This window comes from Bacteroides cellulosilyticus DSM 14838, from assembly GCF_000158035.1.
Classification (GTDB): domain Bacteria; phylum Bacteroidota; class Bacteroidia; order Bacteroidales; family Bacteroidaceae; genus Bacteroides; species Bacteroides cellulosilyticus.
In genome coordinates this window covers 2,090,041-2,147,711 of record NZ_EQ973490.1, presented here as the reverse complement: position 1 = coordinate 2,147,711, position 57,671 = coordinate 2,090,041, and the positions used below count along the sequence as shown (strand labels likewise).

Genomic DNA, 57,671 nt, shown 5'->3' with positions numbered 1-57,671 from the left:
TTTCACCGAACGAACCGGTAGCCGATTCAATATTCTGCTCGGCAAGTGCTGCCGTCACGTCAGACGGAATCAGTTTGTACTGTGCCATCACATCAGGCTTCATCCAGACACGCATACTGTAGTCACCACCCATAATCATCATATCGCCCACACCTGCAATACGCAGCAACTGCGGTTTCAAGTTGATACTCATATAGTTGGCAAGGAAGTTTTCATCATACGAATTATCGGGACTATGCAATGAAAACATCTGTAAGATACTGGTCTGGCGCTTCATAGTGGTCACACCTACCTGGGTTACTTCTCCCGGAAGCTGTCCGGTAGCTCTGGATACACGGTTCTGCACATTAACGGCAGCCATATCCGGATCGGTTCCCTGCTTGAAATAGACGGTAATAGATACCGAACCGGCATTGGTAGCGGTAGACGTCATATAGGTCATGTCTTCTACACCGTTGATAGCTTCTTCCAACGGAGCGATAACACTCTTCTGCAAAGTTTCCGCACTGGCACCGTAGTACGTGGTGCTTACCATAACGGTAGGCGGAGCAATATCGGGATATTGTTCGACAGGCAGGGTAAACAACCCGATGATACCCAGAATGACAATCGTTATAGAAATGACCGCCGAAAATACCGGGCGTTCAATAAATGTTCTCAGATTCATGGATTAATCCTCCTTTGTTTGTTGATTAGCGGTTTCTTGTGTTGCAGAGGATGCTGACTTAGCTTGAATAGGTGTACCTTCGCGCAATAATCCTACGCCTTCAGCCACAATTACATCACCCACATTCAAACCCTTGTCTACGATATACTCTTTTCCACCATTCACACGGGTCACCTCCACCGGAGCAGACTGTGCTTTACCATCTACTACTTTAAATACGAACACTTTATCCTGCACTTCATAAGTAGCCGCTTGCGGAACAACGATACAGTTCCGTTTTTGAACAGGAACCACTACATTGCCGGCTCCCCCACTCTGTAACAATCCTTCTTTATTCGGGAATACGGCACGCAGACTGACAGTTCCGGTAGAAGTATCGATCACCCCACTGATTGTTTCAATCTTACCTTGCGAAGGATAGGTGGATTTATCATTCAGAATCAGTTCAATAGCAGGCATTTCCTCCAATGCTTTACTCCTAGAACCGTAGCGGCGCGTCATATCCAGCAACTGGTTTTCTGTCATCGAGAAGTAAACGTACATATCGGAATTATCAGAAACCGTAGTCAACGGTTTAGGCAGGCTGGCACTAACCAAAGCGCCCACACGATAGGGCAGAGTGCCTACAACACCGTCGGCAGGACTTTTCACTTCCGTATAAGAAAGGTTATTGGCGGCACTTACACGTTGCGCTTCCGTCTGCGCCAATTGCGCTTTCGCCGTCAACAGGTTATTATAAGATGTCTGCAAGTCGAACTCGGAAATCACGTTCTGGGCAAACAATTCTTTTTTACTGTCATACGTCAGTTGAGCCGTAGCTACACTTGCACGCGCCGCTTCCACATTGGCTTCCGCAGTCTGCAAAGCTGCACGGTAAGGCACTTGATCAATAATAAACAAGACTTGTCCTTTGCGGACCGCCTGACCTTCTTCCACACAGAGTTTAGTCAGGAAACCTGATACCTGCGGGTAAATGTCAATGTCTTGTCTTCCCCGGATACTCGCTGAATAGGTCGTTTGCAATTCCTTGTCGGATGTCGTGATTCTCATCACCTCATACTCAGAACTGGTCTGCACGGTAGGAGCCTGTCCGCATGCTACCAATGTTACTCCACAAATGAATGTCATCATTTGTCTAATCAATCTCTTCTTTGTTGTCATACTACAATCTTTTTAAAAACATCTTTTGTTATGTCGGCGGCAAAGGTATGCCGTTTTTGAACAACAACTTGTTTCATTTGTCGCACTCCTTTGTTCATTTTCGGAACGCTTTGCTTAACATTCCAAAAAGAACTTTTACCTTTGTCCCAGCAAAACTTTAAAAAGATAAAGTATGAATCCATTATTAACTACGAAAGCAGAAACCTTCAGATCCGGGAGTGATAACCTGGAGTTTTACCACAACCGACTCATCAAATTAACGAATGGAGTCCTTTTATTCTGTTCCGGCGGAGAAGCGGAAATCACCATAGATCTGGAGAAGCATCACATTATACCGAATACGAACATTATGTTATTGCCCGGCTCTATTCTTTCGCTCAGATCGGCCAGCCCGGACTTCCAGATACACTATTTCGCTTATTCGGGCGAGATGATGAAAGTTGCCTGCTTCCGACTGGACCCGGCATTCATGCATTTCATGAAAGAGAATTCCTGTTATACACATACCAGACTCGAAACCATACGCCCCATCCTGAGAATGATAGAGGCAAGCGCCGCCATCTATGCCGACAAGGAAAACCAGTTTCGCGAAAGCATTGCCCAGAACCTACTTCAGATATTCTTCCTGGATACTTATGATAAGGTACAGAGATATTTCACGAAGGAACAACTGGAGGGAGGCAACCGGAAAGGACAGCTGTTCAAAAAGTTCATCCATCTGGTACATACCAATTGTACCATGCAACGGGATGTAGCCTTTTATGCCGAGCAACTTTGTATTTCTACACGCTACCTTTCCGCTATTACTAAAGAGGTAGGCCAGATTTCCGCTAAAGAAATCATCGATGAGTTTCTCACACTGGAAATCAAAGTCGCCCTACAATCCACCAACCTCTCACTAAAAGAGATAGCCGACCGGTATAATTTTCCCGACCAGTCGTTCTTCGGACGGTACTTCAAGAAGCATACGGGAATGTCACCGAAAGAATACAGAGCAAAAAGAATATAATAGATAGAAAACAATTGTATTGACGCAAATCAACAATAAATAAACGCATACTGACGCATATCAACAAACACAAACGGTTTACATTTGCAGTGAACAATTAAAAAGCGAACCGCAAATTTAATACCGTATGCTGAAAGTACTGCTATTATCCGATTTTACCAGCGCGTACAGCCGCCTTTTATTAAAAGGTTTCCTGCGATATTCCATGGAAGTGGGCAACTGGCGCTTTTATCGAATTCCATTGAGCCGTGAAGACTTCAATGACGAAAAAGCAATCGAAACAGTCATTGATATTGCTCAGCGCTGGGGAGCGGATGCCATCATGGGACAGCTGTCCGAAGTAAATACCGAACGGCTGCGCTCCATAGGCATCCCCGTCATCCTGCAAAACTACACCAATCGTGTGGACGGCATATCCAATATTACCGGTGATTACTACGGCACCGGCGAAATGGCCGCCAACTACTTCTTGCGGAAAGGTTACACTAATTTTGCTTTCTACGGCACCAGTGATACAATCTGGTCACGCGAACGTGAAGAGGGTTTCTGTACCCGCCTCGCCGAAGTAGGGCAGCATGCCTATATCTATAATGAAGAGAGCAACATCCGGTATGGCTCCACTTCCGACCAGCAGGCCCTCCAAGCCTGGTTACAGCAACTCCCCCATCCCACAGCCTTGTTTGCCTGCGACGACGTATTCGCCTTACGCATAACCGAAGTCTGCGGTATCAGCAACATTCAAGTCCCCCAGGATCTGGCTGTTTTGGGAGTGGATAATGACGAAATACTCTGCAATATGTCCGACCCTCCCCTTTCTTCCATCGTGCTGGATGTAAAGAACGGCGGATATCAGGCAGCCAAACTGCTGCACAGCATTGTGAAGGATAAGCAACTGCCACAATTCAATATCGTTATCAATCCCATCCGCATTGAACGCAGAAAGTCAACAGAAGGATACTCGGTAAGTGATAAACTGGTCCTTGGTGCCCTGAAACTTATTGAGACGGAGAACAACGGCCTTATCAGCATCACAGAAATACTGAACCGCCTTTGTGTTTCACGCCGTGTACTGGAAAAACATTTCCGTAAGGAAGTCGGCATTTCCATTTACCAATATATACTGGATTACCGCACTTCCTGTTTCGCCGAGAAACTGTTAACCTCAGACCTGCCCATCATGGATATAGCCTTTGAACTGGGTTATGAAGATTACATCAATCTTACCAAATCCTTTAAGCGAATCTATCAGATGACTCCAACCCAATATAGGAATTACTATAAGTACGGGAAAACAACCACTATTATTAACCCTAATAACCAATGAGAAACAGTGAGAAATTTTATTCTTTTACCTAACTCGTCAGGAAAGAACACTTCAATGCGAAGTATCTTCCTCATTGTATGTATGTGCTGTAGCTTGATTACTCTGGCTCAAAGCAATTTCAAGGTATCCGGTATCGTTATCGGAGTAGACAAAGAACCCATTATCGGGGCTACCATTCAAGACAAAAGCAACCAGACAGGTGTCATTACCGATGTAGAAGGACGCTTTACCATCAATGCTTCTTCGCGCAACGCCGTGTTACGCGTCGGCTATATCGGAATGAAATCAGAAGAAATCAAAGTAGAAGGGCGTTCCCAAATCACCATCATCCTTCAGGAAGAAGCCGTGAAGATAGACGAAGTGGTAGTAACCGCCCTCGGCATCAAGCGTGAAGCCAAAGCTTTAGGTTACGCTGTATCTTCCGTAAACAATGACGCACTGACAGCCGGTAACGAGCAGAATGTAATGTCTGCCATCTCGGGTAAAGTAGCCGGTGTGGATATCTCTTCCACAACAGCAGGCCCTTCCGGTTCCACACGCGTCATTATCCGCGGTAATTCCCAGCTGACAGGTTCCAACCAGCCCCTATATGTCATCGACGGCATGCCGGTGGACAATACGGAACTGGAAGGTGCAGGCAAATGGGGTGGTTACGACTATGGTGACGTATTGTCCTCCCTCAACCCGGATGATATTGAAAACATTTCTATCCTGAAAGGCCCGTCCGCTTCCGCACTTTATGGCTCCAGAGCTTCCAACGGTGTTGTCCTCATCACCACTAAGTCCGCCCAGAAGAAAAAGGGTATAGGTGTGGAGTTCTCATCCAACCTGAGCATTGTTAAATTACTGACTGGTTTCGACGATTACCAGCGCGTCTACGGTCAGGGCCGCGACGGGCGTCCCTCGATGTCCGGTCAGTCGGCATCGACTACTTCGCAAGTAGCTTGGGGTGGAAAGTTAGACCCCAACATGGATGTACATATCTATAATGATGAGATACGGAAGTATGGTAATGTGAACAACAACATCCTGAGTTTCTTCGATACCGGTATCACTACCACCAATGCCGTTGCCTTCAGCAAGACCAATGACTTGTCGGCTTTCCGTGTATCCGTATCTGATATGCGCAACTGGGATATCGTGCCCGAATCGGAACTGAGCCGTACCAGTGTCTCTTTTAAAGGAAACACCCAGCTTTCCAAACGCCTGACCGTAGAAGCACAGGCCACTTACAGTTACGAATCCGTGCAGAACCGCCCCGCCTTGTCCGACAGTCCGAGTAATCTTGGTAATGCCCTGATAGGTATCGCGCCGAGTTTTGACCAGAAATGGTTATCCAGTAACTACAAGGACGAAACCGGACGTTACAATGACTGGAACGGTGACAAATACCGCATCAACCCCTACTGGGTAATCAATGAAATGAGCAATAAGTCCAAACGCGACCGCCTCATCGGACAGGGACGCCTCTACTATGCATTCACCGATTATCTGAAAGCCAGCTTCAAAGCCGGTCTGGACTCCTACACCTTCCGCTTCACCGATTTCACTCCGATGTATACCCCCGGATTTACCGATGGAATGATGAAGGAAATGACCAACAACGTGATGCAGTATAACTTCGAGATGATGCTTCGTTTCCAAAAGCGTTTCGGTGATTTCGATGTATCGGCTTTCGTCGGCGGCAATGTGATGCGCTATGAGTACGAATCCATGATCCAGACCGGACAAACGCAGGTAATCCCCGGTTTACAGGACATCACCAACTATTCCAGCATAGAAACCGAACATGCCCTGGTGCGTAAAGCCGTGCGCTCCCTGTTCGGACAGGTCAGCCTGGGCTACAAAGAGTTTGCATACCTCGATGCAACGTTCCGTAATGACGTGTCGTCCACTCTAAGCCCCAAGAACCGTTCTTATTTCTATCCTTCGGTTTCGGGAAGCTTGATATTCTCCAACCTCTTTGAGCACAAAGAATGGTTCACCTTCGGTAAGTTGCGTGCTTCATGGGCTAAAGTAGGTGGTGACACAAGCCCCTATCAGCTTCAATTGGAATACGGTCTGAAACCTTATACCAATAAAGGAACTTCTCTGGGCTACATCACTTCCGGTTCCGTGCCTAATGCCAACCTGAAACCGACCTCGACTTACTCTTTCGAAGTAGGTATGGATGTGCGTTTCCTGGATAACCGTCTGGGACTGGACTTTACTTACTACCAACAGATAACCAAAGACCAGATCTTGTCATTGCCGGTTTCACAATCTACCGGATACAGCCGTGCCATGATCAATGCCGGTGAGATTTCCAACAAAGGTATCGAAGCTTCTCTGTCACTCGTACCGGTGAAAACCAAAAACTTCACCTGGGATGCCAATATCAACTTCGCCAAGAACTATAATGAAGTAGTGAAACTGCACGAAGACGTGAAAGACTTTGAACTGGCAGCCGCCCGCTGGGCCAACGCCTTCATCTACGCAAGCGAAGGACAACCTTACGGTGTCATCGTAGGTAAGAAACTGAACCGTACAGAAGCCGGCGAAGTGATTTATGAAAACGGTCTGCCTACTTTCGACGATAAAGTATCCGTATTAGGAAACGGCAACTACGACTTCACTTTAGGTTTCCGCAATGCTTTCTCTTACAAAAACTTATCAATGAGTGTACTGGTAGATATGAAATTCGGTGCGGACGTTTATTCCATGAGTAAGATGCAGTCGCACGTAAACGGTACTTCCAAAGAAACCCTGGAAGGACGCGAAGGCTGGTACGCCTCCGAGCAAGCCCGCCTGTCGGCCAACGTAGATGCCAAAGACTGGACACCGACCGGAGGTTATGTAGGTAAGGGAGTAAAAGCCGTAACCGATGCCGACGGTAACGTAAGCTATGTGCCCAACGATGTGTACGTAGATCCCGCCAAATACTGGCAAGCCTTGCAGAACTCTTCCCCCGAACCGTTCATCTGCGACAACTCTTTCGTGAAACTGCGTGAAGTATCACTCTCTTACTCATGTCCCAAGAAGTGGTTCGTACATACTCCTATCGAGTCCGTCACCCTCTCGGCTTACGGTCGCAACCTGCTGCTGATCTATTCAAAAGTAGACAACATCGACCCTGAATCTTCTTACAACAACGGTAACGGACAGGGCTTCGAATATGGCTCATTACCCTCACGCCGCACCTTCGGCTTCGGCATCAATGTCAAATTCTAAAACGCATATCAACATGAAAAATATAAAATGGAGTTCCTTATTTATCGGCCTCATCTGCCTGTGCAGCTGTGTAGACCTGACTGAACTGAACGAGAATCCGACCAAGGCAACCAGCATATCCCCGCATCTGCTGATTCCGACCATACAATTGACTCATTCGCAATATATGCAGAACACCATCCGCTACTTTATCTACCCGGGTGCATTCGTCAACCACTGGATTGGCGGCTGGAGTATGCAGGAGTACGGCGGAAAAGCCAAAAAGAACATTGCCTACATGGAACGCCTCTGGGTAGCCTATTATCCCGATATCATTAAGAATGCCGTCGCACTGGTCAGCCAGACCACCGACAACCCGGAAGAAGTCAATCTGAATGCCATCGGACGCATCCTGAAAGTAGAGGCTTTCCTTAAACTGACGGATTATTACGGTGACATTCCGTACTTTGAAGCCGGAAAGATATACAATGAAAACATCGTGAAACCCCGATACGATAAACAGGAAGATATCTACATGGATTTCCTGAGCGAACTCCGCGCCGCCTCCGCCCAACTGGACGCATCGGCTATGGCTCCGCAGAACGACCTTTACTTCAATGGCGACATCGAGAAATGGAGACGGTTTGCCAATTCCTTATGGCTGCGCATCTCCATGCGCCTGCTGAAAGTCAACCCCACACTTGCCCAGCAAGAAGCCAAAGCGGCTTATGAGGCAGGAGTGATGACCTCTAACAGCGATATCTGTTATGTGGCGCACGAATCGAGCAGACTGGACGAAGGTCCGGGCAACGGATTTGCCAACCAGATGCTGGAAGATCCTACTTACAGTAACTACCGCATGACCAACGAATTGCTGGAAGCGCTGACTTCCACCAACGACCCGCGCACTCTCTACATCGGAGGCGCCTACTATACCGACAGCAAACGTACGGATATCACGTCCATTGTTTACGAAAAGACCGGTTCGTATCAAGGAGTGCCGGCACAAGATTTCATCTACAATGCCTGGGCACCGGCTCTTACCATCAATATCGATGGAAAAGATGTAAGTGTAGCACACCACTACCAGAAGATGCAACCCTCTAAACTGCTGACTGATCCGGCATCTCCTTATATGCACCTTACTTATGCCGAAACAGAATTCTACCTGGCTGAAGCCGCTGCCCGCCATTGGAATGTATCTTCCGAAAGTGCCAAGGAACACTATAAGAAAGGTCTGGTAGCCGCCATCAAGCAATGGAGCCTGTTTGGCGCCAATGTACCCGATGACGCCACACTGGAAGCCCTCGCCGAAGAACAGTCTTCACTGCTGGATGCAGGCGACACCGAGGCGCTGGAAGAGATCAACAAACAACTGTGGCTGCTCTATATCCTCGACCCGATTGAAGCCTGGTCTAACATACGGCGCAGCGGTATGCCGAGCAAGTACACTAAGTTCTACAACCTGGCTCCCACAGAAAACGAATCGGACGGCAAACGCCCCAACCGCATGATGTATCCGCTGGAAGAACAGATTAAGAACAAGGAAAATCTGGAAGAAGCACTCGGCCGCATGGGAGGAACAGACAGCTGGACCAGTCGTGTATGGTGGGATAAAGAATAAGTTTACACAATTAAAAAGAACGGATAAATTATGAAAACCAAGTATATTTTTCTAATATTGTGCTTCCTGGGCATCGCCATGGGAAGTTGTAAAGACGACTCGGCAAGCAACCCGACCTTTGCCGATGATGAACTCTATATCTATACCGACATGTTGGAAAGTGTATCAGCCATAGCAGGCACCCTCACGGAATTCCCTATCCTGGTTTCTCCGGCAGACGGCAGCGTGTCCGTCAAGTGGTTGCTGGACGGTGAAGTGATCGGAACCGCCCCTACACTGAGCTACACATTCACCCAGACCGGAAGTTTCAAGCTGCGCTTTGAAGCGGTACGAAACGGAACCACTAATTTCAGAGAATTCACTTTAGTAGTAACAGCACCTTAAAAACATACGGATACCTATGAAATATCTGACTCTATGGGCACTTCTCTGCATCCTCTTCGGATGCGGAGGAACCTCCCAGGAAGAAGCACCCAAGAAACCATCCAAGATTATCTTCGGATACCTGCAATATGAACAATTGCCCGAATACCAGATTCCCTGGGATCAACTGACTCACCTGAGCATCGCCTTCGGACGCGCCACAGAAGAAGGTGGCCTGGCTGATGCCGCCAACATCGAAAAGCTTTTGCCCATCTTCCGCGAAGGGCAAAAGAAAGGGGTGAAAGTTCTGTTATCCGCAGGTGGAGGCGGCAACAAAGCCATTATGGCGGGTGTACTGCTTAATGATACTTACCGCAACCGCTTCAAAAAGGAACTGTTGAAAGCTGTGGAAGACTGGGGATTCGACGGTCTTGACATCGACTACGAACACTGGGCAGGCGGTCCGGAAGGCTACGGAGAAGGCGACAAGGAAAAAGTAGCCCTCCTTGAAAACTTCTACAAAGAACTGAGGACGGAACTTCCCAAAGGCAAACTGCTGACTGCCGCCGTGAGTGCCGACTATCCGGAATGGAACGGGGGCTGGGGAAACTATAATGTATATACCAACTCGATGTTTGAATATCTGGACCTGGTCAATATCATGGTGTACGACTTCACCGGTGGTTGGAAATCATCGAAAGTAGCTCAGCACGCCAGCATGGAACACTTCCGCATGGCAGCCAAACGTTGGAGTGAAATCCGCGGAGTACCCAAAGAAAAGATTATCCTCGGAGTGCCTTTCTACGGTGTACACTTCGTATCCGCCGAAACCCCGGTAGGGGCTACACACATGCCGTACAAGGAGATTCTAACGAATTATCCCAACGAACAGGCCACGGAGAAGGACGAAATCGGACTACTCTTCTACAACGGCAAACCAACCATGCGTGCCAAAGCCGGGTATGTAAATGACAACGGTTACGGAGGTATCATGATATGGGCTATCTCGCACGATTCTCCCAACAAAGAAGAGAGTCTGCTTCAGGTGCTCTATGACGCTTTCACCGAACATTAAGCATCCTCTTGCAGAAGCCATATTCCGAAGACCCGTTTCATTAAAGGAAAGGATATGAAGCAATAAAACATCACATGCAAAAGATGGCATCTTTTGCAACGAAAGGTGGCATCTTATGATGTTAAAGATGGCATCTTTTGCTACAAAAGATGCCACCTTTTGCAAGAGTAGAATAAAGCATCCGGGTGTTTTCATTTAATGAAGAGCATCCAAACTATTAATAATCAAAACATTCAGCACTTATGTCGGCCCCAAACAATAGATTACTTGCACTCGATGTAATAAGAGGGATTACCATAGCCGGAATGATACTGGTAAACAACCCCGGTTCCTGGCAGTCTGTCTATGCCCCGTTGCAACACGCACGATGGCATGGATTAACCCCCACAGACTTGGTTTATCCCTTTTTTATGTTTATCATGGGCGTAGCCATCCACTTTTCATTGCGCAAGTTCGATAAACTCAATACCACCGTCAGTCTGAAAATCATCCGTCGGACCGTAGCTCTCTTTGCCGTAGGAATAGCATTGGATTGTTTCTCCAAACTTTGTTACGGCACTTTCTCCTGGGAACATCTGCGTATTCTCGGTGTCATGCAACGGTTGGCATTGGCTTATGCAGGCGGAGCATTCCTGGCAATTCTTATTCCGAAGAAGTATTATCTTGCCACGGCAGGAGGAATTCTGCTGCTATATCTTGTGTTGCTGCAATGTTTCAACGGATATGTACATTCGGCAGACAACCTGATTGCGGTGATTGACGTCAAACTGCTGGGAGCGGGACATTTAATCAAAGAGACCGCTGAGGGCGGTAGCTTTGCTTTCGAACCCGAAGGGCTGCTGAGTACGATTCCTTGTTGGGCGCATGTACTGTTCGGCACGTTCGTTGGAAGCCTGATTACGGGGATAGCGGAGAATAAGGAACGTATCCGTCAGATCGCCCTGTTCGGTACGGTCCTGTTGTTCGCCGGTTTCCTGTTACAATATCTTGATCCGATAAACAAGAAACTGTGGACAGCTTCCTACACTTTAATCACTTCCGGAACTGCTTCCCTGCTTCTTGCTTTACTGATAGATATCATTGACGTCAGGCAGAAAAAGCGCTGGTGCCGCTTCTTCGAAGCCTTCGGAGTGAATCCGCTTTTCATGTATGTAGTTGCATGGATCATCAGCGTACTGTTCGGATTGTCATTCATCCCGTGGGGCGAAGCAACCATCAGTGTCCGGGGAATTATCTACAACCGGACGCTGCAACCCTTGCTGGGAGATTATGCAGGATCTCTGGTCTATGCCCTGTTCTTCATCGGGGTGATATGGGCATTGGGATACATTCTCTATCGCAAACGTATTTATATAAAACTGTAAAAAGGTATGTTTAAAGGTAACGTTCAACAAAAGCCTTCCTCCAATCTGCTGCCTATGCTGATGCTGGGAACGCTGTTTTTCATCTTCGGACTGGTATCCTGGGTAAACTCCATCTTGATTCCCTACTTCAAAGTAGCTTGCGAGTTAACCCACACCCAGTCTTATCTGGTAGCCCTGGCATTCTACATCGCTTACCTTGTGATGTCTATTCCCGCTGCCAAACTGATCGGTCGGATCGGCCCCAAGCGGGGTATTATCGCAGGATTGTGGCTTATGGCAGCCGGGACCGTCCTATTCGTTCCGGCAGCCTGCACCCGGGCCTATCCCGTTTTCCTGACCGGACTATTCACCATAGGCACCGGTCTGTCTATCCTGCAAACCGTAGCCAATCCTTATGTCACCATACTGGGACCCATAGAGTCGGCAGCCCGGCGTATCAGTATCATGGGGCTATGCAACAAGATAGCCGGAATCATCGCCCCCCTGCTGTTTGCCGCCGTCATCCTGAAATCAACGGATACCGAATTGTTCGAAGTGCTGAAGAGTAACAGTGTGGCAGGTGCAGAGAAAGACCTCTTGCTGGACGAACTGATACGGAGGGTTATTGTCCCCTACTCGATACTTTCCCTGTTCTTGTTCCTGTTTGGCTGCGCGATACATTTCATCCGGCTGCCCGATCTGAGTAATGAACAGGAAAAGAGTACCTACTCTTCCGGTGACCACAAGTCTATCGGCTCGTACCCATACCTTATATTAGGAGTATTCGCCATCTTCTTTCATGTGGCGGCCCAGGTGATTTCCATCGATACGATTATCAGCTATGCCGAAAGTATGGGATTCAATCTGCACGAAGCCAAGATATTCCCCAGCATCACTTTGTCCTGTGCTCTTGTAGGATATTTCATCGGTATCCTGCTGATTCCCCGGTTTGCCAGCCAGCAACGCATGTTCCGTATCTGCACCGTAGGCGGACTGATATTATCGGTCTGTGTACTGGTGATTCCCGGAGAAGTACAGATGTACGGACATGCCACTTCCCTCTCCATCTGGTGCCTGAGCCTGATGGGAGTATGCAACGCACTGATCTATGCCGGAATCTGGCCGCTTGCCATACATGACCTGGGACGCTGGACGAACCTGGGTTCCTCGTTCATGGTGATGGCACTCTGCGGCAACGCTTTCATGCCGGTCATCTATGGACTGATAGCCGATCATTACGGATTACGGATCGGATATATCGTGCTGATTCCCTGCTTCCTTTATTTGATATTTTACGCATTCTACGGATATAAAATCAATCATTGGTCTGAATTATGGAAACTGAAAAAGGACAAATAACCAGAATTTATAACGGTGAAATCATCACTCCGGAACGTAACTTCGGAGTGGGAACCGTACTCATTGCCGAAGGAAAAATTATCGGCATAGAGCCGGGAAACTATGAAGTACCCGGCAGCATAGGTCACGATGCACACGGCGGCTACATCGCCCCGGGATTCATCGACCTGCACACACACGGCGCAGGTGATTCCGATTTCATGGATTGTACGGAAGAAGACTGCCTCACCATTGCCCGCGAACACCTGCGGCATGGAACTACCTTACTTTATCCTACCACACTGGCTTCGGATAATCAGGAACTGTTTCGCTTCCTCGATATATACGACCGGGTAAAAGATCAGCGTTCGGGTGCCGCTTTCGGTGGTTTACATCTGGAAGGCCCTTACTTTGCCTATGCCTTCAGGGGAGCACAGGATCCGCGTTATCTGCGCAACCCTTCTCCCGAAGAATACATGGAGATATTGGACAGGAGCCAGGATATCGTCCGGTGGAGCATTGCTCCCGAACTTCCGGGGGCACTTGAGTTTGGTGATATACTGCACCGACGTGGCATATTACCTTCCATAGCGCATACAGATGCCATTTATGAAGATGTGGTGGAAGCCGTGAAACACGGTTTTACCCATATCACCCACTTCTACTCCTGCATGAATGGAGTAACCCGCCGGAACGCCTTCCGCTATGCAGGTTGTGTAGAAGCTGGATATTTATTGGACGAAATAACCATTGAACTGATAACGGACGGCGTACATGTTCCGGCACCGCTTATGAAACTGGCAGTAAAGAATAAGGGTGCGGAGAAGATTGCCTTAGTCACCGACTCCATGCGCGGTGCAGGTATGCCCGAAGGGAAAAGCATATTGGGCAGTCGTGCCAAAGGACGCGAAGTACTCATTGAGGACGGAGTAGCCAAGATGCCCGACCGCCAGTCCTTTGCGGGAAGCGTAGCTACGGCCGACCGGTTGGTACGGAATATGTACCGGATGGGAGAACGCCCCCTGGAAGAAGCCGTGCGCATGATGACGCTCACCCCCGCCGAAATAATGGGCATTGCGGACAGGAAAGGAAAGATTGCCAAAGGATATGATGCCGACATTGTAATATTCGACCCGGATATCCGCATCAACCGGGTATTCATTAACGGAGAAACATTATTTGAACAACCATGAACATAAAAGAAATTAAGAAAGAAGCTTTACTGGCACGGATATGCGCTACCCGCCAGATTATGGGCGAAGATGCCGCACAAGCAGCAGCCGAAAGTATCAACCAATTATTAAAAGAAAAAGAGGAAATCAATATTCTATTTGCAGCGGCCCCCTCACAAAACGAGTTTCTGGCCGCCTTGCAGAAGTATGCTCTTCCCTGGAACCGCATCCATGCCTTGCACATGGACGAGTACATCGGTCTGCAAGCGGATGCGCCTCAACGCTTCGGGAATTATCTCAAAGAACACATATTTGCCGCACTTCCCTTCAAGTCTATACATTATTTATATATAGAAGGCGCCTCACCCGAAAACATCTGCACCCACTATGAAGAAGTTTTGCAAAAGCATCCCATCGACATTGTTTTCATGGGAATCGGTGAAAACGGGCACATCGCCTTTAATGACCCGCATGTGGCATTGTTTGATGATCCCCAGCAGGTAAAAGTGGTATTACTGGACGAGGTATGTCGCACACAACAGGTACACGACGGTTGTTTCTCCAGTCTGGAGAAAGTACCCCAACAGGCAGTCACCATTACGATACCGGTTATGATGAAAGCTACCCGTATCTTTTGCATAGTACCGGGAAAGCCGAAGGCGAATGCTGTGAAAGAAACATTATACGGCCCTGTCAGCACCACTTGCCCGGCTTCTATTTTACGTACTCATCCCCATGCGACGCTTTATTGTGACCGGGACAGTGCGTCACTTTTATCCATCTAAAAAATAAAGACCATGAATCATACCCTTCGTTCCATATACAAAAGTTTACTTTTAGTAAGCGTATTCCTGTGCCTGTGTGTTCCGGCCCGTAGCGCAGCCCCTCCTTCCGACTTCAAAGTCAGGGCTTTCTATCTGGATTGCCGTACACAGGTAATGACGGTTTCGGCAATCAAGGAACTGGCGTCCGACCTTTCAAAGAAAGAGATAAATACTCTGCTGATAGAGTATGAAGCAACATTCCCTTTCCAAAAGCATGCCACTTTGTGTAATCAATTGGCATTCAGCCGCAGCGAAGTGCAGGATATTGTAAGCTATTGCACTTCGCTCGGCATTGAAGTAATCCCGTTACAGAACTGTTTCGGACATTGCGAATACATATTAAGGCACGACCGGTACGCACATTTGCGTGAAGACAGTAAGGAAGTGTCGCAAGTATGTCCCCTCAAGATAGAAGAAGCTAAAAAGGTATTCCGGGAAATCTTCCGGGAAGTGGCAGAATTGCATCCGTCACCTTATTTCCATATAGGAGCTGACGAAACTTATCTGTTGGGAAGTTGCGCACAATGTTCCCAAGTAAATAAGTCGCGCCTTTTTGTTGACTACATAAAAGCCATGTGCGAGGTGGTCAAGGAAATGGGAAAGAAACCTATCATCTGGGCGGATATTATCCTGATGCACCCCGAAGCCGTTCAAGAGTTACCCAAAGATCTCATCTACGTTGACTGGAATTACGGTTGGGAACCGGACCGCTTCGGTAAACTGGATAATCTGCTGAAGCTCGGTGTAAAGATGTGGGGAGCAGCCTCACTGCGTTCGGCACCCGACAATACATATCTGACCCAGTGGATGAAGCATTTCAATAACCTGGCTACTTTCCTGCCCTTTGCGCGTGCTCACGGATATGAGGGAATGATAGAAACTTCCTGGTCAACCAGCGGAACTTATGGTTTCCACTATGATAACGGTTGGGAAATAATCAGTATGCAACCCATCCGGCAGGTATATCCCATGTCAGGATTCCAATTGCTGATAGACGCTTATTGCAAAGCGGTCAATTCATCAGAAGCGATTCATGCCGAAACTTTCATAAAAGAGTATGCACAGCAACGCTATGGGCTGTCGGAGGACGAAGCGCAAACCTTTCTCAACTATTTCCTGCTTCCCCAAGAGTTAGTCCGTCACGGAAAGGATGCTAAAGGAAAGCCGATAGAACAGGTGATACAGGAATGTGAAGAGTTGAAAAGCAACTTCAACAAGATCGTTCCCCGGAAACAGGGCGGTGAATTCGAACATTATCGCCTGATGCTGGACCTGCGCATCAACTATCTTCAGTACAAAGAAGTGGAGTTCACCTACGAATCTTCGAGATATGATGTATCACAGGCTTCCGGACTTGCCACGCAACTTAAAAAAATCATCGGTGAAGCCGGGAAACTGGACAAACGTTTCATCAAACTCAACAAAGATTATCTGAAACCCGGACAAGCGGAAGAGATCAACGCATTGAGAAATGAGAAGATGAACGAACTCTACCGGACTTTAAGCAGACAGGCCGGTTTGTAGTTTTATTCAATACCGGAAGTATACTTTTGCGTCCGTTTATGTGAAAATTCGAAGATAATCACGTACATTTGCATTTGTACAATCAATTAAATACTAACACCATGAGAAAACTTAACCACGCACTTCTTGCAAGTGCTCTCGCCTTGGCATGCGCTTCGTGTACCGCGGAGAAAGAAGCTAACTACCAAGTGATACCTCTCCCCCAAGAGGTAAGTTTAACCCAGGGAAATCCGTTCAAACTGAACGAAAATGTTCTCATCGCTTATCCGGAAAACAATGCCTTATTGCAACGCAATGCTGAGTTCCTGTCGGAGTACATCCAACAAGCCACGAACTACGCACCGAAAACAAAGGCCATCGCGGCAGGAGAACAAGTGAAAAATGCAATTGTACTGGGGCTTGACCCGGGCATTGCAAACAAGGAAGGCTATGTGCTGACTACCACCCCCGAAGGAATCAGCATCAACGGACAAACCGAAAACGGAGTGTTCTATGGCATCCAGACTTTACGCAAATCCATTCCCGCCGAAGCCAAAGGAGCAACCGTCCTGATACCGGCAGGTGAAATTAAGGACGAACCGCGTTTCAGTTACCGCGGTATGCACCTCGACGTAGGACGTCACTTCTTCCCCAAAGAGTTTATAAAGAAATATATAGACTTGCTGGCACTGCACAATATGAATACTTTCCACTGGCACCTGACTGAAGACCAGGGCTGGCGTATTGAGATTAAAAAATATCCGAAACTTACGGAAATAGGTTCTCAACGCAGTCGTACGGTAATCGGAAGAAACACACAAGAGTACGACAATACGCCGTATGGTGGTTTCTATACACAGGAAGAAGCTAAAGAAATCGTGAAGTATGCGCAGGAACGTTACATCACGATAATTCCGGAAGTAGACTTGCCGGGACATATGCTTGCCGCATTAGCTGCTTATCCGGAAATGGGATGTACAGGCGGTCCATATGAAGTATGTCCTCGTTGGGGCGTATTTGAAGACGTACTCTGCATCGGTAATGATAAAACCATGCAATTCCTGGAAGACGTAATGAGTGAAATCATCGAAATATTCCCATCAGAATATGTACATATCGGTGGCGATGAAGCTCCACGTACCCGTTGGGAAAAATGTCCGAAATGCCAGGCACGTATCAAAGCGGAAGGGCTGAAAGCTGATAAAAAACATACCGCAGAAGATCGCCTGCAAAGTTATTGCATGACACGTATCGAGAAGTTCCTGAACAGCAAGGGACGCCGGATTATCGGCTGGGACGAAATTCTGGAAGGCGATGTAGCCCCCAATGCGACAGTAATGTCATGGCGCGGAGCATCCGGAGGCATAGAAGCGGCACAAATGGGACATGATGTAATTATGACGCCCAATACCTATTGTTATTTCGATTATTATCAGACGGCAGACACCAAGGATGAACCGCTGGGTATCGGTGGATATGTACCCATAGAAAAGGTGTATAGTCTGGATCCTACTTTCGATCTGAATGAAGAACAGAAAAAACATATTATTGGTGCCCAAGCCAACTTATGGACAGAGTACATAACTACCACCGAACATGTGGAATACATGGTATTACCCCGTATGGCTGCCCTTGCCGAAGTACAATGGACGCAACCCGAAAAGAAAGATTTCAAAGATTTCACTAAACGCCTGGCTCGCCTGATGAAGTTCTATCAAAGAGATGGCTTCAACTATGCCAAGCATGTATTCGATTTGAAGGTCGACTTCACACCGGATGTTGCCAAGAAAGCGGTAGTAGTCACATTGAGTACTATTGATAACGCTCCTATTTATTATACATTAGATGGGACCGAACCGACTACAGCTTCATTGAAATACACAGAGCCTGTTGCCATTACTGAAACAGCAGATTTCCAGGCAGTGGTTATCCGCCCGGAAGGAAAGAGTAAAGTGGTGAATAAAAAGATTTCTTTCAATAAGGCTACATATTGCCCTATCGAACTGACCTTCCAGCCTTCGGAAAAATATAAATTCGGAGGTGCTATCACCTTAGTAGATGGTATGAAGGGAAATGATAGCTATGCCACCGGAGCCTGGTTAGGCTTTGTAGGTGGTGATGTGGAAGCCATCATCGACCTGGGACAGGAAACAGAAATCAAGCGGGTAGCTACGAACGCCATTGTCGATATGAGTGCCTGGATTATGGGAAGTACAGGGTTGGTAGTCTCTGTATCTGACGATAACAAAGAGTTCCGCGAAGTAGCCGTTAAGGATATTCCGGCAGAAACAAACATTGATAAGAAAGGTGTGGAAAACTATGAGATAACTTTCGATCCGGTGAAAGCACGGTATGTGAAAGTTGTCATCAAGCGCAGCCCTGCCCTGCCGAAAGGACATGCAGGCGAAGGAAAAGCTGCTTATATGTTCATTGACGAAATAGAGGTGGATTAGAAACCTCTCCTCAATGAAGGGAGAGGAGAAACTTTAGAACTGGAAATAAATGAAAGGCTGAATCTCCGTACTCTTCATCTGGATTACCAAGTAAATTAAAGCAAGCATCAGAACCGCCTTTCCCATCAGGGGAAGGCGGGTTACTGTTTTACAGCAAGCATTCTCCCAACGATCAGGGCAGAAATGCAGAAAGAAACCCAATGCCATCAGTGCAAACACTTCCCAATAGCCTGCAATCAGTTGCGGGAAAAGTTGCGGACGGAAAGTGGTACAGATCTGTTTGATCATATCCAAAGAAGTGGAAAAGTCCGCATTGCGGAAGAATATCCAGCAGAAACAAACAAAGTGGAATGTGATCAGTATACCGAAGAAACGGCGGATGCCGTGACTTTCTTCTCCCTTCTTTCTTCCAGTCAACGTCATCCAGAATTTATGTGCCGCCAAAGCAATGCCATGGAACAATCCCCAAACGACAAAATTCCAGGAAGCGCCATGCCACAAACCACCCAAAAACATGGTAATGACAAGATTGGCATACTGGCGAATCTTTCCTTTCCGGTTTCCACCCAAAGATATATAGAGATAATCTTTCAGCCAACTGGAAAGCGAAATGTGCCATCGCCGCCAAAACTCCGTAATAGAAGCGGACTTATAAGGAGAGTCAAAGTTCTTATTAAAATGAAAACCTAACAACAAGGCTATTCCGATAGCCATATCACTGTATCCGGAAAAATCACAATAGATTTGCAAGGCATATCCATAAACACCCATCAGATTTTCTACTCCGGAATAGAGCGTAGGATTATCAAAAATACGTTCTACAAAGTTCACACTGATATAATCCGAAATAATCGCTTTCTTGAACAGACCGCTTGCAATCAGGAATATCCCCCTTCCGAACATCTCATGGGATACGAACAAAGGACGGCGTATCTGTGGGATAAAGTCACGGGCACGTACAATAGGACCTGCCACCAATTGTGGGAAGAAGGATACGTAAAAAGCATAATCCAGCAAATTAGTAAGAGGGGTTATATCTTTGCGATAAACATCGATGGTATAGCTAAGTGACTGGAAAGTAAAGAAAGAAATACCCACAGGGAGGAATATATCGTAATGATGGAACGTGCCGCCTAGCAGCGAAGCGAAGACATCTCCCAGAAAATTAGTATATTTGAAGTATGCAAGCAAACCAAGATTAATAGCAAGGCTAAGCACAACACTTGCCTTACGTTTCCAGCCTACGGAAGTACCTGCCATAAAACGAGCAATAAAGAAATCGCTTACCGTGACAAGTGCCAGCAGGAAAAAGTAAGTTCCGCTACTTTTATAATAAAAATAATAGGAGAATGCGGTAACAAACAACAAGCGTGCAGTCAGACGGTGTTGCAACAGCAGATAAACCAGTATAAATGCTGCAAACAACCACAAGAAAATACCGCTACTGAATATCATCGGCGCTTGCGGGTCATAAACGAATACGTCTCGCAGACGGTTAAAGTCAATATCCCACATAATCATTATAGGCTTTTAAAAGAGCTTGATAAAACAATTCACCTTGCAGCACATATCCTTCGGGAAGATAATGTACATGGTCCGGACGCATCAATTTTGCTTCCTGCCAGTTCAAACAAGCACGCTGTCTCCCTCCCACCGCTTCGTACATATCCCACACTGCAAGACCGTTGTCATCAGCAAAGCGACGCATGGTTTCTACGGCAATAGCAGTACGGGGATTAATGGAATAGGTGCGGCGGCGGCGACTTTTCCGGAAGCTGTCGTAGGAACCGGGAGGAGTTGTCATCAGTAAGGGTACATTGGGCAGACTGTCGCGAAGCATACGCACCAGTTCATCCATTTGTCGGTAGTGTAACAGGGTGTTATAACGTCGGTTATGGCTTTCGTTCGTTCCGAAAGACAGTATAACCAGGTCAGGATGCAGGGCGGCAATATCAGAAATACGGTCGGGACGGGTAAAGGTGGTACAAAAAGCGCCATTGATACCCATATCGGTATAAGAGATAGCACCAAAAGTTTCTGTCAGCAGCGTTCCGGTGGTACGGGGCAAGATACGTCCACGGATATGGCTGTCACCGATATGTACGATACGGATGGTATCTGTAGAAAAGCCGGCATGTAACAGACGCAACTTTTCCCAAAAAGGATTGAGGATGCCAAGGCTATCCGTCAACTCATTTTCACCAAGTTGCTGAAAGCCGGAAGGAAAAGCTATTTGAGGAACAGCAACAGTATCCGTACGCTGGGAATAAGAACGGAGTGTGTCACAATTTGCTGTGACTTTACTAATTAGAGGGCAGGATGGAATAGGGTCCTGGGCATGAAGCGGAAAAAAGCATAGAAGAAAGAATATTAGTATATAAGAAAATTTTAGGCGCGGATTACGCGGATTACACGGATTACAGTGTAGATACGAATACTCTAAATGTAACTTTCTTGAGACAAAAGAATCCGTGTAATCCGCGTAATCCGCGCCTAAAAAATCGTTCAATAGAACCCTATTTACATTATTCCGCTTCATAAGCCCTCCTCCTGTCGTACTGTTCCTTTCCATACACAAGCGCTTCATAAAGTAGGCCTGCCAGGTGCTTACCTCCCCGGAAATTAATATGCGTATAGTCATAATTCGCCAAAGAAGGCTTGACATGTACCAGATTCGCCATGCTTCCCTCTCCTCCCATTGCTTCGAACATATTCCAGAAAGCAATGTCGTTATCCGCCGCCAGATTTTGTTGGTAACGCACCAGATTTTTAATGCCGGGCATTGTGCGTAGAGTGCCATCTTCCGTCTTATAATCCCGGTCACCTACGCTGACTATCAAGATACCTGCTTGTGGAAATGCATCCTTCAAATGATCAATAGTAGTCTGCATACCTGCAATGTATTTGTCATAATTCCGCCCACGTTCAGTAGCAACGTTCAATCCATATTGCAAGATAATCAGATCGTAAGGACGCTGCTCATTAAATTCGTGCATCATCCACACAGGAATAGAACGCAAGGATAAGCCCGAACTGCCGCGCAAAGAGAAATTATCCAGGATAATTCCTTTTTTACCATCCATAGCCAAACCATAGAATAAGGTAGAGTCCGCCTCATCAACCGTCCAACGGACAGAACCGATGTTTCCATCCACTTGCATTTCCTGCAAATCATCTGTAGCCAGGAAAGTACGGGTTTGCTTTTCGTTCCGGTTGACATTCACAGAAAGGGTGACTTCTCCTTTACTATAAAAGAAGATAGAAGCCTGTTCACAGGTATCCAGATGGGAAGCATATTTATTCTGTCCCTTCAGTTCCACATAAGCACCGGGACGGGGAACAAAGTAATGTCCGGAAATACCTTGCTTCTTGCGGTCAAAGAAAGTAGAATCCATTACAGAATGGCTTTGCCAACCACCAAACGAGTGGCGCACGGTAGGGCGGAATCCGCTGGTCATAGAAGTAATGGTAACAAAACCTACTCCGCAACCACCATATTTATCCTGCAACATATTACGTAAATCCGCAGTAAGAATATCCGCTTCAATGAAGGAATCTCCGAAAACGGCAATACGTACCTGACGGGGACGCTGTGCCAATTCATCCAAAGCCCGGTAAAAAGGTGTCATACCGCGCAGAGTAGAGTCGCTGTAGTCTTCAATGCACGTCATACCCGCACGGCAGGTATCCACAAATGCAGGTTTCACCTTCGGCGGAGGCGGAAGCAAACTGTCCGGTTCTTCCGCAATATCTTTCTGAGTACGCACATCACCCAGCAAGTCGACACGCCTCATTACGTGTTCACCTACCGTAAAAGCGGGCAGGAAGTACATCAGTAACAAGCCCGCCAATATAATCAATGCCCAAATGCAAGTATATTTCAGATAATTCTTTTCCATGTTGTCCATAAAGGATTTGCAAAGATAGAGAAAAGACATAAAAAGAGAGGGAAATCTTCACGTTTTGTAAGATTTCCCTCTATCAAGTTATTAGTGAACGCCTCCACTACCCTATGCGACGGTCTTGCACAGGCTATGCGAGCGTCTTGCGTAAACTATATAGTCTTCTCGATATTCCAGACGAATGCCCGGAGACCGAGTTGCTGCGTCTCTTCGTCCATCCGATGGAGCGCATCGAGCAACGGGTCAACTTTAGCTTCGTCTACAATAGTAATAATAGCAGAGCACATACTGGGCCATGCGTGACTGCCATAATGCGGCTCTCCCGTCTTGCTGCCACGTCCCTGCACTTGCTGCCAATAACTGAATCCACGGCAACCCTGACGGTCGAGTAACGCCATAATGCGCTCAAAGAACGCCTGGTCGAATGTTATAAATACGGATTTCATTTGATTTATGATTTATGATTATGATCTATGAACCACAAAACGATAAAGACCGAATGGCAATTCATAAATCATAAATCCAATTATTGTTTTCTTGGTTTCGTCATCTTCTCTTTATGAACCTGATAGTAATCATTCAGTTCACGATCTTTCTTGATCTTACGACGGTTGCGTCTGATACCAATACCGGCAAACGAGCAATAAAGCACGGGAACCAAAATCAGCGTCAAGATGGTAGATACCGTCAAGCCACCAATTACGGCCACACCCAACGGACGCCACATCTCGGCACCTTCACCCTGACCTACAGCCATCGGAACCATACCGAGGATAGTAGTCAACGTAGTCATTAATACCGGACGCAAACGGCTACGACCTGCCGTAACCACAGAGTGGAGTACCGCCATACCGCGCTCGCGACAGAGTGTGATGTAGTCAATCAGCACGATACCGTTCTTCACCACGATACCAATCAACATGATTCCACCCAGCAAACTCATTACGTTCAGGTTGGTGCCCGTAAAGAAGAGGGCCATCAACACACCGCTGAATGCAAACGGGATGGAGAACATGATAATAAACGGATAACTCAAAGACTCAAACTGGGCGGCCATTACAATAAATACCAGAATGATAATCAGTACAGCCAGTGTACCCAAGTCGGAGAACGAATCCTGCTGGTCCTCATACGAACCCGAAATCTGGATAGAAATACCACTCGGCAAGTCCATCTTATCGATAATGGCATTACCATCGGCAACTACATCACCCAACGGAACTCCGGAAATAACGGCGGATACCGTCACAACACGTTCACGGTCCTTACGCTCGATGGTAGGAGGAGCTGAGCGCTCAACTACTTTACCGAGGTCTTTTATACGAACACCATCACCGGAAGGTGTATAGATAAGAATGTTCTCCAAATCTTCAATCTTTGTACGAAACTCGGGAGCGTAACGTACACGGATGTCGTACTCATCACCGTCCTCACGATAATAAGAAGCCAAAGCTCCGTTCACGCGATTACGCAGATAACCGGAAGCGGTTGACAAATTCAGTCCATGTAATGCTAATTTCTCACGATCAAAGTCTACCTGATATTCAGGTTGGTAATCTTGACGGCTGATATTTACTTCACTTACACCTTTTACATCCAGCAGTTTCTCTTTCAGCTCAGCCGAGACTTTATCCGTTGCGGTAAAATCATAACCATATACCTCGAAGTCAGCACTGGCCTGGGCACTCATACCACCGGTACTACCACCAAGGATTACCTGCGCTTTATCCAATTCAGGATAAGCCTTCAGGTCTTCACGCATTTCGTCGCAGACCGTTTCCAGCTTTACATCACGATCGCCCGGACTTACTAAACTAATATTAAAGCTGATAATATGGCTACCATTATCCTGCATTGAGGCGAAAGTATTGTCCGAATCAGCCTGTCCCACCGTATAGTTACAAACCTTCATCACACCTTCGTAACGCTTCATCCACTTTTCCGTCAGTTCCGAAGCCAATGCTTGTGCACGCTCTACACGGGCACCGATGGGAAGTTGCAAGTTCACACCGATACGGCTATTATCAGCTGCCGGGAAAAACTCCGTACCAATATACTTGGCACAGAACAAACTTGCCACAAAGAAAGCAGCACAACCGATCATAACAGTTATACGATGGCGTACAGCCCAATCCAGACGATTTTGATACCATACGTCAAGAGCATCGAGCCCACGCTGAATCGGTGTATAAAGAGCAATGAACATCTTACTCTGCTTCTTTTGCAAGCGCAGGAGTTGCGCACACATCATCGGTGTAAATGACAAAGCCGAAATAGTAGAAACAGTCATGATCACACACATCATCCAACCCAACTGGCGGAACAATACACCGGACATACCGCTCACCATAGTCAGCGGGAAGAATACCGCAATCATGGTCAGCGTCGAGGCAATAACGGAGATGGCCACCTCGTTCGTAGCATGAACTGCTGCCTGCTTCGGCTCGGACCCTCGTTCAATATGGGTCGTCACATTCTCAAGTACCACAATAGCATCGTCCACCACATTACCGATAGCAATGGAAAGACAAGAGAGCGAAATAATATTCAGCGAACCGCCGTCTATAATACCCAAATAGATAAATGAGGCTACCAATGACATCGGGATAGTGATACAGATAATAACCGTAGCACGCCAACGCCCCAAGAATACAAATACCACCAGGATTACGAACAACATGGCGTACATGATAGTCTCTTCCAAGCTGTCAATGGTATTCAGAATGTTATCGGAAGTATTAACAATGATACCCAGCTTCACGTCACTCGGCAACGATTTCTGCAACTGCGGCAACATATCAATTACTTTTTGCGAAATAGCCACAGAGTTGGCACCGGACTGCTTTTGTACCACAATCATAGCACCTTGCACGCCATTACTATACGTCTTCTGCGCACGTTCTTCCACAGAGTCTACCACTGTTGCCACATCGCGCAAATAAACGGAAGCTCCATTGTGCGTACCTACTACGATATTCTCCATTTCCTTGGGGTCCTTGAACTCTCCCTCTACACGAAGTGAATAGGTATTACTTCCCACATCGAAGGTACCACCCGGTGTATTGCGGTTTTCAGCACTAATAATAGAACTGATGGTCTCCACTGAAAGATTATAAGCATCCAGTTTGTTAGGGTCGCAATAAACATTTACCTCACGTTTGGGTGCACCGGAGATAGACACTGTACCCACACCCGGCACACGAGCCAGCGGATTTACGATGTTGTCGTCCAATATTTTATAAAGTGCCGGCTGACTTTCTTCTGCCTGAACGGAAAGCAGCAGGATAGGAATCATGTCCGTACTGAACTTAAAGATAATAGGTGTCTCCACTTCATCGGGAAGCTGAGAGCTTACCATATCCAGTTTATCGCGAACATCATTCGTCAACACATCTATATCATATCCATATTCAAACTCCAGTGTAATCACAGAGATGTTTTCTGAAGATCTGGAAGTAATATGCTTTAGGTTGCTGACAGAGTTCAGCGTATTTTCTAACGGACGGGTCACATTGTTCTCAATATCCGACGCACTGGCTCCCGCATAGGAAGTCATCACCATGATGGTGTTGGTCTCGATATCCGGGTAAAGGTCCACCGGCAATTTTGACAAAGAGAACAGACCAAATATCGCTACTGCCAAAAAGCAGAGCGAGGTCATAATCGGTTTTTTAACCGCTCCTTCGTATAAACTCATGTTATTAGTGTTTAGTGATAAGTGATGAGTGATGAGCTCTTTGTAGCATTATGACACAAGAAGCAATCACTAATCACTAATCGTTAATCATTATTTCTCGACTTCTACTTCTACGCCATCGGCCAACTTGGACTGTCCTGCTACGACCACTTGTGAGTTGTTATCCACACCGGAAATCAACTCATATTCCGTATCCATACGACGTCCCAGTTCCACTTTGTTATAAGAAACTTTTCCGTCCTTATATACATATACATAGCGGTCACCGGAACCGGCACGTTTTACGATAGCCAAATCAGGCACAACTACGTGTTCCTGTGTTCCGAAGTTCAACGTTACACGGGCAAACATACCCGGACGGACTTTCTGGTCGCGGTTAGTCAAACGCACTTCAACAGGGAAAGTACGGGTATTCGGGTCAATGGTAGGATAAACCAGATTTATCGTTCCTTCAAACTCTTCGTCACCATACACATCTACTTTGACAGCTACGGGAGAACCTTTCTTTACTTTCGCAAAATAGCCTTCGGAAACGTTGATCATCAGTTTCACCGGAGTGATCTGTTCCACTACCAGCACCGGGTTTCCACCACTATACATATCGCCATTATCGTAATTACGAGCCGTTACCACACCATTGATGGGGCTGAGTAATGCGGTATTTTCCAACAGATTCTTATACGTAGTCTTCTGTACGTCCAATGCCATCTTGGCTGCATCCCATTCGGATTTGGAAGTGCCGCCCACCTTATATAATTCGTCGGTACGCTTGAATTCTATTTCTTGGTTATCCAGACGGAATTTCGCCTGCTTCAAATTGGCAGCATCCATCTGCACCAATTTCTGCCCTTTAGAAACACGGTCACCCACTTCCACAAATATCTGATCGATACGCACCGGAGAAGAAGGAGCAATATTGTTTTTCACTTCTGCCTGTACAGTAGCGGTATATTCTTGTATCTGATCTACAGGACGTGCGGTCACAGAGGCCAGTTTAACTCTCGGTTTTTCATCTACCTTTTCAGCTGTAGCCTTGTCTTTCTCTCCACCACTGCATGAGCTCAGCAGAGCAACTGCCACCAGGGCAATTAATTGAACACTTTTTTTCATATCGTTGTGATTTTTCTTTTTACTTATTAGTTGAATAGTCGCGACCTAAAACCTGATCAAGATCAGCCTTAGATACCAGATAGTCGTAAATAGATTGGTTGTAAGTCAGTTCAGCCTGGGTTAACGATACTTGCGAACTGTTGAGTTCCAGCACTGTACCTTTACCTACTTCGTAGCGCTTGCCGGCTATTTCCACTGCTTTCTGAGCCTGCATTACGTTCTCTTTATTACTTACCACCTGCTCTGAACTTGCTGCCATATTGTTCTGGTAGCTGGTAATCTGCATGTTCAGTTTGCGCTCCGTATCCGTGCGGTTTTCCTTTAACTGATTGATCTGAATTCGTGCGGTTTTCAGTTTCGTAAAGTTACTGGCTTTATAAAGAGGGATATTCAGGGTAAAGACCAAAGCAGAACTTCCGCCCCAATTATAGTCGAACACATTCCAGTTATTATTATACAATGACTGGTATTGATAAGAATAGTTCATTCCCAGTGTCGGCATGAAGTTCGTCTTCAGGGACTTCAGATTCTGATTAAGCATCTTTATGTTCAGGTCGAATTGCTTCATTGTGGTATTGTTCACCAAACCTTCATTCAGTTCATTCAATTGGTTAGCAAACAAATCGGTCTCATAATTAGCCAGATTATCGGCAATCTTGAGATCGAAGTCTTCCGTTATTCCCATCAGCACTTTCAGCTGAAGTTTGGATAAGGTAACGGCATTTCCCGCTGAAATGACATTCGGCTTTACACTACGCATTTGTACTTCAGCGCTAATCTTATCAAATTCGCTGACGGCTCCCTGCTGGTATTTTGCATTGACCACGTTATAATTGTCTTCTGCCAATTTATAACTCTTCTGCAAAACCTCATAAGAGTCTTGTGCCAACATTAACTGATAATACGCTTTAGTAACCTGATTCACCAAATCCTGCTTAGAAGCACGGGATTTTTCTACTGCCAACTCTATGTCGGTTTTCGTCATAGACATTGCTTTGTAGACCGAAGGGGCAAATAACGGTAAGCTGATATTCAGAGTCCCGCTTACTGTATTCGAATCGTCCTGACCCATTTTGAAAGACTGACCGCCAAGGTTCATCTGGGCTGCCGTAATCGTATGGTTCCATGTTCCGCCAATGCTGGCCTCTGGCAATAAACTTTGCCAGGTCTCCTTGTTAGCCACCTTTTTCAGGGCTATTTCCTCTTCTGCAACCTTTATCGTAGGATTATCACTAAGTGCGATTTCCAGTGCTTTGTCGAGGGTCAAGGTTAGGGGTTCTTTTGTTTCCTGTGCCTGTACATAGCTTATAGCCAATAAAAGGACCACAGTCAACATAATTTTCTTACTTGCCAAAAATAGTTGTCTGTCCATAAAAATAAATCTGTATGTATATTAGGATTATTTTTTATTCCGTATTGGGCTGTCGGCTCTTACGGTATTCCCGGATAAATTCTTCCAGTTTACGAGCACCTTTTTCTGTTGAGATTCCCCGGAGATAAGTGAACATGATAGATTCATATACTTCCAGGAAAGAGTGCTCTTTGCAGAGATCCGTATTCATCAGCAAGTCGAGCTGCTCGCGCACCAACAGGTTTACAATCGTAAAGTTAACATCATCGCGGAAGTACCCTTGCTGTATACCCAGTTTAAAGAAAGCAATCGTTTCCTCGGAATCGCGGTTGCGACGCTTCATCAATTCGGCATAGACTTTAGGGTATTTCTTGATGTCTTCAAAAAACTTTTTATTAGTATTGTGAAACTTCTCGATACTCCGCTGGTAGAGTTTTAACAAAACTTCCAATACATTCGAAGCCTTTTCATAGACATCTTTCACGTAAGCATCTCCCTCACGCTGAGCTTTCAGGAGACATTCCATCAGTAAGGTTTCTTTATCAGAAAAAACTTCATACAAAGTACGTTTGGATATACCTAATGCCGCAGCAATGTCATCCATCGTAATACTCTTGATACCATGAGTAGCAAAAGAATTCAGAGCAGTATCGATGATACGCTCCCGCAACTCTAATCTTTGAGGGTGTTCTTTCATATTGTCGCCCGTTTTCATTTCTATTTTCTCTTTAATTTTTTAGATTTCAAGTAGAAGAATGTCCACTTTCGGAATAAAACTGGGCAAATATAGAAAGAAAACTCAATTCTCTAATTGAGTTTCCTTTGAAAGATTAACTATATTAATGTTTATTATACTTCCGGCAGATTTATTGGGAAGAATGTCAATAATCGAACTTCGTCCGGTTCAGAAACGCCACTGTCTTATGAATTTCTTTGTACATGACAATGTCGTCTTTAATAAAAGGGACTTCCTTGCGATATTCGTTCAGGAAGCGTTCCAAAGCGGGAGAAGTCTTTAAAGGGCGACGGAATTCGATACCCTGTGCGGCATTCATCAATTCGATGGAGAGAATGTGTTCCAGATTGTCCATGATACGGTACAATTTGGTAGCTGCATTAGCTCCCATGCTGACATGATCTTCCTGTCCGTTGGAAGAAACAATGGAATCACTGCTGGCAGCATAGCAATACATCTTATTCTGACTAACCATAGAGGCAGCAGCGTATTGCGGTATCATAAAGCCGGAGTTCAGACCGGGATTGGCTACCAGAAATTCAGGCAAACCGCGCAGTCCCATAATGAGTTGTGCTACCCGTCGCTCGGAAATGTTTCCTAACTCAGCCAAGGCGATGCCGAGGAAGTCATAAGAAATGGCAAGTGGCTGGCCGTGGAAGTTTCCACCGGAGATGATACGGTCTTCATCGGGAAAGATAGTAGGATTATCCGTTACAGAATTAATTTCGGTCAGCAAGACAGAAGAGACATAACGAATGGCATCTTTCGTTGCACCATGCACTTGGGGGATGCAGCGGAAAGAATACGGATCTTGCACATGGGCTTTGTATTGAGCAATGATTTCACTGCCTTCCAGGAGTTTACGGAAATTATCGCCTGTCTCGATTTGTCCCCGGTGCGGACGAATTTGCTGGATACAATCCATAAAAGGATCAATACGCCCATCGAAAGCTTCGAGGGAAAGAGCGGCAATAAGATCGGCTTTCTTGGAGAGTCGGAAGGCTTTCAGAATGGCAAACACACCATTGGCACTCATAAACTGCGTACCGTTGAGCAGAGCAAGACCCTCTTTACTCATAAGTTTCACCGGTTCCCAGCCGAACTCATCAAGGACACTAATAGCTTCGCGCTTCTTACCTTTATAATAGACATCGCCCACACCGATAAGCGGCAGGAAGAGATTGGCAAGAGGGGCCAGATCACCGGATGCACCGAGCGAACCGCGGTCGTAGACAATGGGCATCACGTCGTTGTTGAAGAAATCGAGGATACGCTGCACGGTAATGACTTGCACACCACTATGTCCCAAAGACAGGGCATGGGCTTTCAGCAACATCATTAGTTTGACGATGACGGGACGTATTTCTTCACCGACGCTACAAGCATGACTCTTTATCAGGTTTTCCTGCAAGGTGCCCAGTTCATCGGGGGATATATTTTTGCTACACAGGGAACCGAAGCCTGTGGTGATACCGTACAAAGGTTCTTCGGACTCGGCTATCTTATGATCGAGGTAGTCGCGACATTTCTGTATCCGTTCTTTGGCTTCGGAGGCCAGTTCCAGTTTCAGATTCTCGTTGATAATTCGTTCGATGATGTCGAATGTGAGTTCACCGGACCCTACATGATAGACGTTTTTCATACTCGTAATTCTTGGTTAACAACATCCAATACTTCTTTTTCGCGCTCACAAGCCAAGCGTTCCAGCACATCGGCCTCTCTTTGGAGTTCATCTGCAAAGGTTTTATCTTTGATGGAACCCAGGTTGATGCGAACATTCAGCAAGGCACCCAGTACAGCTGTACGGGCGGACATCATGGCCACACAAGCATCAGTCACTGCATTACGGTTTCCCAAACGGGCAACGTCGGCAATTACCGACATCAGCTCGTAGGCATTACGTGCTACTTGCATGGGGACAAGAGCGGCATACTTAGTAGCCTCCTGAATGGCAGCGCTGCGGGCAGCTTTTTCTTCATCGGTAGCCTTGGGCATTTTGAAGCAGGCAAATACGGCATCATAGGCTTCCGAGTCACGATCTATATCAGCTATGAATACGTCTTTCTCTCTCAGTGCGAGAGAAGCAATATGGTTCATAAGTTCCTCGTGTTCTTCGTAATTCTTCTTGCCGATGGTGAGATTAGCAACCATAGCGGCAAGTGCCGAAGCTACGGCACCGTTCAAGGCAGCAATGCTCCCACCACCGGGAACGGGATCACTGCCCGCCACTTTATTCAAAAATTCTTTCACTGTTAAATCAACTAACATGGTATTTTTCTTTAAAGGTTTTACAATACAGGATAAATCACTCCTTCTTTGATGGTGGTATTTACACAATTCATACCGACATAATAAGGCAGGAAATGGTAATTATCAGAATTCAGCACTACAAAATCTCCCTTCTTGCCTACTTCGATGCTGCCGATACTATCCGCCCGGTTCAAGGCAGCAGCCCCGTTCAGGGTGAGGGCGGTGATAGCTTCTTCAATAGTAAGATGCATATAGATACATGCCAGGGCAAAAGTCAACGGAATGGAACCGGAGAAACAACTGCCCGGATTGAGATCTGTGGCAAGGGCTACGGCACAACCGGAATCAATCATTTCGCGACCGCGTGCATAAGGTTCTTTCAGGGCAAAAGCTGTAAGAGGGAGTAAAGTTGCAACGGTTCCGGCATCCCGCATAGCGCGGATACCTGTATCGGATGCATGCAACAAATGATCTGCGGAAACAGCAGAAAGCTCGGCAGCCAGTTCGGCACCCCCCAGCGGAACGATTTCATCGGCATGGAGTTTCAAGCCCAAACCATATTCCTTGGCAGCTTGCAACAGACGGCAAGATTGTTCGACAGAGAAAACGCCTTGTTCGCAGAAGACATCACAAAACTCGGCCAGTTCGTTTTTGGCAACACAAGGCAGGACATCACTGATAATGAAATCAAGGTATTCATCCGTACGTCCCTTATATTCCTCGGGTACGGCATGCGCACCCAGAAAAGTGGATACAATATCTACCCGCTTATGTTCGTCATTATTCAGGCTACGCATGACTTTGAGTTGCAGAAGCTCCGTTTCCTTATCCAGTCCGTAGCCGCTCTTGCCTTCTACGGTAGTAATCCCCATATTACTCATTTGCCTCAAAAAAACTTCGGCTTTGGAGCGGAGTTGAATAAAACTACATTCGCGGGTGGCCTTTACAGTGCTTACAATGCCACCACCACGCTCCATGATAGACATATAGCTTTCTCCTTTCAATCGCCAGGAGAACTCTTCGGCACGTTCGCCACCAAATACAAAGTGAGTATGCGAATCGACGAAGCCGGGTAACAGGCATTTGCCACGAGCATTGTAGTGCCAGTAGCGTTGATAATATCCGTCACGCATCTCGCCCCGGGAAGGGCCGACATAGGAAATGATACCGTCGGTTACTTCTATTGTAGCATTATCAATGATGCATAGTTCACCCATCTCTTTGCCACAACGGGCGGAAAAGCCGATGGGGGTTACAACACGGGCATTGAAAATTATCAGGTTCTCGGTCATATTTAAAAACTTTATTTGTGTAATTTGCGTAATTTGCGTTCTTTTATCATTCTATTATTCTTCCATAATCCTCGCCTCAAGCACTTGTTGCATAGAGAAATTCTCTAAACCAAGATAATAAGAAGCTGTATCAATGAGCGCCTCCATCGGAACAAGGCCGATAATCTCACTCCCCACAATGCTGACCCCATAGCGACGTGCTTCTACACGGGTCAGTTCAAAAGCGCGGTAAAGGGCGGTACGGGTATAGTCTGTCATATTGATGGAAACCTGAGTAATGCCCCGGTCTTTCAACTCTACTCCCATTGCTTTGCAATAACGCAGGCCACCGCCAATGAAACGAATCTTCTTGGCAATATCATGTGCGATATCCAGATTAGGTGTATTCAGATTGATATTGTAGGCTACCAACGGCATGCGGGCACCGATAGCAACGGTTCCGGCAGTGGCATGGCGTTCGGCAGGACCAAAGTCGGGCTGCCATTCGGGTAGCTTTATCTTTTCTGCCATACCTTCGAACTCACCTTTACGCACGGCAGCAAGATTTTCGCGATGCGGAGCTGATGCGGATTTCTCATAGAGAAAGACAGGAAGATTATAGCGTTTGCCTACCTCCGCACCTACTTCTTTGGAAAGGGCGATAGCTTCTTCCATCGTCACATTCTTGATGGGAATGAAAGGAACTACATCTACGGCACCCATACGGGGATGTTGCCCGGTGTGGTGGTTAAGGTCAATAAGCTTTACAGCAATGCCGATAGCTTCGAGAACGGCATCACGAAGGGGTTCCGGTTCTCCTACCACGGTTACTACCAGGCGGTTGTGGTCTTCGTCGTTACTGTAATCCAAGAGTTTTACACCTTGTTTACCACGGAAAGGGGATATGATTTGATCTATTTTCTGCAAGTCACGTCCCTCGCTGAAGTTGGGGACACATTCGATGATTTTATTCATGATTCTCTTTTTATGATATGTATTTATTTACTAATTCGTCATCAGCCACGTATGGCATCGTAATATGATAACCATCAGCATGTGTCCGGTTAAACTCTTCACTCGTCTCCATAGCATGCCCATTGCGTGCCCATGAACGCCGGGCCACACCGCCCATCACGTCCCACAACATAGCTGAACGAAGTATTTCATCCACCCGCTCACTACCATCGCATACCATACCGAAGCCGCCATTTATGGCTTTTCCAATACCCACACCACCACCATTGTGCAGTGCTACGAGGCTCATTCCCCGGGCACAGTTTCCGGCAAAGCATTGCACGGCCATATCCGCCATGACATTGCTTCCATCTTTTATATTAGAAGTTTCACGGAAAGGAGAGTCCGTACCGCTCACATCGTGATGATCGCGTCCCAACATAATAGGTCCAACTTCACCATTGCGTACCATTTCGTTGAACTTCAACGCTATCTTCATACGTCCTGCCGCATCCTGATAAAGAATACGCGCCTGAGTACCTACCACAAGATTATTCTTTTCCGCGTCGCGTATCCAATTGTAGTTATCCAGATCCTGACCGCGACGATTCGGGTCAATACATTCCATCGCTGCATGATCGGTCTTTATCAAATCTTCATGTTTACCACTGAGACATACCCAGCGGAAAGGTCCGTAACCGTAATCAAAAAGTTCCGGCCCCATAATATCTTCTACATAACTGGGGAATATAAATCCATTCTTATCATCTTCTTCTTTGGCAATTTCACGAACTCCAGCATCATAAACGGCTTTCATAAAGGAGTTTCCATAATCGAAGAAATAGGTACCCTGCTCTACAAGGGCTCTTATAGCCCGGAAATGGCGCACCAACGATTCATTCACCAGTCTACAGAATTTCTGCGGGTCTTCATGCAACAGACTTGTACGTTCGGCGAAAGTAATTCCCGCCGGACAGTATCCGCCTTCGTAAACAGCATGGCAGGAAGTTTGGTCAGAAAGCAGGTCTATATGTATATTTTGGTCTACAGCATATTCCAGCAAGTCAACGATATTCCCATGATAAGCAATGGATATCGGTTTCTTGCCGTCCATCGCCTCATGCGCCAGCGAGAATGCTTCGGGAATAGAATCCGTGACATGTCCTACCCAACCTTGCCGATGCCGGGTTTCAATACGTGACATATCTACCTCGGCTATAATGGAAGCTGCACCCGACATCTCGGCGGCCTTAGGCTGGGCACCGCTCATGCCGCCCAAACCGGAAGATATAAACAGGTGTCCGCGCAAATCACCGTTCTGAGGAATACCGAGCTTCATACGTCCGGCATTCAGCAGAGTATTAAAGGTACCATGCACAATACCTTGAGGACCAATATACATCCAGCCTCCGGCAGTCATCTGACCGTAGTTGGCAACTCCCATTTGCATGGCCACGTGCCAATCCTTCTGATTATCGTAAAGACCTACCATCATGGCATTCGTAATAATCACGCGTGGTGCATCGGGCTTAGAACGGAATAAGCCCAGTGGATGTCCACTTTCAATAACGAGTGTCTGATCTTGAGTCAGCACTTCAAGATACTGTTTAATGAGACGATACTGCATCCAGTTTTGGCAGACCTGTCCCGTTTCGCCATAAGTGACTAGTTCATAAGGATAGAGGGCAATATCGAAGCAGAGATTATTGTCAATCATCACCTGAAAAGCCTTGCCTTCAATGCAATTTCCTTTGTAAGCATCGATAGGTTTCGCTTTGAGGTCGCCCTGCGGACGATATCGGTAGCCATAGATACGCCCGCGGGTACGAAGTTCTTCCATAAACTCTGGAGCAAGGGTCTCGTGTAATTCTTTGGGGATATAACGCAATGCGTTCTTTAACGCCGTGGCAGTTTGTGCGGGCGAAAGTGTGAAGCCACGATCGGGAGCCCTCCGGATACCCTCTACGAAAGTGGGGTAAGGGAGCAATGTATTACTTAAGGTTATTTCCATAACATACAGGATGAAAGGTTACAAAATGTCATCAGTTTACTTCTGTAAGCTGCCGCAATATAGAAATAAATCCCGATATCAACAAGTGATACCGGGATTTATTTATCATTTAGTCATTTTAAGCGTAGTAAGTATTTACCTGTAACTTCCGCACTTTCACTGCTTTCCTGTAAGAAGGCGTTCAGAAGTTCCGGCTCATTTTTTAGTAGCTGTAGCATTTTGTCTTTTCCTACGAACTCTACTTTACCCGTTTCCGGATTCAGTTCATAATAAACCCGCGCATTGACCAGCCCCGAAGCAGCAATGGCCGTACCGACATCTCCCCCCAGCTTTGTAGCGTCGGCAGGCTGTGTGGTACTTGCCGCCACAGAACCTACAGGCTGTGCGTAGAAATAAATTTTCCCCTGTATCCAAGTGGCAGGGGCATACCAACCGCCGAAACGGAAACGTTTATAACGCACTTTCTTACAGTTAACGTATAACGCCGAGTCAGCCCTCACCGCATAACAACGGGATTTCAAATATCGGCAGAGACCGGGATTGTCATCTACCGAGACGCGATAGTCAGCACCTCCCATCAGTAAAATCTGATTCTTGGAGCGCTTCTCTATCTTCAATGTGGAGAGTGTGTCGCCACGATCTTCCACCAGTTCCTTCAAATTGGCATATATCACTTGCTGGGCGCTCCCATGCAAAGCAACCAATAATCCGAATATGCCTAATAACCACCACCTTTTCATACCCCAAGCTTTTCTTTCTAAAACAGTTTTATCTGAGCGAAAGTTACATTATTTATCCAAGAAGAGCAAATTATTGAAAAGAAAAATGCAATTTCGGCAGATTTATGTTCATGCATATTTATACTTGGGCTTATCTCTATACTGCATAATACGCTTCAAAGCTGCGAGTAACTGGAAAAATAAGCAATACTCATCAAAGGGATATCTAAGGCGAAAACTTACTACCTTGATGGATAAGAATAGTTTCATCACTTGGAACTGCAAGTTTCATGCCTTGAAACAAGCAGTTTCATGCTTTGAAACAAGCAGTTTCACACCGAGAAACAGACAGTTTCACACTGAGAAACAAACGCTTCTCTTAAAGGAAACATAGATATGGATGCTAAGTTCTTCATTAGAGCAAGAGAAAGCAGATGAAGCATTTGGTTATAAAGCAGGCTTATTTTACCTTTGCGGCAAAGAAACAATAGAATGAACACAATCAATGAAATAACCGCCACTTATCAGCGCATCGCTGAAGAAGGACGTTCGGAATTAAATAAAGTACAAAACAAGATTTACCGCATAGGCTCACTGCGATTATTGTTATTTGTTGCAGGAATTGCGGGAATTATATATTTCTGGTCATCAGGCTGGATAGTATTAACGGGGATCATTGCCGTTACACTTCTGCCTTTTATCCTATTGATAAAGTATCACAACCGGCTGTTTCACCGGAAAGACTATCTGGAAAAAAAGGTTGCAATCAATGAGCAAGAACTTTCGGCGCTGAACTATGACACATCTTCTTTTGAAGACGGAGCAGAATTTATCGATCCGGCACACCTGTACAGTTATGACCTGGATGTGTTTGGTCCACATTCTCTTTTTCAGTATATAAACCGTACCTGTACGCAACTTGGAAAAAGCTTGTTAGCCAATTGGCTGGGCACGCATCTGGTAAATAAGAAAGAGATAGAATCCCGACAGGAAGCCATTCGCGAACTGACATCGGAATTGAACTTTCGACAAGAATTCCGTATTCTGGGACTGCTCTATAAAGGAAAAGCTGCTGATGAAGATGAATTAAAGGCATGGGCTAAGAGTCCCAGTGTCTTCCGGAAAAATGTTTTCTTTCGCATGCTACCGCTATTGGCGGGTGGAATAAATATCTTATGTATAGCATTGGCTATTGCAGGCATTATTCCGCTCACTGTTTTCGGTATTCTATGGTTATGCTTTGTGTTTGCCAGCTTTTGTTTCACTAGTAAAATCACTAAAATGCAAGCTGTCTACGGAAAGAAGCTACAGATATTAGCAACGTATGCCAATCTGCTCCGACTTATTGAGAACCAACCCATGAAAAGTCCGATATTGAAGGAAGTGAGAGAGTGGATCGGTAATGAAAAACAAACGGCTTCTCACTCCATCCAGCGTCTAAGTAAGCTTATGAACGAACTCGATCAGCGAAACAACGCCTACATATATGCCACCCTCAACGGATTATTCTTCTGGGAAATCCGCAAAATCATACAGATTGAAGGATGGAAAGAGCAATATGCTTCTGAACTGCCACGCTGGCTGACAGCTATCGCTCACATGGATGCTCTGTGTTCACTGGCCACATTCGCCTATAATCATCCGGATTACTCCTACCCTATTATTAACCCCCGGTCTTTCAGTCTCCGCGCCGCATCTATGGGACATCCACTGATGAACCGCGACAAATGTGTACGCAATGACATTGATATAGAAAAACGTCCTTTCTTCATTATTATCACCGGAGCAAATATGGCAGGCAAAAGTACGTATCTTCGTACGGTAGGCATCAACTATTTGCTGGCTTGCATCGGCACCCCCGTTTGCGCCCGGAGTATGGAACTGTATCCTGCTCAACTCATTACCAGTCTGCGCACCAGCGACTCCCTGAATGATAACGAATCCTATTTCTTTGCAGAACTGAAACGTCTGAAACTTATCATCGACAAACTGCAAGCCGGTGAAGAGTTCTTCATCATCCTTGATGAGATTCTAAAAGGAACCAACTCCATGGATAAGCAGAAAGGCTCGCTCGCCCTTATCAAACAATTCATGACTTTACAGGCAAATGGTATCATCGCTACTCACGACCTGATGCTCGGCACGCTTGCCGACATTTATCCTGATGACATCCATAATTACCGATTCGAAGCCGACATCACAGGTAATGAACTGACCTTTTCTTATCGTCTGCGCGAAGGAGTAGCTCAGAATATGAATGCCTGTTTCCTAATAAAAAAAATGGGGATAGCCGTTACCGACTGATCCCCATAACTTCAAAGTTAAGTCCAGAAACCCTGAGGGTTAGTTCACTTTACACTTCGCCAAGAAAGCCGATATGGTTGCTGCATCATTCCCTGTATAATAATGTACAGAGGTTACCGGAGTGTATGTATAAGGCACAAACTGGAACAGCTGAACGGCTGCAAATTTATTATCTTGAGAAAGTATAACATCCAAACGTACATTACCGCTTCCTTCACTCTTTACACCTTCTTCAATAGAAAGCTGGCCTTTTTCAATCATCTCTTTCAACTTACCCATGTGTTTCAAATCGAAGAACACACTGCGTTCCTTAGTAATACTTCCTGTCGGAATATATACCACTTCTTTAGATTTCCAGAACAAACGGAATATTCCTAAGAGGAAAAATGCCGTACCTAACACCATCAACAACATACTAAGCGTAGATGAGCGGTCAGTTACTTCAAAAGTTGATGCGAATATAAGGATACCTAACAGCAGCATTGCCACTGAAAAAATTAGTCCGGAGACACTTGTGCGTTTTGCGATATCGGGGTGTGTAGACGCAAAAATAGTTGCGTCAATTGCTTGAGTTGCCATAATTTAAATCGTTTAAAATGAATAAAAGTTTAACTGATAAAACATACCAATAATCACCTCGTACAGTCTATGACCACATAAGGCAAATAAATCTGAATTCATTCAAACGTCTAAATGATAATTCGCCTGAGCGTAAATACATAATATTCACACGCAGGGTGGCAGCGATAAGAGGTGCTGGTATCAAATAACTTCGAGCGATGCAATGACAGTACATCGTCACGATGAGCCAGCCGCTCTATCATGTCTTTTAACGAAAGGATATATTCTGTTGTATACGAACGTTGCGCACGTGAAAAGGTGAGCAACTGAGTAGTTCCAGCGGAACCTGCAAGTTCTGCATCTGACAAATATGGCAATTTCGGAGCCGGAATATAACTTCCTTGCCGAACATCATTTCTCTGTGTATCCCCCTCTTCTCCTAAACTAACTTGAGCGGCAATAACCATTTCATCTACCGTCTGTACGGTAAATGCATCACTCACACTTCCACAAAAGGCAGTAGCAAGGACCAGGAATAATATCACCTTCAGAAACTTTGCCATATCTATCTGCAAAGATAACAGTTTGTTTCATTTAATTGTTTAATAGTAGAACCTTTTAATGAATGTTTAGGAAAGATATATCTTCTTTCCTCCCAAAATATCCGAATGCAAATTAAAAAAGCCGCCCCTTTCACAAGAGACGGCTTTTATATTGAAAAGAATAGTCGATTTATTCAGCTTTAGCTTCTTCCGCTTTTGCCTCTTCAACTGCCGGTGCTTCAGCAACCGGAGCTTCTGCCGGAGCAGCAGCTTCAGTAGTAGCTTTCTTAGAACGGCGGGTACGAGTAGCTTTCTTAGCAACCTTTTCCTTAGCCATGTTTTCGTTGTAATCAACGAGTTCAATAAAGCACATTTCAGCGTTGTCACCTAGACGGTGCCCTGTCTTGATGATACGAGTATAACCACCCGGACGGTCAGCAATCTTCACAGAGATTTCCTTGAACAGTTCCGTTACAACTTGCTTGTCTTGCAGATTGCTGAATACAACACGACGAGAGTTAGTCGTGTCATCCTTTGACTTTGTAATCAAAGGCTCAACAAACTTCTTCAGAGCTTTAGCCTTTGCAACAGTCGTAGTGATTCTTTTGTGCTTAATCAAAGAACATGCCATGTTAGATAACATCGCATTTCTGTGAGAAGCAGTACGACCTAAATGATTGAATTTCTTATTATGTCTCATTTTTTATTCTTTATCTAATTTATATTTAGAAATATCGGTTCCAAACGAAAGATTCAGACTTTCCAGCAAATCATCAAGCTCAGTAAGCGATTTCTTTCCGAAGTTTCTGAATTTCAGCAAATCCGTCTTATTGAATTGTACCAAATCACCCAATGTTTCTACATCGGCAGCCTTCAAGCAGTTGAGGGCACGAACCGATAAGTCCATATCAACAAGTTTAGTCTTCAACAATTGACGCATGTGCAATACTTCTTCATCAAATTCTTCATTACCATCCACATCATTGCTTTCCAATGTAATCTTCTCATCAGAGAAGAGCATGAAGTGATAAATCAGAATCTTTGCAGCTTCTTTCAGCGCTTCCTTCGGATGAATAGAACCGTCGGTAGTAATCTCAAGTACCAATTTGTCGTAGTCCGTCTTTTGTTCAACACGGAACGGTTCAATCTGATACTTCACATTACGTATCGGTGTATAAATGGAATCGATAGGAATTACGTTAACATCCGTGCAATATTCGCGGTTTTCATCAGCCGGAACATATCCACGACCTTTGTTAATCGTAATATCGATTTGCATAGTTGCTTTAGAATCTAAATGACAAATAACTAATTCAGGATTTAACACTTCAAATCCAGTCAAATACTTACCTATGTCACCTGCTTTAAATTCACTAGAATTTTCGATTGTAATACTTACTTTCTCACTTTCGAATTCTTCAACTACTTGCTTGAATCTCACCTGTTTCAGATTCAAGATAATGTTAGTAACATCCTCTTTAACTCCCGGTACGCTAGAGAACTCATGCTCAACACCATCTATTTTGATAGTAGTGATAGCAAAACCCTCTAATGACGAAAGCAGGATGCGGCGTAGTGCATTACCAACGGTAATACCAAAACCGGGCTCCAACGGACGAAATTCGAATTTACCGAATCTAGAATCCGCTTCCAACATTAATACTTTATCAGGTTTTTGAAATGCTAATATCGCCATGAAATTAATTATTTTATTTAGAATACAATTCTACGATCAAATGCTCTTTAATGTTTTCAGGAATGTCTGCTCTTTCAGGTACATGCAACAATTTACCAACCTTAGAGTTATCATCCCATTCCAACCAAGGATATTTGCTGTGGTTAAAGCCAGCCAGTGAATTAGCAATTACTTCCAAAGACTTAGATCTTTCACGAACACCAATTACCTGACCCGGTTTTACTGCAAATGAAGGTATATTTACCACTTCACCATCCACAGTAATATGCTTGTGACCCACCAACTGACGAGCAGCTGCACGAGTAGGAGCAATACCTAAACGGAATACAATGTTATCAAGACGACCTTCGAGCAACTGAAGCAGAATTTCACCGGTAATACCTTTAGCTGTTTCTGCCTTTTCAAATAGGTTGCGGAATTGTTTCTCTAAAACTCCATAGGTGTATTTGGCCTTCTGTTTCTCACGAAGTTGAACACCATACTCAGAAGTTTTTCTTTTTCTGGAATTACCGTGTTGTCCGGGAGGATAGTTCTTCTTTGACAATACTTTATCTGCTCCGAAGATACCTTCACCGAATTTACGGGCTATTCTTGATTTTGGTCCAGTATATCTAGCCATTTCTTTTAAATTTTAATTGTTTTATTCATGAACTTAATTTGTTGCAGCCGCGATTACAGAGAGAAATTAATGTAATCCAAAAACAAAATCAAGATCATTTTTATTAAAGGTAAATCTTAAACTCTACGTCTTTTCGGAGGACGACAACCATTATGTGGAAGCGGAGTTACATCAACGATTTCAGTAACTTCGATACCTGCACCGTGAATAGTTCTAATAGCAGACTCACGTCCGTTACCTGGACCCTTCACATATGCTTTTACCTTTCTCAGGCCAAGATCAAATGCTATCTTTGCACAATCCTGGGCAGCCATCTGTGCTGCATAAGGAGTGTTCTTCTTAGAACCTCTAAATCCCATTTTACCAGCAGATGACCAAGAAATAATCTGCCCTTCACTGTTTGCAAGAGAAACAATAATATTGTTGAAAGATGAATGAACATGCAACTGTCCATTAGCGTCAACTTTCACATTTCTCTTCTTTGCTGCAACTGTTTTTTTTGCCATATCAACAATTATTATTTAGTAGCTTTTTTCTTATTTGCAACGGTTTTCTTTCTACCCTTACGAGTACGAGCATTATTCTTTGTGCTCTGTCCTCTTACAGGCAAACCGATACGATGACGTACACCACGGTAACAACCAATATCCATCAAACGTTTGATGTTCAATTGAACTTCCGAGCGAAGATCACCTTCTACTTTAAATTCTGCACCAATGATCTCACGAATCTTGGCAGCTTGATCATCCGTCCAGTCTTTTACCTTCAGGTCTTTATCTACACCAGCTTTATCTAAAATCTTTGCTGAACTACTACGACCTATTCCATAGATATAGGTCAACGCAACTTCACCTCTTTTATTTTGAGGCAAATCGACACCAACTATTCTTATAGCCATATACTAAATTATTTTTTTTGCAAAAATAATAATATTATCCTTGACGTTGTTTATACTTAGGATTTTTCTTGTTAATAACATACAAACGGCCATTGCGTCTAACGATCTTACATTCTGGCGTACGTTTCTTTAAAGATGCTCTTACTTTCATATCTTAATTTTATTTATATCTAAATACAATTCTTCCTTTCGATAAATCGTAAGGAGACATTTCGACTCTTACTTTATCCCCCGGCAGGATTTTAATGTAATGCATTCGCATCTTACCGGAAATATGTGCAGTAATCTCATGTCCGTTTTCTAATTCAACACGAAACATTGCATTAGACAATGCTTCAACAATAACTCCATCTTGTTCTATTGCAGATTGCTTAGCCATATTATTTTTTTAAATTGCTTTATCTCCTAATACTTCTTCTATGAACTCAAACGATGATAAGATATCAGCTTTGCCAGCTCCAACAGCCACTGTATGCTCAAAATGAGCTGCATACTTCCAATCTTTAGTTCTCACCGTCCAACCATCACGCTCCATTACTATTTGGCGACTCCCTTGCGTAATCATTGGTTCAATAGCAATACAAAGACCTTTCTTTAACATAGTTCCATAACCACGTTTTCCATAATTAGGGACCTGAGGGTCTTCGTGCATTTCTTTACCTATACCATGACCAACAAACTCACGCACTACACCGAATGAATTGGACTCACAATGTTCTTGTATTGCATATCCGATATCACCCAACCGTTTTCCTTGAACGGCATTTTCTATTCCGATGTATAATGCCTCTTTAGTAACCTTCAGTAATTTGCGAACTTCCTCATCTACTTCCCCTACACAAAATGTATAGGCAGAATCACCACAAAACCCATTCATATAAGTACCACAATCAACCGATACAATATCACCTTCTTTTAGTACTATATCTCCAGGAATGCCATGTACCACCTGTTCATTTATCGATGTACACAACGAAGCTGGAAATGGATCACCATATTGATTTGGAAAACCTTTGAAAGTAGGAACAGCACCATGATCTCTGATAAACTCTTCCGCTACTTTATCCAGTTCCTTTGTAGTAACTCCCGGCTTTACCAGTTTTGCAACTTCAGCCAATGTCCTCCCGACAAGCAAATTACTCTCACGGAGCAGCTCTATTTCATCTTCCGTTTTAAGAAATATCATCTTATAAAAAGATTAATATGCAGCTACATTACTACGTCCTTTAATACGACCAGATTTCAACAGACCGTCATAATGTCTCATCAACAAGTGACTTTCAATCTGCTGGAGTGTATCAAGAACCACACCTACAAGAATTAACAAAGATGTACCGCCGAAGAATTGAGCAAATTCAGCTTTCACACCAAAAATACCGGCAAACGCTGGCATAATAGCTACCAAAGCCAAGAAGAAAGAGCCAGGCAATGTTATACGAGACATAATATCATCGATATATTCGGCTGTCTTCTTTCCCGGCTTGATACCCGGAATGAAACCATTATTCCTCTTCATATCCTCAGCCATCTGAGTTGGGTTAATCGTAATTGCAGTATAAAAATACGTAAACAGTATAATCATTATTGCAAATACGAAATTATACCAGAAGCTTGTATGATCAGTAAATGCACGTACAAAACCGCTCACATGATCTACATTTGAAAAACCAATAAAGGTGATAGGGATAAACATAATTGCCTGAGCAAAGATGATAGGCATTACACCAGCTGCATTCACTTTCAAAGGAATGTATTGTCTTGCACCACCATATTGTTTGTTACCTACAATTCTTTTAGCATATTGTACAGGAATTTTTCTTGTACCTTGCACCAACAAAATTGCAGCAGCAATTACCAGCAACAGGAATACGATTTCAATTAAGAACATAACCAAACCACCCGTCTTATCAGTCATACGGGAAATTAATTCCTGGAATAAAGACTGAGGCAAACGGGCAATAATACCGATTAAGATGATAAATGAAATACCATTACCGATACCCTTATCAGTGATTCTCTCACCAAGCCACAAAATAAACATACTACCAGCTGCCAAGATAATGGTAGAGGTAATCATGAACAGAGTCCAATCTAATGAAGCATTTAAGGAAGGACCGGCCTGCATTTTAAGATTGAGCAAATAAGAAGGAGCCTGAACCAACAAAATAATAATCGTCAAATAACGAGTATACTGGTTCATTTTTCTTCTACCACTCTCACCTTCACGTTGAAGTTTCTGGAAATACGGAACCGCAATCCCCAACAACTGAATAACGATTGAAGCAGAGATATAAGGCATAATTCCTAATGCAAAAATAGATGCATTAGAGAATGCTCCTCCCGAAAACATGTTTAATAAGGCTAAGAGGCCCTCGCTTGTTTGTTGATGCAATTGTGTCAGCATAGCCGGATTAATACCAGGCAGTACGACGTACGAACCAAAACGGTAGATTGCCACAAACAATATGGTAATGAGGATCCGTTGTCTCAGATCCTCAATTTTCCATATATTCTTTAATGTTTCAATAGCTTTTCTCATCGAATTAGAGTTTTACTACACTTCCACCAGCAGCTTCAATGGCAGCAACAGCAGTCTTAGAGAATGCATGAGCTTGCACATCCAACTTTGTAGTCAAAGTTCCATTACCTAATACCTTCACCAACTGATTTGAAGAAATAAAACCAGCAGCGATAAAGTCATTAATTCCAACTGATTCCAACTTCTTAGCTTCAGCAAGTTTCTGAATTGTATCCAAGTTGATAGCCTTATATTCTACACGATTAATGTTCTTAAAACCGAATTTAGGAACACGACGTTGAAGAGGCATCTGACCACCTTCAAAACCGATCTTCTTAGAATAACCAGATCTTGATTTAGCTCCCTTATGACCTCTGGTAGAAGTACCTCCCAAGCCAGAACCTGGACCGCGTCCAATTCTTTTTCTTGTTTTAGTAGATCCTTCTGCAGGTTTTAAATTACTTAAGTTCATATTGTAATTCGTTTTATATTCAACAAATAATTACTTAACAATGGTAACCAAGTGTTTAACCTTATCCACCATTCCAAGAATTGAAGGAGTACACTCGTGTTCAACCACACGATTCAACTTACGAAGTCCCAGTGCATCGAGAGTTCTTTTCTGATCAGCCGGAGCACCAATTCTACTTTTAACTTGTTTAATCTTTATAGTCGACATATATTCCTCCTTATCCTCTAAATACTTTTTCAATACTAATTCCTCTGTTTTGAGCAACCATACGTGCGTCACGCATTTCACCCAACGCCAGGATAGTAGCCTTCACCAAGTTGTGTGGATTAGAAGATCCTTTTGACTTAGCCAAAACGTCCGTAATACCAACACTTTCAAGTACTGCACGCATTGCACCACCGGCAACTACACCTGTACCATGAGAAGCAGGCTTGATGAATACTTCCGCGCCACCAAACTTAGCGGACTGTTCGTGAGGAACAGTACCCTTCAGTACAGGTACTTTCGTCAGATTCTTCTTAGCTGATTCAACACCTTTAGCGATAGCTGCGGTAACTTCACCAGCTTTACCAAGACCCCAACCGATGATGCCTTCTTCGTTACCTACAACAACAATTGCAGAGAAACTAAAAGTTCTACCACCTTTGGTTACTTTGGTTACACGATTAATAGCAACCAAACGGTCTTTCAGTTCTATATCGTTTGTAATCTTAACTCTATTATTAATTGCCATAATGATTAAAATTTAAGTCCACCGTTACGAGCAGCATCAGCTACTTCTTTTACTCTCCCATGATACAAGTAACCATTACGGTCGAAAACAACAGTAGTAATACCTGCTTCCTGAGCTTTTTTAGCGATCAACTCTCCAACCTTTGCAGCTTGTTCTTTCTTCGGCAACTTCTCTGTTATACCCAAAGAAGAAGAAGCAGCCAAAGTCTTACCACTCAAATCATCGATAAGTTGGACGTAGATTTGCTTATTACTTCTAAATACACTCATACGCGGACGTTCAGCAGTACCTGAAATTTTATTGCGTACTCTATATTTGATTTTTATTCGTCTTTCTATTTTTGTTGTCATAATATTCTTATTTTATGTAAATTACTTAGCGCCGGCAGATTTACCAGACTTTCTACGAATTTCTTCACCAACAAACTTAACACCTTTACCTTTATACGGTTCGGGCTTACGGAAAGAACGTATCTTAGAGCAAACTTGACCCAGCAATTGTTTATCGCAAGACTCTAAAATAATAAGAGGATTCTTATTTCTTTCAGATTTTGTCTCTACCTTAACTTCAGGAGGCAGCTGTATGAAGATACTATGCGTATAACCCAAAGACAACTCAATAATATTGCCTTGATTAGAAGCACGATAACCCACACCTACAAGTTCCAATTCTTTTTTATATCCTTCAGATACACCAACAACCATGTTGTGAACTAAAGAGCGGTACAAACCATGAAATGCATGCTTTTGTTTGGAATTATCCAACATTGCATTTTCATTCTCACTCAAAGTCACATGACCATCTTCGATGGCAACATTGATAGCAGGATCTACATATTGGCTAAGTTCGCCTTTGGGTCCCTTCACGGTAACCACATTTTCTTTCAGAGTAACTGTTACTCCAGCGGGAATACTAATGGGTAATTTTCCTATTCTTGACATTGCTAATTCCTCCTATTAATATACATAACACAAAACTTCACCACCAATTTTCAGTTCAGCGGCTTCTTTGTTGGTCATTACACCTTTGGAAGTAGATATTATAGCAATACCCAAACCATTAATAACTCGCGGCATGTCCTTGTAACCGGTATACTGACGCAAACCTGGAGAAGAGATTCTTTCCAATTTCTTAATCGCGTTTACTTTGTTAACCGGATCATACTTCAAGGCAACCTTAATTGTACCTTGAGGACCATCTTCTACAAACTTATAATTAAGAATGTAGCCTTTCTCAAAAAGAATCTTAGTGATTTCTTTTTTCAAATTTGAAGCGGGAACTTCTACAACTCTGTGCTTTGCTTGAATAGCGTTCCGCAACCTCGTCAAATAATCTGCTATTGGATCAGTCATATAATAAAAAATTAAATTAATCAGGCCTACCCTGACAATATTTAAAACAAAAATTACCAGCTTGCTTTCTTAATACCGGGAATAAGACCGTTAGAAGCCATCTCACGGAATTGAATTCTAGAGATACCGAATTGACGGATATATCCTTTAGGACGACCAGTCAACTTACAACGGTTGTGCATACGAATCGGATTAGAATTTTTAGGCAGTTCCTGCAATTTCTGTGCAGCTTCAAAAGCTTCAGCAGGATCACCTGTTCTAACAATTTGCTTCAATGCAGCTCTCTTCTCGGCATATTTGGCTACTAATTTAGCACGTCTTACTTCACGTGCCTTCATTGATTCCTTTGCCATATTATCAATCTTTTTTAGCGTTTTTAAACGGTAAACCGAATTCTTTCAACAAGGCATAACCTTCTTCATCTGTTTGTGCAGAGGTTACAAAGGTAATATTCATTCCGAGAATTCTGGTAATACTATCGATATTAATTTCAGGGAAAATGATTTGTTCCTGAATACCAAGAGTATAGTTACCCTTTCCATCAAACTTACTTTCAATACCCTTGAAGTCACGGATACGGGGAAGAGCTACACGAACCAATTTCTCAAGAAATTCGTACATTCTCTCACGACGCAAAGTTACCATAACACCAATCGGCATTTTCTTACGCAACTTAAAGTTAGCGATATCTTTACGAGAAATGGTTGCAACAGCTTTCTGACCTGTGATAGCAGTCATTTCATTAATTGCCACTTCGATAATCTTCTTATCAGCAACAGCCATACCCAAACCCTGATTGATAACAATCTTCTTAAGTACGGGTACCTGCATCGAAGAAGTATACTGGAACTGTGATTTCAATGCAGGCGCAATACGCTCTACATATTCTTTCTTAAGGCTTGCAGTATTACTCATTACTTAATCTCCTCTCCTGATTTTTTAGAAACACGTACAATAGTCTTCTTACCGTTTTCACCAATAGTTACTTTACGACTGATACGCGTAGCTTTACCCGTCTTAGGATCTACGGGATTCAAGTTAGACAAATGGATAGAAGCTTCCTGCTTCACAATACCACCCTGAGGGTTCTTTGCATTAGGCTTAGTGCTCTTGGACACCATGTTGACACCTTCAACAATTGCACGATTTTTATCAACAAGAACCTTCAACACACGACCAGTTTTGCCTTTGTCTTCACCAGCATTTACGTAAACTGTATCGCCTTTTTTAATATGTAATTTACTCATTACTTAAATCTTTTACAAAATTAAAGTACTTCAGGAGCGAGTGACACAACTTTCATGTTGGTAGCACGAAGTTCACGAGCTACCGGACCGAAAATACGACTACCTCTAATCTCGCCTGCATTGTTCAACAATACGCAAGCATTATCATCAAAACGTATATAAGAACCATCGGGACGACGGATTTCTTTCTTAGTACGTACGATCAAAGCTTTAGACACTGCACCTTTTTTAATATCACTTGAAGGAATGACGCTCTTTACAGAAACAACAATCACGTCCCCCACTGAAGCATAACGACGACCCGTACCGCCCAAAACGCGAATACAGAGAGCCTCTTTTGCTCCACTGTTATCACATACTGTAATTCTGGATTCTACTTGTATCATAATTACTTAGCTCTTTCAATTATTTCTACCAATCTCCATCTTTTAGTCTTGCTCAAAGGACGAGTCTCCATAATAAGTACAGTATCACCGATATTGCACTCATTTTTTTCATCATGAGCATGGTACTTCTTAGTCTTGCTAACGAACTTACCATATATGGGGTGTTTCTCTTTAAACTTAGCTGCTACTGTAATGGTCTTCTCCATTTTATTGCTCAGCACAACCCCAGTTCTTTCTTTTCTTAAATTTCTTGCTTCCATCAAGCTCATCATTTATTGTTAAGTTCTCTTTGGCGTAATTCAGTTTTCATACGCGCAATAGTCCTGCGTAATTGTTTGATCTGAGCAGGATTGTCCAAAGGAGAAATAGAATGATTTAAAACCATTTGATTATAGTTTGTCACTTCTGCCTCTACTCTTTCTACCAAATCATTGGTAGGTATTTCTTTTATTTCTGCTATTTTCATATCCCTTACGCATTTTGATTTTGAATATCATAATCACGTCTTACAACAAACTTAGTTGTAATAGGAAGCTTCTGTGCAGCTAAGCGCAAAGCTTCTTTTGCGATTTCATAAGATACCCCTTCGGCTTCGATAATAATTCTTCCCGGAGTAACAGGGGCAACAAAGCCCTCTGGAGCACCTTTACCTTTACCCATACGTACATCAGCAGGTTTTCTGGTAATAGGCTTATCCGGGAAAATACGAATCCAAATTTGTCCTTGACGTTGCATATATCTTGTCACTGCAATACGAGCAGCTTCGATCTGACGGCCTGTAATCCATTTTGTTTCCAAAGCCTTAATTCCAAAAGAACCGAAAGCCAACTGATTACCTCTCTGGGCAATACCTTTTTGACGGCCTTTTTGTTGTCTTCTGAATTTTGTCTTTTTCGGTTGTAACATAATTCCTAAAAATTCAAATTCGTTTAGCGATTATTTTTCTTTCTTTTGAAGTTCTTTCCGCCATTGTTTCCGCTATTGCTTCCACGACCGCTTTCTTTGCTTTGCGTAAAGTTTGGAGCTAATTCTCTCTTACCGAAAACTTCACCTCTACAGATCCAAACTTTAATACCGAGAAGACCAACCTTAGTCAATGCTTCTGCATGACAGTAGTCGATATCTGCTCTGAAAGTGTGCAACGGAGTTCTTCCTTCCTTATACATTTCAGAACGAGCCATTTCAGCTCCATTCAAACGTCCTGAAATCTGAATTTTGATACCTTCAGCACCCATACGCATTGTATTAGCGATAGCCATTTTTATGGCACGGCGATAGGCAATCTTTCCCTCTACCTGACGAGCGATATTGTTTGCAACTATAACAGCATCCAACTCAGGTCTTTTCACTTCGAAGATATTGATCTGAATATCCTTATCGGTAACCTTCTTCAACTCTTCTTTCAACTTATCAACTTCTTGGCCACCTTTACCGATAATAATACCCGGACGTGCAGTACAAACGGTAATAGTCACGAGTTTCAGTGTACGTTCAATTACGATTCTTGAAACACTGGCTTTTGCAAGTCTAGCGTTCAAATATTTACGAATCTTGCTATCTTCCAGCAGAGAATCGCCGTAATTATTTCCACCATACCAATTGGAATCCCATCCTCTGATGATTCCTAAACGGTTGCTTATTGGATTAACTTTTTGTCCCATTTACCTTAATTTTGATCTTCGTTATTACTTTTAGAACCAACGAACAACGTTACGTGATTTGAACGCTTACGAATTCTGTAACCTCTACCCTGCGGAGCCGGTCTCATTCTTTTGAGTGTAGCACCACCATCAACAAAAATCTTCGTTACAAATAATTCGCCACTTTCAGCTTTACGTTCGTTTTTCTGCTCCCAGTTAGCAATTGCAGAGCGCAGTAATTTCTCAACTCTGGCAGCTGCTTCTTTTGAAGAAAACTTCAAAACGCCAAGTGCTCTATTCACTTCCATCCCGCGAATCATGTCAGCCACGAGACGCATTTTGCGAGGGGAAGTAGGAACATTCTGCAACTTTGCAAAATACATGGTCTTAAGGGCTTCTTTTCTTTTTTCAGCCGATATTTTTTTTCTTGCTCCCATTATATTTATACTTTATTATTTCAGATAAATCCTGTTATTTTTTCTTATTACCAGCGTGTCCTCTGAAAGTACGAGTTGGAGCAAATTCGCCCAACTTGTGCCCTACCATATTTTCGGTAACGTATACAGGAATAAATTTATTTCCGTTATGAACTGCAACTGTATGGCCTACGAAATCAGGCGAAATCATTGAAGCTCTGGCCCAAGTCTTAACAACAATTTTCTTGCCTGATTCATTCATAGCAAGAACTTTCTTCTCAAGCTTAACGTTAATATACGGACCTTTTTTTAATGAACGACTCATAGTTTACTCAATTAATCAGATTACTTCTTTCTTCTCTCAATAATATACTTAGACGATTGTTTCTTCGGAGCTCTAGTCTTAAGTCCCTTAGCGTACAATCCCTTACGAGATCTTGGGTGTCCTCCTGAAGCACGTCCTTCACCACCACCCATTGGATGATCAACCGGGTTCATCACAACACCACGGTTACGTGGGCGACGGCCCATCCAACGAGAACGTCCAGCTTTACCTGAACTTTCCAATCCATGATCTGAATTACCAACACTACCGATAGTAGCTTTACAAGTGCTAAGTATTTGTCTAACCTCACCTGAAGGCAACTTGATAACACAATATTTACCTTCTCTTGAAGTTAGCTGAGCAAAATTACCAGCCGAACGAACCAAAGCAGCGCCCTGACCCGGACGTAATTCAATGTTATGAATTACAGTACCAACTGGAATATTCTGAAGAGGAAGTGCATTACCAATTTCCGGAGCTGCATTTTCACCTGACATCAAAGTCGCACCTACTTGCAATCCATTGGGAGCAATTATATATCTTTTTTCTCCATCTGCATAAAACAACAAAGCAATACGAGCCGAACGATTCGGGTCATATTCTATTGTTTTAACCACTGCAGGCACACCGTCCTTATTTCTCTTGAAATCTACAATTCTGATAATCTTCTTATGACCACCACCGATGTAGCGCATAGTCATCTTACCTTCGCTGTTACGACCACCTGAAGACTTCTTGCCATAAACAAGAGATTTTTCTGGTACCCGCGCAGTAATTTCCTCAAAGGTACCAATAATTTTATGTCTTTGCCCCGGTGTTGTGGGCTTAAATTTACGTACTGCCATTTCTTTTAAATATTGCTATAAAAATCAATAGTATCTCCTTCTTTCAACGTAACGATTGCTTTTTTATAAGCACTCGTACGACCATTGATGATACCAGCTTTTGTATAACGGCTTTTATTTTTGCCTGCATACTTAACCGTATTCACATCAACTACCGTAACGTTATATAAGGCTTCAACTTCACTCTTAATTTCCAGTTTGTTAGCATCAGGACGCACAATAAAGCCGAAACGGTTGTTCGCCTTATCAGTAATTGCTGTCATTTTCTCTGTTACTAACGGTTTAATAATAATTCCCATTATTTAAGCCTCCTTTTTACATTAAGATATTGTCAATAGCCGAAAGAGCGCTTTCAGTAAACACAACAACCCCAGCATTCAATACTCTGTAAGTATTTAATCCTGAGACTGTCTGTACATTTGCACTTTCCACATTACGAGCCGACAAATATACGTTTTTATTTGCTTCTGGTAAAATTACAAGCAGCTTTTTGTCAGAAACTTTAAGTTTTTTTGTCATAGCAACAAAATCTTTCGTTTTCGGAGCTTCAAAATTAAAGTCTTCTACAATAACAACTGCATTGTTCTGAGCTTTATATGCCAAAGCTGACTTACGAGCTAATGTCTTTACTTTTTTATTCAACTTGAAATAGTAATCTCTAGGTTTAGGACCGAAAGCACGAGCACCACCAACAAGTACCGGTGAATTCATATCACCACGACGTGCACCACCACCGCCTTTCTGACGACCGATTTTACGAGTAGAACCACTTATCTCACTTCTTTCTTTTGATTTGTGTGTACCCTGACGCTGATTAGCCATAAATTGTTTTACGTCTAAATAGATAGCATGGTCGTTGGGCTCAATTCCGAAGATAGACTCGTTTAACGTAATCTTTCTCCCAGTGTCTTCACCTTTAATGTTATATACGTTAACTTCCATTATTTTTCAATTATTACGATTGAACCTTTGCAACCGGGAACAGAACCCTTAATCAAAAGGAGGTTGTGATCCGGAAGAACCTTTAATACCTGTAAGTTTTGAACAGTCACTCTGTCGCCGCCAAGTTGACCACCCATACGCATTCCTTTGAATACTTTTGCAGGGTATGAACAGGCACCGATAGAACCCGGCTTACGAGCACGGTTGTGTTGACCGTGCGTAGCCTGACCTACACCACCAAAACCATGTCTTTTAACTACACCTTGAAAACCCTTACCTTTAGAAGTTCCGATAACATCAACGAACGTTACATCATTGAACAATTCTACGGTAACAGTATCACCCAGATTTAACTCTGTTTCAAATTCTTTGAACTCAGCCAAGTGTTTCTTGGGAGTTACTCCAGCCTTCTTAAAGTGACCCATCAACGGTTTAGTCGTATGCTTCTCCTTCTTATCCTGGAAGCCCAACTGAACAGCTGCATAGCCATCTTTTTCGACACTCTTAACTTGAGTAACAACACAAGGACCTGCTTCGATAACAGTGCATGGTACATTCTTACCCTCGGCACTGAAAACGGATGTCATTCCGATTTTTTTTCCTAATAATCCTGGCATTTCACTTAAAATTTAAATACTAAACTTTGATTTCTACTTCCACACCACTCGGTAACTCCAACTTCATCAGAGCATCTACAGTCTTAGCTGTTGAGCTATAGATGTCGATCAATCTCTTATAAGAAGAGAGTTCAAATTGTTCACGTGACTTCTTATTAACGAAAGTCGAACGGTTCACGGTAAAAATACGCTTATGCGTAGGGAGAGGAATCGGACCGCTAACGATAGCACCCGTTGCCTTCACCGTTCTTACAATCTTCTCAGCTGATTTGTCAACCAAGTTGTGGTCGTAAGATTTCAATTTAATTCTAATTTTCTGACTCATTAGTTTGATTAATTATTAATATTATAATAAGATAAAATTCCGTAGGCTAAGAGTCATTCGCTAGCCTACGGACTTTAACATTTTTAGATCAAATCAACACGCCCTTTGACCTCTTCCAACACTGCCTTAGCAATAGAGTTAGAAACTTGAGCATGATGAGAATAAACCATTGATGAAGTAGCTCGACCAGAAGTGATTGTACGTAACGCTGTTACATAACCAAACATTTCTGCCAACGGAACCATTGCCTTCACGATACGAGCACCTGAACGACTGGATTCCATACCTTCAACCTGACCACGGCGCTTATTCAAGTCACCGATTACATCACCCATGTTTTCTTCCGGAGTTACAACTTCCAGTTTCATAATAGGCTCCATAAGTACAGGACCTGCCTTAGCACAGGCACTTTTATATGCCTGGATAGCACAGATTTCGAATGATAACTGATCAGAGTCAACAGGGTGGAAAGAACCATCAAGCAAAGTAACCTTCAGTGAATCCAAAGGATAACCAGCCAACACACCATTCTTCATTGCAGTAGTAAAGCCTTTCTGAACAGACGGAATAAATTCTTTAGGAATATTACCACCTTTTACTTCATCTATAAACTGCAAGCCGCCTTGAGTAAAGTCTTCATCTACAGGGCCAATATTTACGATAATATCCGCAAATTTACCACGTCCACCAGATTGTTTCTTATAAACTTCACGCAAATTAACTGTCTTCGTGATAGCCTCCTTGTAATTTACCTGAGGTTTACCCTGATTACATTCTACTTTAAACTCACGTTTCAGACGGTCAATAATGATATCCAAGTGAAGCTCACCCATACCAGAGATAACAGTCTGACCTGTTTGTTCGTCAGTCTTCACAGTAAACGTCGGATCTTCTTCAGCCAATTTAGCCAAACCGTTAGACAGTTTGTCCATATCCTTCTGAGTCTTCGGTTCTACAGCAATACCAATAACCGGTTCCGGGAAATCCATAGACTCCAATACAATCGGGGCATTTTCATCACACAATGTATCACCTGTATGAATATCCTTAAATCCAACACCTGCACCAATATCACCAGCACCGATTACTTCAACCGGATTCTGTTTGTTTGAGTGCATCTGGAACAGACGAGATACACGTTCTTTTTTACCAGAACGAGAATTATAGATATAAGAACCTGCTTCAATCTTACCAGAGTAAACACGGAAGAATGTCAAACGACCTACATACGGGTCAGTAGCAATCTTAAATGCCAATGCAGAAGTCTTTTCATCATCGCTGGGCTTACGATCTTCCTCAGCACCTGTCTCAGGATTTGTTCCAACTACATTTTCAGTATCCAATGGAGAAGGCAAGAATGCGCAAACATAGTCAAGCAGTGTCTGTACACCTTTATTCTTGAATGAAGAACCACACAACATCGGAACTACAGCCATCTGTACAGTAGCATTACGAAGAGCTCTCAGCACTTCTTCTTCTGTAATAGTAGAAGGATCATCGAAATATTTCTCCATCAAAGCATCGTCAAACTCTGCCACCTTTTCGAGCATCTTATCTCTCCATTCGTTAGCTTCGTCAACTAGATTAGCAGGGATTTCCTCTACAGTGTAGTCAGCGCCCATAGTTTCGTCATGCCAATAGATAGCTTTCATCTTGATAAGGTCAACCAGACCTTTGAAAGACTCTTCAGCACCTATAGGAATAACAATTGGGCAAGGATTAGCGCCCAAAACGGCTTTCATCTGGCGAACGACCTCAAAAAAGTCAGCACCAGAACGGTCCATTTTGTTCACATAAGCAATACGCGGCACATTGTACTTATCAGCCTGACGCCATACAGTCTCAGACTGCGGTTCAACACCACCCACTGCACAATATGCAGCAACAGCACCATCCAAAATACGCAAAGAGCGCTCTACTTCAGCAGTGAAGTCAACGTGTCCCGGAGTATCAATCAAGTTGATTTTATAAGTATCACCTGCATATTTCCAACGAGTTGTAGTAGCAGCAGAAGTAATGGTAATACCACGTTCCTGTTCCTGCGCCATCCAGTCCATTGTAGCAGCACCATCATGTACTTCTCCAATTTTGTGAGTCAAACCCGTATAAAACAGGATACGTTCAGAGGTTGTTGTTTTTCCGGCATCAATGTGAGCCATGATACCAATATTACGCGTCAAATGTAAA

At 44.0% G+C, this 57,671-nt stretch carries 62 protein-coding genes (1 of these 62 running past the window's edge); 13 read left to right on the top strand and 49 right to left on the bottom strand.

Annotated elements, in window-relative coordinates; translation table 11 throughout:
- Together BACCELL_RS12295 and BACCELL_RS12290 are read right to left on the bottom strand one after the other, a co-directional pair.
- Positions 1-667: the 5' portion of an efflux RND transporter permease subunit gene (locus BACCELL_RS12295; protein ID WP_007212127.1), read on the bottom strand. It extends 2,528 nt beyond the left edge of the window; only the first 667 of its 3,195 coding nucleotides appear in the window; its start codon is at positions 665-667; the stop codon falls past the left edge of the window.
- Between the two features lie 3 nt (positions 668-670).
- Entirely contained in the window at positions 671-1,828 is a 1,158-nt protein-coding gene (locus BACCELL_RS12290; RefSeq protein ID WP_007212126.1) for an efflux RND transporter periplasmic adaptor subunit, read from the bottom strand.
- A gap of 172 nt (positions 1,829-2,000) precedes the next feature.
- On the opposite strand from BACCELL_RS12290, the gene BACCELL_RS12280 reads away from it, so the two are divergent.
- The 12 genes from BACCELL_RS12280 (at position 2,001) to BACCELL_RS12225 (ending at position 19,045) form a co-directional block, all read left to right on the top strand.
- A complete protein-coding gene (locus BACCELL_RS12280) occupies positions 2,001-2,837 on the top strand; it encodes a helix-turn-helix domain-containing protein (RefSeq protein WP_007212124.1) in 837 nt (278 codons plus the stop codon).
- A 127-nt stretch (positions 2,838-2,964) separates the two neighbouring features.
- Complete coding sequence (locus tag BACCELL_RS12275; protein ID WP_044153629.1) at positions 2,965-4,161, top strand: DNA-binding transcriptional regulator; 1,197 nt, start codon at positions 2,965-2,967, stop codon at positions 4,159-4,161.
- 54 nt (positions 4,162-4,215) lie between these two features.
- On the top strand, positions 4,216-7,371 hold the full coding sequence (locus BACCELL_RS12270; protein WP_007219589.1) for a SusC/RagA family TonB-linked outer membrane protein: 3,156 nt from the start codon (positions 4,216-4,218) through the stop codon (positions 7,369-7,371).
- 13 nt (positions 7,372-7,384) lie between these two features.
- Positions 7,385-8,974: a SusD/RagB family nutrient-binding outer membrane lipoprotein gene (locus tag BACCELL_RS12265; protein ID WP_022210389.1), complete on the top strand. Its 1,590-nt coding sequence runs from the start codon at positions 7,385-7,387 to the stop codon at positions 8,972-8,974.
- Positions 8,975-9,004: 30 nt separating this feature from the next.
- Positions 9,005-9,358 (top strand): PKD-like domain-containing protein, encoded by a 354-nt coding sequence (locus BACCELL_RS12260; protein WP_007212120.1) that lies wholly within the window; start codon positions 9,005-9,007, stop codon positions 9,356-9,358.
- Between the two features lie 16 nt (positions 9,359-9,374).
- Complete coding sequence (locus BACCELL_RS12255) at positions 9,375-10,412, top strand: glycosyl hydrolase family 18 protein (RefSeq protein WP_007212119.1); 1,038 nt, start codon at positions 9,375-9,377, stop codon at positions 10,410-10,412.
- A gap of 242 nt (positions 10,413-10,654) precedes the next feature.
- Entirely contained in the window at positions 10,655-11,776 is a 1,122-nt protein-coding gene (locus BACCELL_RS12250) for an acyltransferase family protein (protein WP_007212118.1), read from the top strand.
- Between the two features lie 6 nt (positions 11,777-11,782).
- Positions 11,783-13,114 (top strand): sugar MFS transporter, encoded by a 1,332-nt coding sequence (locus tag BACCELL_RS12245; RefSeq protein ID WP_007212117.1) that lies wholly within the window; start codon positions 11,783-11,785, stop codon positions 13,112-13,114.
- The gene (gene nagA, locus BACCELL_RS12240) at positions 13,090-14,286 is read left to right on the top strand and encodes an N-acetylglucosamine-6-phosphate deacetylase (protein ID WP_007212116.1); all 1,197 of its coding nucleotides are present in this window, start codon (positions 13,090-13,092) and stop codon (positions 14,284-14,286) included. Before BACCELL_RS12245 ends, nagA begins: the two co-directional genes overlap by 25 nt.
- A complete protein-coding gene (locus BACCELL_RS12235) occupies positions 14,283-15,050 on the top strand; it encodes a glucosamine-6-phosphate deaminase (RefSeq protein ID WP_007212115.1) in 768 nt (255 codons plus the stop codon). Before nagA ends, BACCELL_RS12235 begins: the two co-directional genes overlap by 4 nt.
- Positions 15,051-15,062: 12 nt before the next feature.
- Positions 15,063-16,613 carry a family 20 glycosylhydrolase gene (locus tag BACCELL_RS12230; RefSeq protein ID WP_029426687.1) on the top strand — a complete coding sequence of 517 codons (1,551 nt, stop codon included), beginning with the start codon at positions 15,063-15,065 and terminating at the stop codon, positions 16,611-16,613.
- 101 nt (positions 16,614-16,714) lie between these two features.
- Entirely contained in the window at positions 16,715-19,045 is a 2,331-nt protein-coding gene (locus tag BACCELL_RS12225; protein WP_007212113.1) for a glycoside hydrolase family 20 protein, read from the top strand.
- 33 nt (positions 19,046-19,078) lie between these two features.
- Here BACCELL_RS12225 and BACCELL_RS12220 read toward each other — a convergent pair whose 3' ends face one another.
- The 14 genes from BACCELL_RS12220 to BACCELL_RS12155 form a co-directional block, all read right to left on the bottom strand.
- Positions 19,079-20,566 (bottom strand): MBOAT family O-acyltransferase, encoded by a 1,488-nt coding sequence (locus BACCELL_RS12220; RefSeq protein ID WP_007212112.1) that lies wholly within the window; start codon positions 20,564-20,566, stop codon positions 19,079-19,081.
- Positions 20,547-21,584, bottom strand: a complete 1,038-nt coding sequence (locus BACCELL_RS12215; RefSeq protein WP_007212111.1) for an SGNH/GDSL hydrolase family protein — start codon at positions 21,582-21,584, stop codon at positions 20,547-20,549. The genes BACCELL_RS12220 and BACCELL_RS12215 overlap by 20 nt, the downstream gene beginning before the upstream one ends.
- On the bottom strand, positions 21,571-22,944 hold the full coding sequence (locus BACCELL_RS12210; RefSeq protein ID WP_044153815.1) for an SGNH/GDSL hydrolase family protein: 1,374 nt from the start codon (positions 22,942-22,944) through the stop codon (positions 21,571-21,573). The genes BACCELL_RS12215 and BACCELL_RS12210 overlap by 14 nt, the downstream gene beginning before the upstream one ends.
- A gap of 155 nt (positions 22,945-23,099) precedes the next feature.
- Positions 23,100-23,393 carry a PG0541 family transporter-associated protein gene (locus BACCELL_RS12205; protein ID WP_007212108.1) on the bottom strand — a complete coding sequence of 98 codons (294 nt, stop codon included), beginning with the start codon at positions 23,391-23,393 and terminating at the stop codon, positions 23,100-23,102.
- Positions 23,394-23,473: 80 nt separating this feature from the next.
- Positions 23,474-26,644 (bottom strand): efflux RND transporter permease subunit, encoded by a 3,171-nt coding sequence (locus BACCELL_RS12200; protein ID WP_007212107.1) that lies wholly within the window; start codon positions 26,642-26,644, stop codon positions 23,474-23,476.
- 90 nt (positions 26,645-26,734) lie between these two features.
- On the bottom strand, positions 26,735-27,754 hold the full coding sequence (locus BACCELL_RS12195; RefSeq protein ID WP_007212106.1) for an efflux RND transporter periplasmic adaptor subunit: 1,020 nt from the start codon (positions 27,752-27,754) through the stop codon (positions 26,735-26,737).
- A 19-nt stretch (positions 27,755-27,773) separates the two neighbouring features.
- The gene (locus tag BACCELL_RS12190) at positions 27,774-29,126 is read right to left on the bottom strand and encodes a TolC family protein (RefSeq protein ID WP_007212105.1); all 1,353 of its coding nucleotides are present in this window, start codon (positions 29,124-29,126) and stop codon (positions 27,774-27,776) included.
- A 34-nt stretch (positions 29,127-29,160) separates the two neighbouring features.
- Entirely contained in the window at positions 29,161-29,820 is a 660-nt protein-coding gene (locus BACCELL_RS12185) for a TetR/AcrR family transcriptional regulator (RefSeq protein ID WP_007212104.1), read from the bottom strand.
- A 166-nt stretch (positions 29,821-29,986) separates the two neighbouring features.
- Positions 29,987-31,483 (bottom strand): histidine ammonia-lyase, encoded by a 1,497-nt coding sequence (gene hutH / locus BACCELL_RS12180; RefSeq protein ID WP_007212103.1) that lies wholly within the window; start codon positions 31,481-31,483, stop codon positions 29,987-29,989.
- Positions 31,480-32,109 (bottom strand): cyclodeaminase/cyclohydrolase family protein, encoded by a 630-nt coding sequence (locus BACCELL_RS12175; RefSeq protein WP_007212102.1) that lies wholly within the window; start codon positions 32,107-32,109, stop codon positions 31,480-31,482. The genes hutH and BACCELL_RS12175 overlap by 4 nt, the downstream gene beginning before the upstream one ends.
- 20 nt (positions 32,110-32,129) lie before the next feature.
- Positions 32,130-33,383, bottom strand: a complete 1,254-nt coding sequence (hutI, locus tag BACCELL_RS12170; RefSeq protein ID WP_007212101.1) for an imidazolonepropionase — start codon at positions 33,381-33,383, stop codon at positions 32,130-32,132.
- Between the two features lie 54 nt (positions 33,384-33,437).
- Complete coding sequence (gene ftcD, locus BACCELL_RS12165) at positions 33,438-34,337, bottom strand: glutamate formimidoyltransferase (protein ID WP_007212100.1); 900 nt, start codon at positions 34,335-34,337, stop codon at positions 33,438-33,440.
- A 10-nt stretch (positions 34,338-34,347) separates the two neighbouring features.
- Positions 34,348-36,327, bottom strand: coding sequence for a urocanate hydratase (hutU, locus tag BACCELL_RS12160; protein WP_007212099.1), 1,980 nt, complete (start codon positions 36,325-36,327; stop codon positions 34,348-34,350).
- A gap of 113 nt (positions 36,328-36,440) precedes the next feature.
- A complete protein-coding gene (locus tag BACCELL_RS12155) occupies positions 36,441-37,067 on the bottom strand; it encodes a DUF6563 family protein (protein WP_007212098.1) in 627 nt (208 codons plus the stop codon).
- Positions 37,068-37,538: 471 nt separating this feature from the next.
- Between BACCELL_RS12155 and BACCELL_RS12150 the strand changes: the two genes are divergently transcribed.
- Complete coding sequence (locus tag BACCELL_RS12150; RefSeq protein WP_007212095.1) at positions 37,539-39,350, top strand: MutS family DNA mismatch repair protein; 1,812 nt, start codon at positions 37,539-37,541, stop codon at positions 39,348-39,350.
- A 39-nt stretch (positions 39,351-39,389) separates the two neighbouring features.
- Here BACCELL_RS12150 and BACCELL_RS12145 read toward each other — a convergent pair whose 3' ends face one another.
- The 33 genes from BACCELL_RS12145 to fusA form a co-directional block, all read right to left on the bottom strand.
- Positions 39,390-39,929: a hypothetical protein gene (locus tag BACCELL_RS12145; RefSeq protein WP_007212094.1), complete on the bottom strand. Its 540-nt coding sequence runs from the start codon at positions 39,927-39,929 to the stop codon at positions 39,390-39,392.
- Between the two features lie 110 nt (positions 39,930-40,039).
- Complete coding sequence (locus BACCELL_RS12140) at positions 40,040-40,474, bottom strand: hypothetical protein (RefSeq protein ID WP_007212093.1); 435 nt, start codon at positions 40,472-40,474, stop codon at positions 40,040-40,042.
- A 169-nt stretch (positions 40,475-40,643) separates the two neighbouring features.
- Complete coding sequence (rplQ, locus tag BACCELL_RS12135) at positions 40,644-41,153, bottom strand: 50S ribosomal protein L17 (protein ID WP_007212091.1); 510 nt, start codon at positions 41,151-41,153, stop codon at positions 40,644-40,646.
- Positions 41,154-41,156: 3 nt separating this feature from the next.
- Positions 41,157-42,149, bottom strand: coding sequence for a DNA-directed RNA polymerase subunit alpha (locus BACCELL_RS12130; RefSeq protein WP_007212090.1), 993 nt, complete (start codon positions 42,147-42,149; stop codon positions 41,157-41,159).
- Positions 42,150-42,162: 13 nt separating this feature from the next.
- Positions 42,163-42,768 (bottom strand): 30S ribosomal protein S4, encoded by a 606-nt coding sequence (rpsD, locus tag BACCELL_RS12125; RefSeq protein ID WP_007212089.1) that lies wholly within the window; start codon positions 42,766-42,768, stop codon positions 42,163-42,165.
- A 116-nt stretch (positions 42,769-42,884) separates the two neighbouring features.
- A complete protein-coding gene (rpsK, locus tag BACCELL_RS12120; RefSeq protein ID WP_007212088.1) occupies positions 42,885-43,274 on the bottom strand; it encodes a 30S ribosomal protein S11 in 390 nt (129 codons plus the stop codon).
- An 11-nt stretch (positions 43,275-43,285) separates the two neighbouring features.
- On the bottom strand, positions 43,286-43,666 hold the full coding sequence (rpsM, locus tag BACCELL_RS12115; RefSeq protein ID WP_007212087.1) for a 30S ribosomal protein S13: 381 nt from the start codon (positions 43,664-43,666) through the stop codon (positions 43,286-43,288).
- A 34-nt stretch (positions 43,667-43,700) separates the two neighbouring features.
- Positions 43,701-43,817, bottom strand: coding sequence for a type B 50S ribosomal protein L36 (gene ykgO, locus BACCELL_RS26035; RefSeq protein ID WP_002558051.1), 117 nt, complete (start codon positions 43,815-43,817; stop codon positions 43,701-43,703).
- Between the two features lie 9 nt (positions 43,818-43,826).
- On the bottom strand, positions 43,827-44,045 hold the full coding sequence (infA, locus tag BACCELL_RS12110; RefSeq protein WP_002558052.1) for a translation initiation factor IF-1: 219 nt from the start codon (positions 44,043-44,045) through the stop codon (positions 43,827-43,829).
- A gap of 9 nt (positions 44,046-44,054) precedes the next feature.
- Positions 44,055-44,852 (bottom strand): type I methionyl aminopeptidase, encoded by a 798-nt coding sequence (gene map / locus BACCELL_RS12105; protein WP_007212086.1) that lies wholly within the window; start codon positions 44,850-44,852, stop codon positions 44,055-44,057.
- A 12-nt stretch (positions 44,853-44,864) separates the two neighbouring features.
- Complete coding sequence (gene secY / locus BACCELL_RS12100) at positions 44,865-46,205, bottom strand: preprotein translocase subunit SecY (RefSeq protein WP_007212085.1); 1,341 nt, start codon at positions 46,203-46,205, stop codon at positions 44,865-44,867.
- A gap of 4 nt (positions 46,206-46,209) precedes the next feature.
- On the bottom strand, positions 46,210-46,656 hold the full coding sequence (rplO, locus tag BACCELL_RS12095; protein ID WP_007212084.1) for a 50S ribosomal protein L15: 447 nt from the start codon (positions 46,654-46,656) through the stop codon (positions 46,210-46,212).
- A 30-nt stretch (positions 46,657-46,686) separates the two neighbouring features.
- Complete coding sequence (gene rpmD / locus BACCELL_RS12090) at positions 46,687-46,863, bottom strand: 50S ribosomal protein L30 (protein WP_005929058.1); 177 nt, start codon at positions 46,861-46,863, stop codon at positions 46,687-46,689.
- A gap of 10 nt (positions 46,864-46,873) precedes the next feature.
- A complete protein-coding gene (gene rpsE / locus BACCELL_RS12085) occupies positions 46,874-47,389 on the bottom strand; it encodes a 30S ribosomal protein S5 (RefSeq protein ID WP_007212082.1) in 516 nt (171 codons plus the stop codon).
- Positions 47,390-47,394: 5 nt separating this feature from the next.
- Positions 47,395-47,739 (bottom strand): 50S ribosomal protein L18, encoded by a 345-nt coding sequence (gene rplR, locus BACCELL_RS12080; protein ID WP_007212081.1) that lies wholly within the window; start codon positions 47,737-47,739, stop codon positions 47,395-47,397.
- 21 nt (positions 47,740-47,760) lie between these two features.
- Complete coding sequence (gene rplF / locus BACCELL_RS12075; protein ID WP_007212080.1) at positions 47,761-48,330, bottom strand: 50S ribosomal protein L6; 570 nt, start codon at positions 48,328-48,330, stop codon at positions 47,761-47,763.
- 15 nt (positions 48,331-48,345) lie between these two features.
- Entirely contained in the window at positions 48,346-48,741 is a 396-nt protein-coding gene (gene rpsH / locus BACCELL_RS12070; RefSeq protein WP_004291226.1) for a 30S ribosomal protein S8, read from the bottom strand.
- 53 nt (positions 48,742-48,794) lie between these two features.
- Positions 48,795-49,094 carry a 30S ribosomal protein S14 gene (rpsN, locus tag BACCELL_RS12065; RefSeq protein ID WP_007212079.1) on the bottom strand — a complete coding sequence of 100 codons (300 nt, stop codon included), beginning with the start codon at positions 49,092-49,094 and terminating at the stop codon, positions 48,795-48,797.
- Positions 49,095-49,098: 4 nt separating this feature from the next.
- Positions 49,099-49,656: a 50S ribosomal protein L5 gene (gene rplE, locus BACCELL_RS12060; RefSeq protein ID WP_007212078.1), complete on the bottom strand. Its 558-nt coding sequence runs from the start codon at positions 49,654-49,656 to the stop codon at positions 49,099-49,101.
- Complete coding sequence (gene rplX / locus BACCELL_RS12055) at positions 49,656-49,988, bottom strand: 50S ribosomal protein L24 (protein WP_007212077.1); 333 nt, start codon at positions 49,986-49,988, stop codon at positions 49,656-49,658. Before rplX ends, rplE begins: the two co-directional genes overlap by 1 nt.
- Before the next feature lie 20 nt (positions 49,989-50,008).
- Positions 50,009-50,374, bottom strand: coding sequence for a 50S ribosomal protein L14 (rplN, locus tag BACCELL_RS12050; protein WP_007212076.1), 366 nt, complete (start codon positions 50,372-50,374; stop codon positions 50,009-50,011).
- Positions 50,375-50,376: 2 nt separating this feature from the next.
- Positions 50,377-50,646: a 30S ribosomal protein S17 gene (gene rpsQ, locus BACCELL_RS12045; protein ID WP_007212075.1), complete on the bottom strand. Its 270-nt coding sequence runs from the start codon at positions 50,644-50,646 to the stop codon at positions 50,377-50,379.
- Complete coding sequence (gene rpmC, locus BACCELL_RS12040) at positions 50,643-50,840, bottom strand: 50S ribosomal protein L29 (protein WP_007212074.1); 198 nt, start codon at positions 50,838-50,840, stop codon at positions 50,643-50,645. Before rpmC ends, rpsQ begins: the two co-directional genes overlap by 4 nt.
- A 5-nt stretch (positions 50,841-50,845) precedes the next feature.
- On the bottom strand, positions 50,846-51,280 hold the full coding sequence (gene rplP, locus BACCELL_RS12035) for a 50S ribosomal protein L16 (protein WP_007212073.1): 435 nt from the start codon (positions 51,278-51,280) through the stop codon (positions 50,846-50,848).
- 23 nt (positions 51,281-51,303) lie between these two features.
- Positions 51,304-52,035 carry a 30S ribosomal protein S3 gene (gene rpsC / locus BACCELL_RS12030; protein WP_007212072.1) on the bottom strand — a complete coding sequence of 244 codons (732 nt, stop codon included), beginning with the start codon at positions 52,033-52,035 and terminating at the stop codon, positions 51,304-51,306.
- A gap of 5 nt (positions 52,036-52,040) precedes the next feature.
- On the bottom strand, positions 52,041-52,451 hold the full coding sequence (gene rplV, locus BACCELL_RS12025; protein ID WP_004291236.1) for a 50S ribosomal protein L22: 411 nt from the start codon (positions 52,449-52,451) through the stop codon (positions 52,041-52,043).
- A 34-nt stretch (positions 52,452-52,485) separates the two neighbouring features.
- Positions 52,486-52,755, bottom strand: coding sequence for a 30S ribosomal protein S19 (gene rpsS, locus BACCELL_RS12020; protein WP_007212071.1), 270 nt, complete (start codon positions 52,753-52,755; stop codon positions 52,486-52,488).
- Positions 52,756-52,775: 20 nt separating this feature from the next.
- A complete protein-coding gene (gene rplB / locus BACCELL_RS12015) occupies positions 52,776-53,600 on the bottom strand; it encodes a 50S ribosomal protein L2 (protein ID WP_007212070.1) in 825 nt (274 codons plus the stop codon).
- A 5-nt stretch (positions 53,601-53,605) separates the two neighbouring features.
- Positions 53,606-53,899 carry a 50S ribosomal protein L23 gene (gene rplW, locus BACCELL_RS12010; protein WP_007212069.1) on the bottom strand — a complete coding sequence of 98 codons (294 nt, stop codon included), beginning with the start codon at positions 53,897-53,899 and terminating at the stop codon, positions 53,606-53,608.
- Positions 53,900-53,915: 16 nt separating this feature from the next.
- On the bottom strand, positions 53,916-54,542 hold the full coding sequence (rplD, locus tag BACCELL_RS12005; protein WP_007212068.1) for a 50S ribosomal protein L4: 627 nt from the start codon (positions 54,540-54,542) through the stop codon (positions 53,916-53,918).
- The gene (rplC, locus tag BACCELL_RS12000) at positions 54,542-55,159 is read right to left on the bottom strand and encodes a 50S ribosomal protein L3 (protein ID WP_007212067.1); all 618 of its coding nucleotides are present in this window, start codon (positions 55,157-55,159) and stop codon (positions 54,542-54,544) included. The genes rplD and rplC overlap by 1 nt, the downstream gene beginning before the upstream one ends.
- Before the next feature lie 19 nt (positions 55,160-55,178).
- Complete coding sequence (gene rpsJ, locus BACCELL_RS11995) at positions 55,179-55,484, bottom strand: 30S ribosomal protein S10 (protein ID WP_002558075.1); 306 nt, start codon at positions 55,482-55,484, stop codon at positions 55,179-55,181.
- An 83-nt stretch (positions 55,485-55,567) separates the two neighbouring features.
- On the bottom strand, positions 55,568-57,671 hold a 2,104-nt coding region (gene fusA / locus BACCELL_RS11990), incomplete at its 5' end, for an elongation factor G (RefSeq protein WP_007212066.1).

Bases quoted from the DNA above. Each gene is read 5' to 3' on its own strand.
- rplE (WP_007212078.1), bottom strand. From the start codon at position 49,656: ATGAGTAATACTGCAAGCCTTAAGAAAGAATATGTAGAGCGTATTGCG.
- BACCELL_RS12200 (WP_007212107.1), bottom strand. From the start codon at position 26,644: ATGAGTTTATACGAAGGAGCGGTTAAAAAACCGATTATGACCTCGCTC.
- rpsM (WP_007212087.1), bottom strand. From the start codon at position 43,666: ATGGCTATAAGAATAGTTGGTGTCGATTTGCCTCAAAATAAAAGAGGT.
- BACCELL_RS12155 (WP_007212098.1), bottom strand. From the start codon at position 37,067: ATGAAAAGGTGGTGGTTATTAGGCATATTCGGATTATTGGTTGCTTTG.
- hutI (WP_007212101.1), bottom strand. From the start codon at position 33,383: ATGACCGAGAACCTGATAATTTTCAATGCCCGTGTTGTAACCCCCATC.
- rplB (WP_007212070.1), bottom strand. From the start codon at position 53,600: ATGGCAGTACGTAAATTTAAGCCCACAACACCGGGGCAAAGACATAAA.
- BACCELL_RS12255 (WP_007212119.1), top strand. From the start codon at position 9,375: ATGAAATATCTGACTCTATGGGCACTTCTCTGCATCCTCTTCGGATGC.
- BACCELL_RS12145 (WP_007212094.1), bottom strand. From the start codon at position 39,929: ATGGCAACTCAAGCAATTGACGCAACTATTTTTGCGTCTACACACCCC.
- infA (WP_002558052.1), bottom strand. From the start codon at position 44,045: ATGGCTAAGCAATCTGCAATAGAACAAGATGGAGTTATTGTTGAAGCA.
- BACCELL_RS12230 (WP_029426687.1), top strand. From the start codon at position 15,063: ATGAATCATACCCTTCGTTCCATATACAAAAGTTTACTTTTAGTAAGC.
- rplF (WP_007212080.1), bottom strand. From the start codon at position 48,330: ATGTCAAGAATAGGAAAATTACCCATTAGTATTCCCGCTGGAGTAACA.
- ykgO (WP_002558051.1), bottom strand. From the start codon at position 43,817: ATGAAAGTAAGAGCATCTTTAAAGAAACGTACGCCAGAATGTAAGATC.
- rplP (WP_007212073.1), bottom strand. From the start codon at position 51,280: ATGTTACAACCGAAAAAGACAAAATTCAGAAGACAACAAAAAGGCCGT.
- BACCELL_RS12210 (WP_044153815.1), bottom strand. From the start codon at position 22,944: ATGGAAAAGAATTATCTGAAATATACTTGCATTTGGGCATTGATTATA.
- rplR (WP_007212081.1), bottom strand. From the start codon at position 47,739: ATGACAACAAAAATAGAAAGACGAATAAAAATCAAATATAGAGTACGC.
- BACCELL_RS12205 (WP_007212108.1), bottom strand. From the start codon at position 23,393: ATGAAATCCGTATTTATAACATTCGACCAGGCGTTCTTTGAGCGCATT.
- BACCELL_RS12265 (WP_022210389.1), top strand. From the start codon at position 7,385: ATGAAAAATATAAAATGGAGTTCCTTATTTATCGGCCTCATCTGCCTG.
- BACCELL_RS12215 (WP_007212111.1), bottom strand. From the start codon at position 21,584: ATGAAGCGGAATAATGTAAATAGGGTTCTATTGAACGATTTTTTAGGC.
- map (WP_007212086.1), bottom strand. From the start codon at position 44,852: ATGATATTTCTTAAAACGGAAGATGAAATAGAGCTGCTCCGTGAGAGT.
- rpsK (WP_007212088.1), bottom strand. From the start codon at position 43,274: ATGGCAAAAAAAACAGTTGCAGCAAAGAAGAGAAATGTGAAAGTTGAC.
- BACCELL_RS12270 (WP_007219589.1), top strand. From the start codon at position 4,216: ATGCGAAGTATCTTCCTCATTGTATGTATGTGCTGTAGCTTGATTACT.
- rplC (WP_007212067.1), bottom strand. From the start codon at position 55,159: ATGCCAGGATTATTAGGAAAAAAAATCGGAATGACATCCGTTTTCAGT.
- rpmC (WP_007212074.1), bottom strand. From the start codon at position 50,840: ATGAAAATAGCAGAAATAAAAGAAATACCTACCAATGATTTGGTAGAA.
- rplV (WP_004291236.1), bottom strand. From the start codon at position 52,451: ATGGGAGCAAGAAAAAAAATATCGGCTGAAAAAAGAAAAGAAGCCCTT.
- BACCELL_RS12260 (WP_007212120.1), top strand. From the start codon at position 9,005: ATGAAAACCAAGTATATTTTTCTAATATTGTGCTTCCTGGGCATCGCC.
- rpsE (WP_007212082.1), bottom strand. From the start codon at position 47,389: ATGGCAATTAATAATAGAGTTAAGATTACAAACGATATAGAACTGAAA.
- BACCELL_RS12280 (WP_007212124.1), top strand. From the start codon at position 2,001: ATGAATCCATTATTAACTACGAAAGCAGAAACCTTCAGATCCGGGAGT.
- BACCELL_RS12130 (WP_007212090.1), bottom strand. From the start codon at position 42,149: ATGGCGATATTAGCATTTCAAAAACCTGATAAAGTATTAATGTTGGAA.
- rpsS (WP_007212071.1), bottom strand. From the start codon at position 52,755: ATGAGTCGTTCATTAAAAAAAGGTCCGTATATTAACGTTAAGCTTGAG.
- BACCELL_RS12150 (WP_007212095.1), top strand. From the start codon at position 37,539: ATGAACACAATCAATGAAATAACCGCCACTTATCAGCGCATCGCTGAA.
- rpsJ (WP_002558075.1), bottom strand. From the start codon at position 55,484: ATGAGTCAGAAAATTAGAATTAAATTGAAATCTTACGACCACAACTTG.
- rplN (WP_007212076.1), bottom strand. From the start codon at position 50,374: ATGATACAAGTAGAATCCAGAATTACAGTATGTGATAACAGTGGAGCA.
- BACCELL_RS12195 (WP_007212106.1), bottom strand. From the start codon at position 27,754: ATGAAAAAAAGTGTTCAATTAATTGCCCTGGTGGCAGTTGCTCTGCTG.
- rpsC (WP_007212072.1), bottom strand. From the start codon at position 52,035: ATGGGACAAAAAGTTAATCCAATAAGCAACCGTTTAGGAATCATCAGA.
- ftcD (WP_007212100.1), bottom strand. From the start codon at position 34,337: ATGAATAAAATCATCGAATGTGTCCCCAACTTCAGCGAGGGACGTGAC.
- BACCELL_RS12235 (WP_007212115.1), top strand. From the start codon at position 14,283: ATGAACATAAAAGAAATTAAGAAAGAAGCTTTACTGGCACGGATATGC.
- rplQ (WP_007212091.1), bottom strand. From the start codon at position 41,153: ATGAGACATAATAAGAAATTCAATCATTTAGGTCGTACTGCTTCTCAC.
- BACCELL_RS12140 (WP_007212093.1), bottom strand. From the start codon at position 40,474: ATGGCAAAGTTTCTGAAGGTGATATTATTCCTGGTCCTTGCTACTGCC.
- BACCELL_RS12225 (WP_007212113.1), top strand. From the start codon at position 16,715: ATGAGAAAACTTAACCACGCACTTCTTGCAAGTGCTCTCGCCTTGGCA.
- rplX (WP_007212077.1), bottom strand. From the start codon at position 49,988: ATGAGTAAATTACATATTAAAAAAGGCGATACAGTTTACGTAAATGCT.
- rplW (WP_007212069.1), bottom strand. From the start codon at position 53,899: ATGGGAATTATTATTAAACCGTTAGTAACAGAGAAAATGACAGCAATT.
- rpsQ (WP_007212075.1), bottom strand. From the start codon at position 50,646: ATGATGAGCTTGATGGAAGCAAGAAATTTAAGAAAAGAAAGAACTGGG.
- BACCELL_RS12175 (WP_007212102.1), bottom strand. From the start codon at position 32,109: ATGTTAGTTGATTTAACAGTGAAAGAATTTTTGAATAAAGTGGCGGGC.
- BACCELL_RS12185 (WP_007212104.1), bottom strand. From the start codon at position 29,820: ATGAAAACGGGCGACAATATGAAAGAACACCCTCAAAGATTAGAGTTG.
- rpsN (WP_007212079.1), bottom strand. From the start codon at position 49,094: ATGGCAAAGGAATCAATGAAGGCACGTGAAGTAAGACGTGCTAAATTA.
- nagA (WP_007212116.1), top strand. From the start codon at position 13,090: ATGGAAACTGAAAAAGGACAAATAACCAGAATTTATAACGGTGAAATC.
- secY (WP_007212085.1), bottom strand. From the start codon at position 46,205: ATGAGAAAAGCTATTGAAACATTAAAGAATATATGGAAAATTGAGGAT.
- BACCELL_RS12220 (WP_007212112.1), bottom strand. From the start codon at position 20,566: ATGATTATGTGGGATATTGACTTTAACCGTCTGCGAGACGTATTCGTT.
- BACCELL_RS12245 (WP_007212117.1), top strand. From the start codon at position 11,783: ATGTTTAAAGGTAACGTTCAACAAAAGCCTTCCTCCAATCTGCTGCCT.
- rpsD (WP_007212089.1), bottom strand. From the start codon at position 42,768: ATGGCTAGATATACTGGACCAAAATCAAGAATAGCCCGTAAATTCGGT.
- rpmD (WP_005929058.1), bottom strand. From the start codon at position 46,863: ATGTCGACTATAAAGATTAAACAAGTTAAAAGTAGAATTGGTGCTCCG.
- BACCELL_RS12275 (WP_044153629.1), top strand. From the start codon at position 2,965: ATGCTGAAAGTACTGCTATTATCCGATTTTACCAGCGCGTACAGCCGC.
- hutU (WP_007212099.1), bottom strand. From the start codon at position 36,327: ATGGAAATAACCTTAAGTAATACATTGCTCCCTTACCCCACTTTCGTA.
- BACCELL_RS12190 (WP_007212105.1), bottom strand. From the start codon at position 29,126: ATGGACAGACAACTATTTTTGGCAAGTAAGAAAATTATGTTGACTGTG.
- BACCELL_RS12290 (WP_007212126.1), bottom strand. From the start codon at position 1,828: ATGACAACAAAGAAGAGATTGATTAGACAAATGATGACATTCATTTGT.
- rpsH (WP_004291226.1), bottom strand. From the start codon at position 48,741: ATGACTGATCCAATAGCAGATTATTTGACGAGGTTGCGGAACGCTATT.
- rplO (WP_007212084.1), bottom strand. From the start codon at position 46,656: ATGAACTTAAGTAATTTAAAACCTGCAGAAGGATCTACTAAAACAAGA.
- rplD (WP_007212068.1), bottom strand. From the start codon at position 54,542: ATGGAAGTTAACGTATATAACATTAAAGGTGAAGACACTGGGAGAAAG.
- hutH (WP_007212103.1), bottom strand. From the start codon at position 31,483: ATGAAAAACGTCTATCATGTAGGGTCCGGTGAACTCACATTCGACATC.
- BACCELL_RS12250 (WP_007212118.1), top strand. From the start codon at position 10,655: ATGTCGGCCCCAAACAATAGATTACTTGCACTCGATGTAATAAGAGGG.